This window comes from Fusobacterium sp. (assembly GCF_032477075.1).
Classification (GTDB): domain Bacteria; phylum Fusobacteriota; class Fusobacteriia; order Fusobacteriales; family Fusobacteriaceae; genus Fusobacterium_A.
Map to the genome: position 1 here is coordinate 1 of NZ_JAWDXO010000006.1, position 57,671 is coordinate 57,671.

At 28.1% G+C, this 57,671-nt stretch carries 55 protein-coding genes, 1 tRNA gene and 1 pseudogene (1 of these 57 running past the window's edge); 25 read left to right on the forward strand and 32 right to left on the reverse strand.

Annotated features, from left to right (window positions below):
- Window positions 1-173: 173 nt before the first annotated feature.
- Entirely contained in the window at window positions 174-1,625 is a 1,452-nt protein-coding gene (gene nagE, locus E6771_RS04105; protein WP_316089849.1) for an N-acetylglucosamine-specific PTS transporter subunit IIBC, read from the reverse strand.
- 426 nt (window positions 1,626-2,051) lie between these two features.
- Here nagE and E6771_RS04110 point away from each other — a divergent pair, with 426 nt between their 5' ends.
- Window positions 2,052-2,444, forward strand: a complete 393-nt coding sequence (locus E6771_RS04110) for an adhesion protein FadA (protein ID WP_316089850.1) — start codon at window positions 2,052-2,054, stop codon at window positions 2,442-2,444.
- Between the two features lie 42 nt (window positions 2,445-2,486).
- Here E6771_RS04110 and E6771_RS04115 read toward each other — a convergent pair whose 3' ends face one another.
- Window positions 2,487-3,065, reverse strand: a complete 579-nt coding sequence (locus tag E6771_RS04115; protein ID WP_316089851.1) for an SAP domain-containing protein — start codon at window positions 3,063-3,065, stop codon at window positions 2,487-2,489.
- Window positions 3,066-3,273: 208 nt separating this feature from the next.
- Between E6771_RS04115 and E6771_RS04120 the strand changes: the two genes are divergently transcribed.
- The 4 genes from E6771_RS04120 to E6771_RS04135 all read left to right on the forward strand — a co-directional run bounded on the left by E6771_RS04120 (window position 3,274) and on the right by E6771_RS04135 (window position 7,116).
- On the forward strand, window positions 3,274-4,146 hold the full coding sequence (locus E6771_RS04120; protein WP_316089852.1) for a toxin-antitoxin system YwqK family antitoxin: 873 nt from the start codon (window positions 3,274-3,276) through the stop codon (window positions 4,144-4,146).
- Between the two features lie 202 nt (window positions 4,147-4,348).
- Window positions 4,349-5,782, forward strand: coding sequence for a Na+/H+ antiporter NhaC family protein (locus E6771_RS04125; RefSeq protein WP_316089854.1), 1,434 nt, complete (start codon window positions 4,349-4,351; stop codon window positions 5,780-5,782).
- A 218-nt stretch (window positions 5,783-6,000) separates the two neighbouring features.
- Window positions 6,001-6,597: a sigma-70 family RNA polymerase sigma factor gene (locus E6771_RS04130; protein ID WP_316089856.1), complete on the forward strand. Its 597-nt coding sequence runs from the start codon at window positions 6,001-6,003 to the stop codon at window positions 6,595-6,597.
- Between the two features lie 138 nt (window positions 6,598-6,735).
- Window positions 6,736-7,116: a hypothetical protein gene (locus E6771_RS04135; protein ID WP_316089857.1), complete on the forward strand. Its 381-nt coding sequence runs from the start codon at window positions 6,736-6,738 to the stop codon at window positions 7,114-7,116.
- A 51-nt stretch (window positions 7,117-7,167) separates the two neighbouring features.
- On the opposite strand, the gene E6771_RS04140 is transcribed toward E6771_RS04135, so the two are convergent.
- The 4 genes from E6771_RS04140 to aqpZ form a co-directional block, all read right to left on the reverse strand.
- On the reverse strand, window positions 7,168-7,377 hold the full coding sequence (locus tag E6771_RS04140) for a hypothetical protein (RefSeq protein ID WP_316089859.1): 210 nt from the start codon (window positions 7,375-7,377) through the stop codon (window positions 7,168-7,170).
- Between the two features lie 77 nt (window positions 7,378-7,454).
- Window positions 7,455-7,586: a hypothetical protein gene (locus tag E6771_RS04145; protein WP_316089860.1), complete on the reverse strand. Its 132-nt coding sequence runs from the start codon at window positions 7,584-7,586 to the stop codon at window positions 7,455-7,457.
- Window positions 7,587-7,844: 258 nt separating this feature from the next.
- Window positions 7,845-8,636: a prohibitin family protein gene (locus tag E6771_RS04150; protein ID WP_316089862.1), complete on the reverse strand. Its 792-nt coding sequence runs from the start codon at window positions 8,634-8,636 to the stop codon at window positions 7,845-7,847.
- Window positions 8,637-8,928: 292 nt separating this feature from the next.
- A complete protein-coding gene (aqpZ, locus tag E6771_RS04155; protein ID WP_316089863.1) occupies window positions 8,929-9,627 on the reverse strand; it encodes an aquaporin Z in 699 nt (232 codons plus the stop codon).
- Window positions 9,628-10,298: 671 nt separating this feature from the next.
- On the opposite strand from aqpZ, the gene E6771_RS04160 reads away from it, so the two are divergent.
- A complete protein-coding gene (locus E6771_RS04160; RefSeq protein ID WP_316089864.1) occupies window positions 10,299-10,883 on the forward strand; it encodes a DUF4240 domain-containing protein in 585 nt (194 codons plus the stop codon).
- Between the two features lie 672 nt (window positions 10,884-11,555).
- Here the strand turns inward: E6771_RS04160 and E6771_RS04165 are convergent.
- From E6771_RS04165 to E6771_RS04180, 4 genes are all read right to left on the reverse strand, one after another.
- Window positions 11,556-11,642, reverse strand: a tRNA-Leu gene (locus tag E6771_RS04165).
- Window positions 11,643-11,700: 58 nt separating this feature from the next.
- Window positions 11,701-11,871, reverse strand: a complete 171-nt coding sequence (locus E6771_RS04170) for a hypothetical protein (RefSeq protein ID WP_316089865.1) — start codon at window positions 11,869-11,871, stop codon at window positions 11,701-11,703.
- An 81-nt stretch (window positions 11,872-11,952) separates the two neighbouring features.
- Complete coding sequence (locus tag E6771_RS04175; protein WP_005976955.1) at window positions 11,953-12,153, reverse strand: cold-shock protein; 201 nt, start codon at window positions 12,151-12,153, stop codon at window positions 11,953-11,955.
- Window positions 12,154-12,361: 208 nt separating this feature from the next.
- Window positions 12,362-13,159 carry an N-acetylmuramoyl-L-alanine amidase gene (locus E6771_RS04180; RefSeq protein WP_316089867.1) on the reverse strand — a complete coding sequence of 266 codons (798 nt, stop codon included), beginning with the start codon at window positions 13,157-13,159 and terminating at the stop codon, window positions 12,362-12,364.
- A 214-nt stretch (window positions 13,160-13,373) separates the two neighbouring features.
- On the opposite strand from E6771_RS04180, the gene E6771_RS04185 reads away from it, so the two are divergent.
- Window positions 13,374-13,649 carry an HU family DNA-binding protein gene (locus E6771_RS04185; RefSeq protein ID WP_096403058.1) on the forward strand — a complete coding sequence of 92 codons (276 nt, stop codon included), beginning with the start codon at window positions 13,374-13,376 and terminating at the stop codon, window positions 13,647-13,649.
- Between the two features lie 46 nt (window positions 13,650-13,695).
- Here the strand turns inward: E6771_RS04185 and hydE are convergent, their stop codons facing one another.
- Together hydE and E6771_RS04195 are read right to left on the reverse strand one after the other, a co-directional pair.
- Entirely contained in the window at window positions 13,696-14,781 is a 1,086-nt protein-coding gene (gene hydE, locus E6771_RS04190; protein ID WP_316089869.1) for a [FeFe] hydrogenase H-cluster radical SAM maturase HydE, read from the reverse strand.
- A gap of 8 nt (window positions 14,782-14,789) precedes the next feature.
- A complete protein-coding gene (locus E6771_RS04195) occupies window positions 14,790-15,278 on the reverse strand; it encodes a D-Ala-D-Ala carboxypeptidase family metallohydrolase (RefSeq protein ID WP_316089870.1) in 489 nt (162 codons plus the stop codon).
- Between the two features lie 52 nt (window positions 15,279-15,330).
- On the opposite strand from E6771_RS04195, the gene E6771_RS04200 reads away from it, so the two are divergent.
- Window positions 15,331-16,182, forward strand: a complete 852-nt coding sequence (locus E6771_RS04200) for a DMT family transporter (protein ID WP_316089871.1) — start codon at window positions 15,331-15,333, stop codon at window positions 16,180-16,182.
- Here E6771_RS04200 and E6771_RS04205 read toward each other — a convergent pair.
- Both E6771_RS04205 and E6771_RS04210 read right to left on the reverse strand, forming a co-directional pair.
- Window positions 16,179-16,700, reverse strand: a complete 522-nt coding sequence (locus tag E6771_RS04205; RefSeq protein ID WP_316089873.1) for an NUDIX hydrolase — start codon at window positions 16,698-16,700, stop codon at window positions 16,179-16,181. The two genes, E6771_RS04200 and E6771_RS04205, sit on opposite strands and share 4 nt — an antisense overlap.
- On the reverse strand, window positions 16,701-17,468 hold the full coding sequence (locus E6771_RS04210; protein ID WP_316089874.1) for an RNA methyltransferase: 768 nt from the start codon (window positions 17,466-17,468) through the stop codon (window positions 16,701-16,703).
- Window positions 17,469-17,646: 178 nt separating this feature from the next.
- Between E6771_RS04210 and E6771_RS04215 the strand changes: the two genes are divergently transcribed.
- From E6771_RS04215 to E6771_RS04230, 4 genes are all read left to right on the forward strand, one after another.
- Entirely contained in the window at window positions 17,647-18,849 is a 1,203-nt protein-coding gene (locus E6771_RS04215; RefSeq protein WP_316089876.1) for an AarF/UbiB family protein, read from the forward strand.
- Window positions 18,850-18,922: 73 nt separating this feature from the next.
- Window positions 18,923-19,951 (forward strand): extracellular solute-binding protein, encoded by a 1,029-nt coding sequence (locus tag E6771_RS04220; protein WP_316089877.1) that lies wholly within the window; start codon window positions 18,923-18,925, stop codon window positions 19,949-19,951.
- Between the two features lie 21 nt (window positions 19,952-19,972).
- Window positions 19,973-21,064 carry a DNA polymerase III subunit beta gene (locus E6771_RS04225; RefSeq protein ID WP_316089879.1) on the forward strand — a complete coding sequence of 364 codons (1,092 nt, stop codon included), beginning with the start codon at window positions 19,973-19,975 and terminating at the stop codon, window positions 21,062-21,064.
- A gap of 204 nt (window positions 21,065-21,268) precedes the next feature.
- A complete protein-coding gene (locus tag E6771_RS04230) occupies window positions 21,269-21,721 on the forward strand; it encodes a hypothetical protein (RefSeq protein WP_316089880.1) in 453 nt (150 codons plus the stop codon).
- Between the two features lie 42 nt (window positions 21,722-21,763).
- Here E6771_RS04230 and E6771_RS04235 read toward each other — a convergent pair whose 3' ends face one another.
- The 9 genes from E6771_RS04235 to E6771_RS04275 all read right to left on the reverse strand — a co-directional run bounded on the left by E6771_RS04235 (window position 21,764) and on the right by E6771_RS04275 (window position 33,497).
- A complete protein-coding gene (locus E6771_RS04235) occupies window positions 21,764-22,345 on the reverse strand; it encodes a flavodoxin family protein (protein ID WP_316089881.1) in 582 nt (193 codons plus the stop codon).
- A gap of 30 nt (window positions 22,346-22,375) precedes the next feature.
- Window positions 22,376-22,888, reverse strand: a complete 513-nt coding sequence (locus tag E6771_RS04240; RefSeq protein ID WP_316089882.1) for a GrpB family protein — start codon at window positions 22,886-22,888, stop codon at window positions 22,376-22,378.
- Window positions 22,889-22,904: 16 nt separating this feature from the next.
- Window positions 22,905-25,976, reverse strand: a complete 3,072-nt coding sequence (locus E6771_RS04245; RefSeq protein WP_316089883.1) for a UvrD-helicase domain-containing protein — start codon at window positions 25,974-25,976, stop codon at window positions 22,905-22,907.
- 2 nt (window positions 25,977-25,978) lie between these two features.
- Window positions 25,979-28,642, reverse strand: coding sequence for a PD-(D/E)XK nuclease family protein (locus E6771_RS04250; protein ID WP_316089884.1), 2,664 nt, complete (start codon window positions 28,640-28,642; stop codon window positions 25,979-25,981).
- A gap of 15 nt (window positions 28,643-28,657) precedes the next feature.
- Window positions 28,658-30,004 (reverse strand): MATE family efflux transporter, encoded by a 1,347-nt coding sequence (locus E6771_RS04255; RefSeq protein ID WP_316089885.1) that lies wholly within the window; start codon window positions 30,002-30,004, stop codon window positions 28,658-28,660.
- A gap of 261 nt (window positions 30,005-30,265) precedes the next feature.
- Entirely contained in the window at window positions 30,266-31,582 is a 1,317-nt protein-coding gene (locus E6771_RS04260) for an MATE family efflux transporter (RefSeq protein WP_316089886.1), read from the reverse strand.
- 214 nt (window positions 31,583-31,796) lie between these two features.
- A complete protein-coding gene (locus E6771_RS04265; RefSeq protein WP_316089887.1) occupies window positions 31,797-32,192 on the reverse strand; it encodes an META domain-containing protein in 396 nt (131 codons plus the stop codon).
- 172 nt (window positions 32,193-32,364) lie between these two features.
- Window positions 32,365-32,649 carry a hypothetical protein gene (locus tag E6771_RS04270; RefSeq protein WP_316089888.1) on the reverse strand — a complete coding sequence of 95 codons (285 nt, stop codon included), beginning with the start codon at window positions 32,647-32,649 and terminating at the stop codon, window positions 32,365-32,367.
- Between the two features lie 41 nt (window positions 32,650-32,690).
- Window positions 32,691-33,497, reverse strand: coding sequence for a histidinol-phosphatase HisJ family protein (locus tag E6771_RS04275; protein ID WP_316089889.1), 807 nt, complete (start codon window positions 33,495-33,497; stop codon window positions 32,691-32,693).
- A gap of 354 nt (window positions 33,498-33,851) precedes the next feature.
- Between E6771_RS04275 and E6771_RS04280 the strand changes: the two genes are divergently transcribed.
- The 8 genes from E6771_RS04280 to E6771_RS04315 all read left to right on the forward strand — a co-directional run bounded on the left by E6771_RS04280 (window position 33,852) and on the right by E6771_RS04315 (window position 41,140).
- Window positions 33,852-34,811 (forward strand): LacI family DNA-binding transcriptional regulator, encoded by a 960-nt coding sequence (locus tag E6771_RS04280; protein WP_316089890.1) that lies wholly within the window; start codon window positions 33,852-33,854, stop codon window positions 34,809-34,811.
- Complete coding sequence (gene rbsK, locus E6771_RS04285) at window positions 34,811-35,746, forward strand: ribokinase (RefSeq protein ID WP_316089891.1); 936 nt, start codon at window positions 34,811-34,813, stop codon at window positions 35,744-35,746. The genes E6771_RS04280 and rbsK overlap by 1 nt, the downstream gene beginning before the upstream one ends.
- Window positions 35,721-36,128: a D-ribose pyranase gene (rbsD, locus tag E6771_RS04290; RefSeq protein ID WP_316089892.1), complete on the forward strand. Its 408-nt coding sequence runs from the start codon at window positions 35,721-35,723 to the stop codon at window positions 36,126-36,128. The genes rbsK and rbsD overlap by 26 nt, the downstream gene beginning before the upstream one ends.
- A 9-nt stretch (window positions 36,129-36,137) precedes the next feature.
- Window positions 36,138-37,634, forward strand: coding sequence for a ribose ABC transporter ATP-binding protein RbsA (gene rbsA / locus E6771_RS04295; RefSeq protein WP_316089893.1), 1,497 nt, complete (start codon window positions 36,138-36,140; stop codon window positions 37,632-37,634).
- Entirely contained in the window at window positions 37,627-38,553 is a 927-nt protein-coding gene (gene rbsC, locus E6771_RS04300) for a ribose ABC transporter permease (protein WP_316089894.1), read from the forward strand. Before rbsA ends, rbsC begins: the two co-directional genes overlap by 8 nt.
- 16 nt (window positions 38,554-38,569) lie before the next feature.
- On the forward strand, window positions 38,570-39,448 hold the full coding sequence (gene rbsB, locus E6771_RS04305) for a ribose ABC transporter substrate-binding protein RbsB (RefSeq protein WP_316089895.1): 879 nt from the start codon (window positions 38,570-38,572) through the stop codon (window positions 39,446-39,448).
- Window positions 39,449-39,811: 363 nt separating this feature from the next.
- Window positions 39,812-40,054, forward strand: a complete 243-nt coding sequence (locus E6771_RS04310; RefSeq protein ID WP_316089896.1) for a DMT family protein — start codon at window positions 39,812-39,814, stop codon at window positions 40,052-40,054.
- Between the two features lie 24 nt (window positions 40,055-40,078).
- Entirely contained in the window at window positions 40,079-41,140 is a 1,062-nt protein-coding gene (locus tag E6771_RS04315) for an NADH:flavin oxidoreductase (RefSeq protein ID WP_316089897.1), read from the forward strand.
- Between the two features lie 186 nt (window positions 41,141-41,326).
- On the opposite strand, the gene E6771_RS04320 is transcribed toward E6771_RS04315, so the two are convergent.
- A complete protein-coding gene (locus E6771_RS04320; RefSeq protein ID WP_316089898.1) occupies window positions 41,327-43,054 on the reverse strand; it encodes a phosphoenolpyruvate carboxykinase in 1,728 nt (575 codons plus the stop codon).
- 214 nt (window positions 43,055-43,268) lie between these two features.
- Between E6771_RS04320 and mscL the strand changes: the two genes are divergently transcribed.
- A complete protein-coding gene (gene mscL / locus E6771_RS04325; RefSeq protein WP_316089899.1) occupies window positions 43,269-43,670 on the forward strand; it encodes a large-conductance mechanosensitive channel protein MscL in 402 nt (133 codons plus the stop codon).
- Between the two features lie 15 nt (window positions 43,671-43,685).
- Window positions 43,686-43,871 (forward strand): hypothetical protein, encoded by a 186-nt coding sequence (locus E6771_RS04330; RefSeq protein ID WP_316089900.1) that lies wholly within the window; start codon window positions 43,686-43,688, stop codon window positions 43,869-43,871.
- Window positions 43,872-44,110: 239 nt separating this feature from the next.
- On the opposite strand, the gene E6771_RS04335 is transcribed toward E6771_RS04330, so the two are convergent.
- From E6771_RS04335 to E6771_RS04365, 7 genes and pseudogenes are all read right to left on the reverse strand, one after another.
- Window positions 44,111-45,682: a helix-turn-helix domain-containing protein gene (locus E6771_RS04335; RefSeq protein WP_316089901.1), complete on the reverse strand. Its 1,572-nt coding sequence runs from the start codon at window positions 45,680-45,682 to the stop codon at window positions 44,111-44,113.
- Window positions 45,683-45,944: 262 nt separating this feature from the next.
- Window positions 45,945-47,330 (reverse strand): adenylosuccinate lyase family protein, encoded by a 1,386-nt coding sequence (locus E6771_RS04340; RefSeq protein ID WP_316089902.1) that lies wholly within the window; start codon window positions 47,328-47,330, stop codon window positions 45,945-45,947.
- A gap of 27 nt (window positions 47,331-47,357) precedes the next feature.
- Window positions 47,358-48,923, reverse strand: coding sequence for a PTS transporter subunit EIIC (locus tag E6771_RS04345; protein WP_316089903.1), 1,566 nt, complete (start codon window positions 48,921-48,923; stop codon window positions 47,358-47,360).
- Between the two features lie 392 nt (window positions 48,924-49,315).
- The gene (locus E6771_RS04350) at window positions 49,316-49,633 is read right to left on the reverse strand and encodes a hypothetical protein (RefSeq protein ID WP_316089904.1); all 318 of its coding nucleotides are present in this window, start codon (window positions 49,631-49,633) and stop codon (window positions 49,316-49,318) included.
- A 21-nt stretch (window positions 49,634-49,654) separates the two neighbouring features.
- Window positions 49,655-50,533: a 3-hydroxy-5-phosphonooxypentane-2,4-dione thiolase gene (lsrF, locus tag E6771_RS04355; RefSeq protein WP_316089905.1), complete on the reverse strand. Its 879-nt coding sequence runs from the start codon at window positions 50,531-50,533 to the stop codon at window positions 49,655-49,657.
- A 14-nt stretch (window positions 50,534-50,547) separates the two neighbouring features.
- Window positions 50,548-51,549, reverse strand: a pseudogene (locus tag E6771_RS04360) (dihydroxyacetone kinase subunit DhaK).
- A gap of 27 nt (window positions 51,550-51,576) precedes the next feature.
- Window positions 51,577-52,203 (reverse strand): DAK2 domain-containing protein, encoded by a 627-nt coding sequence (locus tag E6771_RS04365; RefSeq protein ID WP_316089906.1) that lies wholly within the window; start codon window positions 52,201-52,203, stop codon window positions 51,577-51,579.
- A gap of 489 nt (window positions 52,204-52,692) precedes the next feature.
- Here E6771_RS04365 and E6771_RS04370 point away from each other — a divergent pair, with 489 nt between their 5' ends.
- From E6771_RS04370 to E6771_RS04380, 3 genes are all read left to right on the forward strand, one after another.
- Window positions 52,693-53,550 (forward strand): GGDEF domain-containing protein, encoded by an 858-nt coding sequence (locus E6771_RS04370; protein WP_316089907.1) that lies wholly within the window; start codon window positions 52,693-52,695, stop codon window positions 53,548-53,550.
- Between the two features lie 318 nt (window positions 53,551-53,868).
- A complete protein-coding gene (locus E6771_RS04375; RefSeq protein ID WP_316089908.1) occupies window positions 53,869-55,545 on the forward strand; it encodes an FAD-binding protein in 1,677 nt (558 codons plus the stop codon).
- 373 nt (window positions 55,546-55,918) lie between these two features.
- Entirely contained in the window at window positions 55,919-57,604 is a 1,686-nt protein-coding gene (locus tag E6771_RS04380) for an FAD-binding protein (RefSeq protein ID WP_316089909.1), read from the forward strand.
- Window positions 57,605-57,649: 45 nt separating this feature from the next.
- On the opposite strand, the gene E6771_RS04385 is transcribed toward E6771_RS04380, so the two are convergent.
- Window positions 57,650-57,671: the final stretch of an FAD-binding protein gene (locus E6771_RS04385; RefSeq protein ID WP_316089910.1), read on the reverse strand. The gene runs 1,046 nt beyond the window's last position; the window shows 22 of its 1,068 coding nt (coding positions 1,047-1,068); the start codon falls outside the window, past its right edge; the stop codon is at window positions 57,650-57,652.

Here is a 57,671-nt window from a genome sequence, read left to right on the forward strand (position 1 = left end):
TTATTCGATTAATATATCTAATATGAATCCAAAATAATTAATATTTTTTATTTTTTCAACAAATTTATCAAATTATAATTTCCTAAGAAATAAAAAAAGAGGCTGTTATAAATCAGTAAAATAAATTACTAATTTACAACAGCCTTATCTTTTATTTATTTCTAATTTTTTTATTATACTAATTTTTTTAATTCTGTTGCAACGAATTCAACTTCTGGTCCAACTATTACTTGAACAGCTGTTTTACTTGGTTTTAATACCCCAGGAACAAGTTTTTTAATTTCTGCTTCTTTTATTGCAGAGCTGTCTACTACATCAAGTCTTAATCTAGTAGTGCAGTTATCAATATTAACAATATTAGCTTTTCCACCTAGAAGAGGTAATAGAGCATTAGCTAGTTCAGTATTAGAAGTTATTTTTATTGTTTCTACTGTTTCAACAATATCATCTTCTTCTCTACCAGGAGTTTTAAGATTGAATTTTTCAATAGCAAATTTAAATACTACATAATAGATTACAAAGAATACAAGTCCTTGTATTATAAGCATATACCAACCTTGAGCAAGTGGATTTCTTGTTGAAAGAACTAAGTCAATGAACCCAGCTGAGAATCCAAATCCAGCCATCCAGTGCATAGAAGCTGCAATGAATACTGATATTCCAGTTAATAATGCATGTAATAAATATAATCCAGGAGCAACAAACATAAATGCAAATTCAATTGGTTCTGTAACTCCAGTAAAGAAACTTGCAAATCCAGCAGCTAACATAATAGAAGATATTTTTGTTCTATTTTGAGGTTTTGCAGTTCTAACAAATGCAAGGCAGGCTCCTAGTAATCCAAACATCATGATTGGGAAGAATCCAGCTTGATACATTCCAGTTTTCCCTATTACAGCAGTTCCCTCAGCTATTGATTTTGCTCCACCTAAGAAGTTTGGAATATCATTTATTCCAGCAACATCAAACCAGAATACTGAATTTAATGCATGATGTAATCCAACAGGTATTAGTAATCTGTTGAAGAATCCATAGATTCCAGCTCCAACTGGTCCTAATTTACTGATTCCTTCTCCAAATGATACAAGTCCAGAATAAACTGCTGGCCAAATATACATAAGTATGAAAGAAACCAACATCATAACAAATGATGAAATAATTGGAACAAGTCTTTTTCCACTAAAGAAAGATAGGAATTTAGGCAGTTCTACCTCACTAAATTTATTATAAAGTGCTGAAGATATAACCCCACAAAGAATACCAGTAAATTGATTGTTTATTTTAGAAAATCCAGCAGGTACTTCATTTGCAGGAATTCCTTTAATCATTCCTACTGCACCTGGAGATAATAAAGTAGTCACAACTAAGAAAGAAACCAATCCAGCAAGAGCAGCTGATCCATTTTTATCCTTAGACATACCAAAAGCTACACCGATAGCAAATAGAATAGGCATATTATCAATTATTGCCCCTCCTGATTTAATAAAGAAAGCTGCTAGTACACTTTCTCCCCCCCATCCTACAGGGTCAATCCAATATCCTAAACCTAACAATATTGCCGCTGCAGGTAAAACAGCAACTGGCACCATGAGTGCTTTACCTATTTTTTGTAGATAACTAAACATAACTTTCCCTCCTTATAATTATTTTTTAAATTTTTTTTTAGTTATTTTTCTTTTATTAAGAATTTATAATTCATTTGATTTCATTATATCATAATAAAAAAATTATTTCTACTAGATTTTTAAAAAACAAATGTTCCCTTTCAGTTATAATTATATTAAATAAAATACATTTAGTTTCCTATATTTAATATCATTCTTTTGTTATTTGATTCTGTTTAGTTATTATATTGTACTGTAATTTTTTCTTTCTTCCTTTAAATAATTATGAATTTTTTTTTCAAAATAATAAAGGAAATCGATTTTATAGAATAATATATTATATAGAGGCATTATAATTTCAGACAAGCTATTAAAAGTTTAGAATACTTAAATAAATTTAAAATAATAAATGAAAAATTTTATATTTACATTATATGAGGAGGTAATATGAAAAAAACTATAACATTAATTGGAGCTATGCTTGTAACTATTTCTACTTTTTCAGCTTCTGTAACAGATTTTGAAGACCAAATGAAGTCTTTGGAAAAAGAATATCAACTTCTTTTAAAGAAAGAAGATCAGAGATATGTTCAAGAAAAACAAATAGCTGCAACAGCAGACAATACCCTTATGGGACAAAAAAATATCTATAAAAGTGTAACTGAAAGTCTTAATGAACTACAACAGATGGAAAAATATGTTTTTTATAAAGATGACTACAATCAACTTTTAAGTAAGTATCAAACTATATTGAAAGATTTAGAAAAATCTATGAATGACCAGCAAACTATAATAGATAATTTTAAACAGATTCAGTTGGAAAAAGAAATAAATAAATAATAAAATAAGAGGTTTTCCCTGCTTTTAAGCAGAGAGAACCTCTTATAAAAAAATGTTTATACATACTACTACTAAAATAATAATAATTCCTGTTACTAAATAATTTTTTGCAAATTTATCTTTATGTTCTAACACTTTTACTTTATCTTTTTCCATTATTTTTTCTTTTTCTATATTTCTATTTATATTTTCTTCAATTCTTGTATCTTTTATAATTTCTTCTTTAGATTCTTCTTTTTTCTTTTCCCCATTTTCAGACAATATTTCTTCCAATTCTTCAATATTATCTTTCAAAAATTTTCTTCCTAATGGAGTCAACTTATATTTGTCATTTCCAAAATATTTCTTTAATTCTTTTTCAGATATATTATCAATAACTCTTTGTATTAATGCTTCTTTATTTCCTGTCTGCACTAATCCAGCACTCTTTAATATTTCTTTTAGTTGTTTTACTGTTCCCTGCTGAATATCATATATTTTTATATAGTCCTCTTTTAAGCCTATTTTTAAATACTTTTTTTCATCAATCTCATATTTACTCAACAATAATTTTGAAGCCTCTGTATCATACTCCATTTCATTTATCAACTTTAATAAAAGTACCATATTAAAATTCTCCACAAAACCCCTCCCCTCATGCTTTATGAATATTCTTCCCTTCTATAATATACTATTTATACTTTAAAATCAAATCATAAAAATTTTTTCTCTTTTTATAAATCAAAAATACTTCTATAATTCTATAAAATATTTCTTTCATTTTTTTAATTCTCAATTTAACTTACTTTCTTATGATATAATAAAAAGAAAAAGCAAAGGAGACTTATTTATGAAAAAAATTCTTATAATTTTTTCTCTTTTTATTTTAATGATTAGTTGTAATATTGGAAAAAGAGATATTGATATTTCTAAGAAAGAGGAAAGAAATGGAATAATCTATATCATTAATGAGAATAAACCTTTTACTGGAAAAATTACTGCCAAGTATGAAGATGGAAAATTAAAATCTGAAGAAAATTTTAAAAATGGTAAGTATGAAGGTACCATAAAAGAATATTTTCCTAATGGGCAACTAGCTTTTGAAGGAATATTTAAAGATGGCAGTTTAAATGGTGATGTCAAAATATATTTTGATAATGGCCAGTTAGAAAATGAATCTTCTTATACAAACAATAAAATTGAAGGTATTTGTAAAATATATTATGAAGATGGAAAATTAAGAAATATAATAAACTTTAAAGCTGATAAAAAAAATGGACCTGTTGAATATTATTATCCTAATGGGCAATTACAATATCTAGAAAACTATGTTGATGATGTACTGCAGGGTGAAGGAAAAGTATATTTTGAAAATGGTATTTTAAAAGAGGAAAATAATTATCTTGATGGAAAATATCATGGTCTTGTAAAAGTATACTATGAAAGTGGAAAACTGGAGAGTGAATACTATTATAAAAATGGACAAGCTCATGGTGAATCAAAAATTTATTATGAAAATGGACAAGTAAAAAATATTGTTAATTTTGTTGAAGATAAAATTAATGGAGTTTCTAAAATTTACTATGATAATGGCCAGTTAGAAGGAGAATACAGTTTTGTTGATAATCAGTTTGATGGTTTATTCAGAAAATATTCCAAAGATGGTGAAATCACTAATGAAGCTATATTTAAAAAAGGAAAGGTAGAAAAAATTATTAAATAAATATTTAATCCTAGCAGTTGAATTAGTCTATTCAACTGTTTTTTTATGAACTATTCTATAATTTTATTTTAATTATACATCTTATATATTTTTTGCAATTTATATACAATATATTACTTCTTTCAATATAAATGATTTGTTTGTATATTTTAAAAAAATCATGTACTATTGAATTAATAACAGATTTTTTAGGAGGAAGAATATGGATCATAGTTTTATAAATGTTCTGCCTGTTATAGTTGCAGCAGTTCTTACAATAATTACTCGCGAAACTTTGGTTTCTCTTTTTGCTGGAATCATATTAGGAAATATAATACTGACTAATGGAAATATATTTGTGGCTTTCATTAAAAGTATGACTGATATAATGACACAGGTAAAGGGTAATGCTGAAGTAATTGCATTTTCTCTCCTTGCTGGAGCTCTTGTTATTCTTTTGCAAGCCTCTGGGGGGGTTACTGGAATAGTTTATTCCCTCACAGAAAAAACTTCTGTTGTTAAAAATAAAAAGCATGCTCTTTTTTTATCATATATAATAGGAATAGCTTTATTTTTTGAATCTTCCATTAATATCCTTGTTTCTGGAACTATTGCAAAAGCTTTTTCTGAAAAATATAGAATTTCCAGTGAAGAACTTTCTTATGAAAGTGCCTCTGTATGCACAGCAATATGTGGAATATTTCCCTTTAATGGATGGGGAGCCACACTTATTGGTATAATTGGAGTACAAGTTGCTGCTGGAACTATTAGCGGAAATCCTTCTGAAATATTAATAAAAAGTATTCCTTTTAATTTTTATCCATTAGTTACCTTATTAACACTTCTTTTTTATATATTTATTGGCAAACACTGGGGACCTATGAGAAAAGCTTCTAATAGAGCTAAAATCATGGGTACACTTGTAAGAGATGAAGGAACACCTCTTATTGATACAAGTGGAAGCCAAAATCTAATGAGAAAAAGTATGAAGCCTGATTTTATGAATATGCTCTTACCTCTTTTAGTTATTATTTTAATGATGCCTGTTGGACTTTTCATAACTGGAAATGGTAATATGCTTCAAGGATCAGGTTCTATTTCAGTATATTGGGCTGTTTCAGCAGCACTTGTATGTACTGCTTTTTATTATATAGTTATAAAAAAAATAATGAGTGGTAAAGAATACATGGCTTATTTTTATAAAGGAGCTGAAAACATGGTTCCTGTTATTATACTTCTTGCTATGAGTTTTACCATTGGTGAAGTAGCTTCACAGCTTAATATAGGAAAATATTTTGCTTATGTTATTAATGGAAGAATTGATAAAATATTTGAGCCTACTGTTATTTTTGTTATTTCTGCTGTTATATCTTTTTCTACTGGAACTTCATGGGGTACTTTTGCATTAATGATGCCAGTTGGACTTCAAATGTCTTCCATTACAGGAAGCTATATGATACTCACTGTATCCTCTGTTATTTCTGGTGCTCTTATGGGAGGAAGCTGTTCTCCTGTTTCTGATATATCTGTACTTTCTTCTATGGTAGCTGGTGCTGATCATATAGATCATATCAAAACACAGGTTCCTTATGCTATTTTAAATGGAATAATATCTATTATTCTTTTTATTATTTTTGGTTATCTTTTTAATCATTAAATAATGAAAATTTGTTTTTTAAAGAATAGTATCAGAATTTCACTTTTTATTTTACAACATCATTTATTTTATATTGTATACATTTAAAATTTTTATTTTGTCTAAAAATTTGCTTTTTTTGTTATTTTATAATATAATATATTAAGAGAATTCTTTTTCATATTGTTTTATTATATAACTTGGGGAGATTTACCTTTAAATTTATGGAGGTGGTCTTTATGGTAAGCTTACATCTAATTAAAAAAGCCAAAGCAGGTAGTGAGGAAGCTATAGAAAAAATTTTTAAATTATTTCAAGGAATAATGCTTCTAAAAACTAAAAAATATTTCTTTTATGGTGGAGATAAGGAGGATGTACTTCAAGAAGCTATGATAGGACTTTTAAAAGCTATAAATGGTTATGAAGTAGGAAGACAAGCTTCCTTTAAAACTTTTGCTATTTTATGTATAAAAAGGCAGCTAATCACTGCTATAAAAAGTTCTAATAGCGGCAAATATAAAATTTTAAATATGGCTGTAAATAATAATGAAGTTTCTTATGAATATAATGCTGTTCCTGCATATTCTAATAAATCATTTAATTTTTATAATCCAGAGGAAATATACTTAAGCAAAGATAAATTTAATGCTTTAAAAAAATATCTAAAAACGCATTTAAGTAAAATGGAGAATGAAATCTTTGATTATATGCTTATTGAATTGTCATATGTAGAAATTGCAGCTAAAATAGGAAGAGATCCTAAGTCAATAGACAATGCTATCCAAAGGATAAAAAAGAAGCTTAAAACATTTACTGACGAATATGAAGCTATATAATACATTTAAAACCAGGCAGAGTTATCTTTCTCCTGGTTTTTTATAAATAAAATAAAAACAGAAAAAATTTATACTTTTTTGATTTATTTACAAAATCAGTGTATAATAAAATAATCAAAAATATAAAATGGGGGGCCTATGAGCGAATCAATAAAAGAAGTTTCTGGGGTAGTAAAAAGAATGTGGATAGGAAATTTTAAATTTTTTACTGAAATTGAAAATATGTTTGGTGGATTTATTGCATATAAACATAGTAAATGTTTATCCACTGTTGAAAAAGCATATTTATTAACAAATGATAAAATTGTTCTGGAAGGAAGAGAAGAGATTACTGCTAAAACACTTACTACAATGTCATTTGAAGAAATGGAAAATTATCTAAAATCTCATGCTTCTTATATAACAAATAGTGAAATGGGTGCTTTCTATATCCAAGCTTCTCAAAAAGAAATAGCTGACTCAGAAGAAAAAAGACTTTTAGGTCTTCTTTATTCCATTAAAGAAGATTTAACAAAATAAAGAAACATGGAAGGCAACCTTCCTGTTTCTTTATTTTGTTGCAATATTTTACTACTTATTCAAATATGGATTCTGTTCTCTCAGCCATTTCAGTTCACCATCATATTTATTTTTATCTATAATATCTTTATACTTTTCTAAAATATATATTTTATCACAATGATCACAATAATATGCAACTGTTTTATAAAATTTTAACCTGCTGACACAGTTATCAGCTAAGGTTCTTTTAACTGAATTGTTACATTTTTCACATTTCATAAGCTTCCCCCCAAAGATATTCCATTAATTTAGTTATTAGCATTCCTCCACTTTCAATAAAAAGAATTTATCCCCTACTATTTATAAATCCTGTAAATTATTGCTAGAATAATAAGAAAAAGAGAAATTAACTGTATATGTACTTTTTTACTTTTATAACCAATATAACTGCATAGTATTACTATTATACCTAAAACCAATTTTGGCATATTTCTCCTTTCCCCCTATCTTTTTAAATAGAAAAATATACTTTATTATTTTAAAGATAATATATTTTATCACTTTTCTTATAATCTTCAGCAGACATTTTATTATATCATAATATTTATTTTTTTCTATTGTTTTCATTATTATTTTCTTCTTTTTCCTTTAATTTTATGTAATGAGAAATTAATATAAAAAACTACACCCTCTATCTTAATTATCTAAGATTTTGGGTGCAATACATTTCCATTTAGTCTTTTATATTAATCATCTAATTTTATTATTGGAGAGCTGTTTCCTCCACTCACTTGTGGAAGTTTTCCATTCCATTTTTCAATAGTTAATTTCTTTAATAACATTGGTGATAATGATTCTGCCTCTACCTGATTAGCTTTTGCCTGAAGTTCTTTTTCTTTTAATTTATATTCAGCCAATAATACTTGATTTTCTGCTTCTACTCTAAATTTTTCCTGTTCAAATCTTGTTCTTTCTACTTCTTGTTCAGCAACTTTTTTAGCTTCTATAGCTCTTTCATATTCTATTGAAAAATCATGATTTGTTATAGAAACATTTGATACAGATAATCCATAAGCTTGAAAATCATCCTTTAAATCTTCATATATCATTTTACTTAATTCCTGTCTTTTTGAAACAAATTCCTCTATAGTATACTTACTAATTGAAGCCTGAACCACTTCTTTTGTTCTTGGAATAATAAAACTTGCTTCATGCAACCCTCTGAATGATCTATAAAGATTTTCTGGATCAGAGACAGCACTTTGAACTGTAAGATCAAGAATAATTGACTGCATATCTTTAGTACTTACAGACATATTATCAAAACTGTATATTTTATCTCTTGTTGTTAACATTTCTTTTGTTTGAACAACAGGTATTTTAAAATTTAATCCTTCTTTATCTATTCTTGTAATTTTTCCCCAACTTGAGATAATAGCTACTTCTCCAGTTTTTACTGTATAAAATGATGTAAATACAAGAAAAAATACTACTATGACTCCAAACCCAAGACCACCAAATATAATCTGTTTTTTCATTAATTCTCTCCCCTTTTTATATAATAATTAAATACATTCTTAAGATATTATAACAGAAAAATAAAAAAGAATCCAATAAACCCTTTTTTATATTTTATGCAATATTATCCAAGACAGCAGTAAAAAATTTAATTTTAAAATGAATATATATTTTACTTTATAAAATAAAAAAACTAGTTAAAAAATTAGCTAGTTTTTTATTTTATATAACATATATTTACTTCTTTATAATTTATTTATCTTTTTAAATTTTTTTTAATAATTTTATACTTAAATATTAAAAGAAAACTTCTTATTTTGAAATTGCTTTATTTGCAAAAATACTATTATATATTATTCCAGCAAAAATTGCACCAATAATAGGAGCTACCCAAAATAACCATAACTGTGATAAAGCAGGTGTTTCTGCAAATATAGCCATTGCTGTACTTCTTGCTGGATTTACAGAAGTATTTGTTACAGGTATACTTATCAGATGAATAAGCGTTAATCCCAAACCTATTGCTATTGGAGCAAATCCATTAGGAGCTTTTTCATCTGTAGAACCAATTATAATAAGTAAAAACATCATTGTCATTACTATCTCTGTTATTAATGCTGCAATCATTGAATATCCACCTGGTGATAATACTCCATATCCATTACTTGCAAACCCTCCTATAACAAAATCTGCTCTTCCAGTTGTTATTAAATATAATATTCCTGCTCCTGCTATTCCTCCTAAAACTTGGCTGATAACATATGGAACTAATTCTTCTTTTTTAAAACGCCCTGCTACACATAGTCCTATAGAAACTGCTGGATTTAAATGACAACCTGAAATATGACCTATTGCATATGCCATTGTTAACACAGTAAGCCCAAAAGCTAATGCTACTCCTGTAAATCCTATTCCTACTACTGGAAAAGCTGCTGCTATAACTGCACTTCCACATCCCCCTAAGACAAGCCAAAATGTCCCTATAAATTCTGCTACTAACTTCTTGTACATTTTTCCTCCATAAAATTTTTATATTTTTATTATTCTAACAAAACAAACCTTAATACAAAAAATATTTTTTATCTATATTTTTCAAAAAATATTTTACTCTATTTACACATAACAATATATATCACATATAGTATATAAGTCAAGGTAAAAAATATTTTTTTAGATATATCAAATAATACAAATCTTTCTTTTGATATCTTTTCATGTTTAGATTTATAATGAATAACCACTCTCTTTTTAAATAAAATTACTTCATTGTCTTTTTATTAAATAAAATTTTATTTTAATATAATAAATCAAGTTTATATCTTTTTTTAGCTTAAATATTTTATACTTATACAATATTTAAGTTTTAAACAAGAAGAAATTACACTAAAAAAATCTTATCTTTCCATATTTAATATTAATTAAAATTTTTTACAATTTTTCATCCTATTTTATATAAATGATCTTTATTTTTCACATTTTTTTATTATTTTTGTTTATTGCTTACTATCTTATAATTTTATATCTATCTTTTATTTACTACATATTTTTAATATATTCTAACATCATTCATTAATTATTTGAGATTTTAATATATCATTTTTATAATTCCTTTAAATTGCTTTTAAATAATTTTTACTATATACTAATAGTAGAACCTATAAAATCTTATTGGAGGAAAGATTATGACTAAAATGGAATTTTGGGAACTAATGGAAATATTCAGAAACAAAAGTGATGGAGATAATGAAGTATTTCTTCAATCTGCACAGGAATATTTAAGTGGTTGTAATGCGGAAGAAATATATTATTTTGGTGGATATCTTGGGGCATATATGGAATCTGTAAATGAATGCATTTGGATAGATATGGCCTGTAAAGTAATTAATGGTTATGTGAGTGATGACACTGGCTTATATTTTGCACTATGGCTTATATCTCAGGGAGAAAAAGTTCTTCTTGAAGCTCTAACTAATCCTGATTCATTAGCAAACTTACCATATATTCCTTTTGGAAATGCTGAATTTGAAATGCTTATGAGTGTTACTTTTGAAATGATAGGAGAAGATATGGATATTGAAAAAGTTCATTCTATACAGATTAAATGCCTTGAAATAATAGCTCCAGATATTCAGTATAAAAATAATGATAAATATGGCAATTATGAATGTTTTGAAGATGGAATGGAAGATATTCCTAACATTCTCCCCAATCTTATTAAAAGAGCTGATTCAGAAAATTTTGACTGGAAAAATCTATATGAATTTTAAACTTTTGTAATTAAAAGTATTTCTAATTTATAATTGTAAAAAATGGAAGGATATATTAAAATGAACTCTAAAATTGGATATTGTCCAATAAAAAGAGTTCATTTTTTATAATTAAATAAATTATTTTTTAAAATTTAATACTGAAAGAAAACTTTTTAAATTTGAAAGGTTTTCTTAACTATATAACAAAATATCTTGTGAGAGATATTTTCATATATCACAAATATTTTTACCACCCCCACTTATTCCATTCCTCATCAAAAATTTTAATTATTATTTTATTTGCTGCTACACACATTATGAACACTACAATCCCTGTTATTACTATTGTTCTCATTTTCCCTCCTTAAGAAATAATAAACACAGACATAATTCCATATTTTTACAAAATTCTATTTTAATTACACTTTTCTAACTTTTTTCTATATTCCCTTTTTATTGACCTATTCATATTTTTTATTTTTATCTTTAATCTTCTTTATAGCTTTATTTTAAGAACTATATAATTTAAAATAAATATTTTTAATAATCCTTTTAAAAATTATACTTGTAGTTTTCCATAAAAGTATTATTTATTGAAATGAAAATAATACATAAATAAAAAAACTAGTAGATAACTCAACTAGTTTTTTATTTGTATAATATTTATTATTTTTTAAATGTAAGTAAACATGGTGCACAGGAAGAGACTTGAACTCTCACTGGAAAACTACCAATAAGGACCTCAACCTTACGCGTCTACCATTCCGCCACCTGTGCACACAAGGATTTTATTTTATCACAAATCTATTATTTTGTAAAGAACTTCTTAATATCTTTAATACCATAATCCTTCTGTTCTTTTTTTAATTTTCTTTTTTTTAAATATTCTATCATATTCTCTCAATAAAATGCCAAAAATAAAAAGTGGAAACAAAAATATCTTTACAGCTGTATTAATGATGAAAGTATGAGATTTTTTTTCTTTTTTATTAGATTTTTTTTTCATTTTATTCCTCCATTAATCATTTCCACTAAGAAAAAATAGGGCACCTGCTGGTACCCCACAAATTTTTTCAGCAAATTTAAACTATGCTACAGTTACATTAGAAGCAACTGGACCTTTGTTTCCTTCAGTAACTTCAAAAGTTACAGCTTGTCCTTCTTCTAATGATCTAAATCCTTTTGAATTGATGTTTGAGTAGTGCACGAAATAATCGTTTCCATCCTCACCAGAAATAAATCCAAACCCTTTGTCTTTGTTAAACCATTTTACAGTTCCTTTTAGCATTTAAAGCACCTCCAAAAATTTTAAGAAAATTAAAACCATTAAGAACAAACAAACCCTAAAATTTTTGAAAAGTGTTAAAAACTTAGTGTTTAATTTATAAATTAAGGTTTTACTACGGCTCTATTCTACCACTAATTAGCATTTTATACAAGCAAATTTTTTTAAAAAAGTTCCCTATTTATCTACTTTCATACAATTATTAACTCACTTATTTATATTTTTTATTTAAAGCTTTTAAAATAGCAAAACTCTCTAAATCCATCTCTTCACTTAACATTTTTGGATTAAAATGTGCTTTAAAATTATATACTACTCTTTTACTTTCTTCATCCCATTCATTAGTAGTATTAATTTTATAACCATATTTTCTAAGTTCTGACTTTATTTCAGAGATTGGTGTGACATTAAATAAAGCCTCATTCATAAAGAAAATTTTATCATTTTCTTCATACCAAGCTCCAATATTGTATTCTCTATAAAGCCTTTCCCATGGAAATTTTGGACCTGGATCAATTTTTCTTAATGGAGCTACATCTGAATGTCCTATAATAAATTTAGGTTTTATTTGATACTGTTCAATAAGTATTTTTAATAATGCTGCTACTTTTTTTATCTGTGCATCATCAAACTCTACATACTCATCATATGGTCTGAAAAATCCATCATACTTTGGAGCATCTGGAATGGCTTTTATTCCTATATTTACGATTTCTATTCCTATTGATGTATCATTAATATTATTTCTTCCACAAAATTCACTTACACCAGCATGCCACGCTCTCTCTTCATGAGGAAGTAAGGCATATGTTGGTTCTTCTGCTTTTGAAGTTATTAAATAATGAGAGCTGACATTTGGTCCAGTTAAAGCTCTTATTCCTACCTCATCATTAGTTGCTGTATAATGCAAAACTATATATTTTATTCTATTGTCTTTCCCTTTAGCCTGATATGACTTGTCATCTATTTTGTAGTTAACATGGCTACATGAGAAAAAAATCATTGACATTAGAAATAACACCAAACATTTTTTCTTCATCACTTTACCTCTCTTTTTGTAACATTATATTTTTGTTCATTACTGACTATATTTTACTATGTTTTTTTAAAATATCAAAAGAAAAATTTAAAAAATTTATAAAAAAAATTTGAAAATATCTGGATTATATGATATAAATTAGGAACTTGCATTTTTTTAGTTTTATTTTAGGAGGAAATTTATAATGACAAAAAAGGATTTTGCAAAAGCTTTATTTGAAAAAGGGATATTTGTTTCTAAAGCTGAATCAGAAAGAAAAGTTGATGCTATTTTAACAGAAATTGAAGAAGTACTAAAATCTGGTGAAGAATTAAACTTTATTGGATGGGGAAAATTTGAAGTAGTTCAAAAAGCTGAAAGAATGGGAAGAAACCCTAAAACTGGTGAAGAAATTAAAATAGAAGCTAAGAAGTCTGTAAAATTCAAAGCTGGAAAAACTTTAGTAGACAAAATGAACTAACCTTTATTTTTAAGAAGCTGGCTCAAAATTGAACCAGCTTCTTTTTTTATCTTTTTTTTCTTTTAAAATGAAGTGAATCTCCCCATTCTCCATAAACTATTTCATCACCTATAGATTTAACTTTCATATCCATATCATCTCTGCATTTTTCTATACTGTCTTCTATTCCAGGTTTGTTATCATAAAGAAGATACTTTTTTTTATGTTCTTCCAATGTGGCAGTTGGCATAAGTATATTTGCTCCTGCTAAAAGTCCTTTTTCTCTTCCATGAGAATCCAATCCTTGAAGTGCAGTGGTAGCTGCTATATTTACATCTTTAAGAAAAATTCTTGTTAAAGCTATCATTTTCAGTCCTAATTCTACTCTTTTTTCATTAGGAAGTACAATATCCTTCCACTCTTGCCCTAATGGTGTATCTTTATGAATTATATAAGGTCCCATTCCTATCATATCTATTTTCATATCTCTATAAAAAAGTATATCATCTACTAAATCTTCTTCTGTTTGACCTGGAACTCCTATCATAACCCCTGTTCCAACTTGATATCCTATTTCTCTTAAAGCTTCTAAACACTTTTTTCTGATTTCAAAAGTATGTTTTCCATCCTGTGGGTGAAGTTTTTTAAATAGCTCCTTATTTGTACTTTCTATTCTTAATAAGTACCTATGAGCTCCTGCATCAAACCATCTTTTATATGTTTCATAAGATTGTTCACCTAAAGATAAAGTTATTCCTAATCTTCCATTAGAAAGCTTTTTTATTTCTTTTATTACATCTTCTACAAAGTCAATAAATTCTCTATCTTGTCTCTCTCCAGATTGAAGTGCTAAAGATCCATAATTATTTTCATAGATCCATTTTACCCCTTCCATTATCTCATCTTTAGACATAGAAAATCTTTCAGTTTTACAGTTTCCTTTTCTTATTCCACAATAATTACAATTTTTTATACAGATATTGCTTATTTCTATAAGTCCTCTATAATATACCTTTCTTCCTACATCTTTTGTTTTTATTTCATAAGCTTTTTTATAAAGCAATTCCAAGTCTTTAGCATCAGAAATTTTCATAAGGTTAACAAGATCATCTCTAGTTAATTTTTCTTTCTCTAATATATCTTTTATTCTCATTTTTTCTCCTATCTCATCATTACTTGCTGTCTTTCTTTTTTCATATTTTTTCGAAAACCTATATGCAAATGTCCCCTTTTAGGGTAATATATTAATTGATCATAACTTAATGAAGATTTTATTATTTTTTGAAACTCTTTGTAAGCTGAACCTTTTTTTAATATTATATCAACAGCAAGACCACTTTGATGAGCAGAGCTATCAGAACCGCCTACTCTCTTATTCACATGGCTGCTTCTATACCAACTGCTTACTTGAATTGGTCTTCCCAGCAATTTTCTAAATTTATCTAATCTCACAGCTGTATATCTTATATTTGCTGCCTGTTGTTTTGAAGGAGTATTGTCTATCCCATATTTTTTGGCAAGAGCACTATCAACTGCCTCTCCCATTGTAAAATATTTAGAGATTTTTTCATCTCTCTTAATCTCAGCTCGAGAAAACATACATCCTGAAAATAATATTGTCAATATTACAAAGAATGATAACTTTTTCAAAATCTTCCCCCTTAAAAATTTAAATTTATTTATAGAAAGGATGTTTAGACTTATGTCAAACAAAACCAAAGCCGTATTTTCCATGCTTATATCTGCTCTAGGATTTACACTTATGAGTGTCGCAGTAAAATATCTAAAAGATATTCCTTTATTTGAAAAGGTATTTTTTAGAAATTTAGTAAGTCTTGTTGTAGCCTTTTATTTGATTAAAAAATCCTCTTCTCCTGTCTTTGGACAGAAAAAAAATCAATTAGCTCTCCTTGCCAGATCAGTATTTGGCCTTGCTGGTGTTATCCTTAATTTCTATGCTATAACCCATCTGACACTTGCTGATTCTACTATGCTTGGAAAGCTGTCGCCAATATTTGTTACTATAATGGCCTGTCTTTTCTTAAAAGAAAAAATAGACAAAGAACAGATTATTGGCATATTTATTACTTTTGTTGGAGCTTTATTGGTTATTAAGCCTCAGTTTTCTTTAAGTATAATTCCAAGTATCTCTGGATTGCTATCAGCTGCTTTTTCTGGAACTGCATATACACTTCTCAGATATCTTAAAGACAAAGAAAATCCTGATACTATTGTATTTTATTTTTCTATTATATCAGTAATAGGAACTTTACCCTTTGTCCTTGCTGATTATATAATGCCTACATCAACTCAGTTTTTGCTTCTGTTGGCCACAGGATTATTTGCTTCTATAGGGCAATTTGGAGTAACTTATGCTTATAAATATTCAAAAGCTACTGAAGTGTCTATTTATACCTATTCAGCAATTGTTTTTGGTATTCTGCTTGGATTCATATTCTTCCATGAAATACCAGATATATTGAGCCTCTTAGGTGGTGGTTTAATCATAGCTATGGCTTATTATACATTTAGACATAACCAGAAAAAAGATTAAAGTTTTTTATTATTTATAAAGCTTACTGCCAGCATAGTTTTAGCATCTGAAAGTTTTAATATATTAATATCTTTTATAGCTATTCTTTCAACTTCTAAAAACTCATCTTCATCAAGGTGCTGATGAGTTTTTTTTAATTCTTCAGCATAATAAATATAAAATTTACCATCTGTTACCCCAGGACTATTATAAAATTCACATACTTTTTCTATTTTACCAGCTTTATAACCTGTTTCTTCTTCTAATTCTCTTAAAGCTGCCTCTTGAGGATCTTCCCCTTCTTCTACTAATCCTGCTGGTATTTCCATTGTTACTTTCTTTACTGCTGGTCTATATTGTTTTACCATAAGAATAGTATTATCATCAAATGAGGCTATTATTCCTACAGCTTCTCTTTTTCCAGTAAATGTCCAGTCTACAACTTTTTCATTAGGAAGTTGTAATTTTTCACTATAAACTGTTATATGATTATTTTTAAAAACTTCTCTTCTTTCTAAATGTTTATATTTCTCTACCATTTATTCCCCCAGTATCTCCTTAGTTTTATACAAAATTATCCCACTTGCAATAGCTACATTTAAAGATTCTGCTATTCCATAAATTGGTATAATTATTTTTTCATCACATATTTTTAGAAAGTTCTGGGATACCCCATCTCCTTCACTCCCAAAAACAATAGCATTTTTTTCTGCCAGTTTCATTTGTGTATAGGAAACTGAATCTTTATCTAATGCTGTAACTTCTATTTTATAATTTTCCTTTTTTAAAAAAGCTATAAGTTCTTCCTCTTCCATATATGTTATATTCATATTAAGAATAGAGCCCATACTGCTTCTTACAACTTTTTCATTGTAACAATCTACACTTCCTTTTGTAAGAAATATATCCTTAAATCCAGCTGCATCAGCTACTCTTACAATAGTTCCCAAATTCCCTGGATCTCCTATTTTATCAAGAACTATTATATTGTTTTGTAATTTTTGTATTGTTCCCTTGATATATGGATATACAATTATTACTCCTTGTGAATTTTCTTGTGAAGTGAGTTGAGTAAATACTTTCTCAGAAACAACTATCTTTCGACATTGAAATTTTTCAAGCTTTAACTCTATCTCTTTAGTTATTTCATAATTTTCTCTAAAAACTATTATTTGAGGTTCAAAAGTAAAATCAAGAAATTTTCTTCCTTCAGCTATGAAGAGTTGTTCCTCTTCTCTATATTTTTTTATCTTAAGTTTTTTTATTTTTTTTATTGTATTATTTTCTAGACTGTTAACATAGTCCACTGTTCCTCCTGTAATTCTTTTGGTTATTTTTTAAATTTTCATACAGCAATTATATCATAATTTATTAAAAATTAGGACTGAAATTTACACTCCTCTTTCTTCTTAATATTTACTTTAAAGAAAATATGAGCTATAATTAATTGTACAAATATTGTATTATGCTAAGGAGGAAGTTAGTATGCTTTTACTAAATTTCATAAGGTTAGTTTCATCTTTCCATTCTAAAAAATTCCCTAATCCAGATATCATTACAAAGCTTGGTATACTTGGCATCCGAATTGCTCAAGAATATTCTTCAAGATTTGATGTTATAGATATAGAAAAGTGTATTTATCTTTCTAAATTTCAAACATCTGATACAGAAAAAGAAGACAGGCATCTTTTAACACTCTTGCCTAAAAAAAGTCCTCTATTATCACAGATGGAGTATTATGATAATGATTCATATTCATATTCAGATATAAATTATCTTTTTAAAGGTTGTTTAAAAAATGGTATAGAAATTACTATAAAAGCTGTTAATGAAAATGCTAAAAAAAGTTTTACCAAAAAAGTAAATTCATTAGAAAAAGAATTGAAATTTTTTTCATGGTTTTACCCTAAATTCAATAAAAAATATAAAACTGTTGAAATAATAGAAAATTTAAAAAAAGTAACTGAACAAAAGCTTAATCTTAACAATGAAATAAAAAGTACAGAACTTTTGAAAGATTATCTTGTTCAATATAGTGATTATAAAGGTTTTGGAAGATTAAAATTTCCATCTATCTATGCTTATCTTACATCAGATACTATGTTAGTAAGCAAATATACATATGGAACATATTTCTACCAAATGCTTGAAAATAGAAGACTTAGCTATAAAGATATTTTAGAAGTAATTAAAATACAGCTTTTCTTCATTTTGAAAATAGGTACATTTCATAATAATCTTCATTTAGGAAATATTATTCTTGGGAGTGATGGTTCTATATATTTTCAAGACTGCAATGTTCTTTCTTCAATAAATGATGAAACAAAATTAAATCTCTTTAAACTTCTTTCTTCTGTTTCTAAGTATGATTATTCAGAAATACCTAATATTTTAAATAATATGTCTAATATCAAAATTGAAGCAGAAAAAATGAATTTAGTATCAGTGGAAGTCAACAATATATTTAAAAATTCAAAAGGAAGTTATCTTCAAAAAGACAGTATTGTAAAAAATATAATGTATTCTTTTAAATCTGGAATAAATAATGGAATGACTTTCAACAATGAAATATATCCAGTTATTAAATCCCTTATTTACTTAGAAAATATGGCACTTAAAGTCAAACCAAAAACTTATTTTGCTGAAGATATTTCAAAAATTCTAACTGAAATTTCTCTTTATCAATAATATGAAATTAATTGACTTAATCTTTATTCTATATTAAAATATTAAAAGACTACGAACTTAGGAGGATTGATAAATGAAAAAAATATTATTACTACTAACTCTGGTTTTCACTTTGGTTTCTTGTGGAAAGAGCAGCAAAGATGAGAATACATTATATCTTTATGGGTGGGCTGATTATATCCCAAAAGAAACTTATCAGGCATTTGAAAAAGAAACTGGTATAAAAGTCATTGAAGATATCTATTCTTCTAATGAAGAAATGTTTACAAAATTAAAAGCAGGTGGAACCGGATATGATATTGTACTTCCATCAGCTGACTATACTGAAATTATGATGAAAGAAAAAATGATAGATAAGCTTGATAAAAGTAAATTATCTACATTCAAAAATATAGATCCTTTGGTTCTTGAAAAACTTCAATATTTTGATAAAAACAATGATTATGAGGTTCCTTATGTAATGGGAGCTACTATTATTGCAGTTAATACTGATTATGTTAAAGATTATCCAAGAGATTACTCTATTTATAATAGAAGTGATCTTAAAGGAAGAATGACTCTTTTAGATGATATGAGAGAAGTTATGACCTCAGCTCTTGCTATGAATGGAAAAGATCAAACTACATCTAATGAAAAAGATATCGCTGATGCTGCTGAATTGGTGAAAGGATGGAAAAAAAATATAGCTAAATTTGATGCTGAATCTTTTGGAAAAGGATTTGCTAATGGAGATTTCTGGGTAGTTCAAGGATACCCTGATAATATTTTTAGAGAACTTGATGTAAATGAAAGAAAAAAAGTTGATTTCATCATTCCTGAAAAAGGTGGAACTGCATATGTAGATTCATTTGTTATTCTTAGCAATGCTCCTCATAAAGAAAATGCTTATAAGTTTATTGAGTTCATTCATAGACCTGAAATATATGCTCAATTAGCTGATATATTAGAAACACCTTCTATTAACATACCTGCTAGAGAATTAATGGAGGTAGAACCTCTATTTCAAATAGAAGATTTAAAAAATACTCAAGTGTTGAGAGATATTCATGATACTCTTGACCTACAAAATAAATACTGGCAAGAAATACTGATTGCTGATTAACAAATACCTTTGGAGGCATAAATGAAATTTTCTATAAAAAGAGAGGAATTGATTTCAATACTTTCTGAATATACAAATATATTAAAAGAAAACCCTATCAAACCTATTGTTTCAGGATTGCAAATAAAAGCTGAAAGTAATATCATCACTTTTGTAGGAACTAATCTTGAAGTAGATCATATAAGAAAAATTGAAGCTGAAGTTAAAGTAGATGGAAGTGTAGTTTTAAAACCATTTCTTCTTCTTGAGTATATAAAACTTTTAGATGAAGAATATATTGAATTTATTTTAAATAATGGATTTATTACAGTACATCAAGCAGAATTTTCAATACTTGAAGAAGGAACTTTTCCACTCATTACAGAGACTACACCTATAAAACTAATTTCTATAGGTGGTGGAGAGTTTGTTAAACTTCTTGAAAAATCTAAATTTGCTGCTTCTTTAACAAATGATAATATTCAAATAAACTGTGTAAGAGCTCTCTTCAAATTAAGTGAAATCAATCTTGTATCTACAGACTCTTATAGACTTTTATACTTAAAATCTGAAAAAAACTGTCATGTAGAAAAAGAAATTTCAATTCCTATGGATACAATAAATATTATTTGCAAACTTTTAAAAGATTCTGAAAAAGAAGCAACAATTGGATTTAGTGGAGAAAATATCATTCTTACTTGGGAAAATGCTTATTTTTCAAGTAAAACGATAGCATTACCTTTCCCTGACTTCAAGGGTATACTTGCTAATAATTCTTTCAGTAAAGTTATGGAATTTAATAGAGATGAATTAAAAAGTGCTTTAAAAAGAGTTATAACAGTGGCTAAGACAAGTATAGATGCTAAATTTGGTGCTATATTTGACTTTAAAGGAAAAGTTCTTTTAATCAATGCTTTCTCTGGAAAAGCTAAAATTAACCAAAAAGTTAATATGATAAAAGAAGGAGACGATTTTAAGTCTTCATTAAACTGTAAATTTCTTGCTGAATATATAGATAATATTTCAGATAATCCTGTTATAAAAGGAAGCAGTGCTTCTTCTATGTTTGAAATAACTGAAATTGGGAAAGATGATTACAAATACATTTTGATGCCACTAGCACTTAGAGATTAATAATTATTAAATAAATATTCAAAAAGAATGAAGTACATCTAGGCTTCATTCTTTTTTATTGAAAAATATTCTATATTTTTTACTTTTTGATTACTTTGAATATTTCTATATATTTCCATATAAAATAAATATATTTCTAAAATAAGTCAACAAGATTATTTTATTTATGATATAATTAACTATAAAATTTATCAGGGGGGTTTTATGAAAAAACTTATTTCAATTTTAATTGGAGCAGTGTTAATTTTTGCTGTCATAGGCTGTGGAAATAAAAAAGCTATGACAATTGGAGAATTTGAAAGTAAAATGGGAAAAAATGGTTATGAAGTGATAGATATTACTTCTCAATATCCTTCTAAAGCAATTAAAAATGTAATAATTGCCAGAAAAGACAACTACCAAATAGAATTTTTTGTTGTTGAAAATGTAGATGTTGCAGTTAGTTCTTATAACCTAAATAAAGAGACTTTTGAAAAATCAAAAGGTAACAAAACTGTTGAAACTAAAAAAACTATGGGAAATACTTCAAGATATACTTTAAAAGCTAATTCTAAGTATAAAGTTATTTCAAGAATAGAAAATACATTTATTTTTATTAATGCTCCTCAAGAAAAAAGTGAAGAGATTGATACAGTATTAAAAGAATTAAACTATTAGATTCTAAAATAAGAAGAGAATGATTTGCTCATTCTCTTTTTATTATTCATATATTCTTTTACCAAATTCATATGCTCTTAAAAGATGTCCTGTTTCTTTAATTTTAGGCTTCCCATTGGTACTTCCACATCCTCCTGCCAACACCATGCCCTTATCTTTAAATCCTATATAATTGACTAAAGTAAACTGATAATAAGAAACTGCTTGTTCAAATGTCCAAAATAAATTATCTGCTGAGGTCATAAGCAATGCACAGTCTTTTACAGGATATTTTTCATATCTTCCTAATGGAGGGTTAGTATCCTCTTCTGCAATACAATAAAAACGTTCAATAAATGCTTTTATTTTTGCAGAAATTGTCCAGAAAAAAAGTGGAGAAGCAAAAACCAGCAAATCACAGTTTTTTATATCGGGAATCAGTTCATTGAAATCATCTTTCTGTATACATGGTTTCCCATAACGACAGGCATTACACCCTATACATCCATTTATTGTTTTATTTCCTAAAAAAACTTTTTTCACATGATGTCCAGCTTCTCTAGCACCTTTTATAAAAGAATCTGCTAATTGTTCAGTGTTTCCATTTTTTCTTCCGCTTCCAACAATTACCAATATATTTTTCATAAAATCCTCCCTTGCTAAAATTTTAAATTTCTATTTTTTATACCATGCAAGAGCTTTTTTCTCTAAATTTTTTACAAATAAATCTTTACCATCACAGTAAACTTCTATATCTTTTGGATATTTTTGTGCCAATTCATATTTCAGTTCTCCATATGCTGCTGCATCTTCTGAATGTTCTCTCAAATAATCTCTTACTGCAAGATGTCTCTCAATATTTTCTCTGTCAGTGATTTGAAATATATGAATATGATGAGTTCTCTTTTCTCCACCTTTTCTAAAAAATCTTCTTTTAGATATTCCATACTCTCCCATTGGCTCATATCCCAGCTCAATAAATTTATCATTATACTGATCTATATTATTTATATCCTTTACCACTGGCATTATATCTATTACTGGTTTTGCTTTCAATCCTTTTACAGAAGTACTTCCTATATGATATATTTCTATAAGTTCATCTTGAAATATTTTTTTTATTTGTTCAGCTTCCCCAAGATATAGGCAAACCCATTCAGGATTGTGCTCTTTTACTTCTACCAACATATCTACCCCTTTTATTTTATAATTTAAATTCTATAAATTCTGTAATTATCTCAAATTTATCCAGCATTTCTCTATCTTCTAAAAGTTTTTCTATTAAATATTTATAATTCTCTATCTGTTCTTCGTCAGTATCTCCAGTTTTATAATCTACTATATAGACTGTTCCTTTTGAGTCATTTACTGGCATTTTTACCATTAGTCTGTCTATCCTATATGTTTTTTCATCTGTGAATATTTCATATTCAGGAAAAATGAAATCCCATTTATCAGAAAAGATTTTTTTACTTTTATTTAAAATATATTCTATAACCTCATCTGACAGCAATTCTTTTATAATTTTCTCTCCTATGGATGAAGCAAATTTTGAAAAAGTAAGTTCTTTTGCTAAAGCTATTTCTTCCTCAGTTCCATGTATTATATTTTCTAAAAAGAAATGTACAGTTGTTCCTCTCATTCTTTTCATTTCATTTCCAAGGGCATGAGAATATATTTTTTCTCTTTCTTTTTCCATACTTTCTTCTGCATCAGGATATTCAGCTTCTGGAGTTGATAAATCAACTGTAAATTCTCTTTTTTTCCCTTCAGCTGTTTTCTTATCATTCTTACTAAATACAATATCACTGTCTTCTATAGCATTTTCACTAAGAAATAATGCTTCTGAAAAAAGATTTTCTTTATCATTTTCAACTGCTATATACAAATTATTTTTAGGTCTTGTAAGAGCTACATAGAGATTATTTATCTCTTCATGTTTTTCTTTGATTTCTATATCATTGAGATAATCATATTCTTTTCCTAAAGATTTTATAATTTTTTTAAACTTGTCATGAGTTATTAGAAAACTTTCAGGTTTATTATAGTCTTTATCCATTTTTAGAAAGAATTTTACATTTCCTCGTGAACTCCCTCTTGATGAAGGGTTATAGTAATAAAATAAAGTATCAAATTCTAAACCCTTTGATTTATGAATAGTCATAATATTTACACTGTTATCATCTTCTAATACCATTTTTTTAAATTTATCACTATTTTTTTTATCTTCAAATTCAACAATAAATTCCTCAAAATATTTATAATTTTTTATTATTTTATAAAAAGAATAAATATTTGAAATATCACTTTTACTATTAAATTTTCCGCCTATTCCTACTTTTTTCAATATGCTGTAAGTCAGAAAACTTGTTTCTCCATTATTTTCTATGTATTCTTTTCTTATAACTTTCACTATTTCCAATACTCTAAGTTCAGTTTCTTTTAATGCTATTTCTATCTCTTCCATATTAAGATACTTTTCTATATCTTCTCTATTTTTTATCATGTATTTTAGAGTTTTTACTCCTATATTTATCAAATCTGACCTAAAAAAATCTAAGAGTGAAAGATAATCATCTTTTACAAGATAGTTTATCAAAGAAAAAAGACCATTTATCCCTCTATACTCTACTATATTAGAATTTGAATCTATAACATAGGGAATATTTGCTTCTGATAATTTCTCAGCTATCATATCCAATTCTTTATTAGTTCTCCCCAATATTCCTATTCCTTTATAATCCTTGTTAAAGTTCTCTTTTATCTTTTTTATTATCTGATCTATCACAGTAACTTCTTCAGTTGCTTTTTTTCTCAATACTTCTATATGACCAGCTATATCATCTGATTTAGATTTTACTTCATAAAAACTCCATAATTCTTCTTCAAATTCTCCATTCTCTGACATTTTAGATATATTTGAAAATATCATATTTGTAAAACTTACTATATTTTTTTCACTTCTAAAACAAGTAAAAAGTTTTTCTTCTTTTCCATCAATTATTTTTTCAAGATTTTCAAATAGCTTTTTTTCTCCCCCACGCCATCCGTAAATGCTTTGTTTTTCATCTCCAACACAGATTACATTATTTGTTTGATCAATTATATCTTTCAATATTCTCCATTGAAGTATACTTGTATCTTGAAATTCATCTATAAATATAGTATCTATTTTTCCATCTAAAATTTCAAAGAATTCACCTGTTACTCCATTTTCATTTATAAAGTTCAACTCTTTATCCCTTATATATTTAAAAGTATAACTGCTGATATCTGAATGCGTAAACCTTTTTTCTTTAAATTTTATATCATCATAAACTTCATAAATTCTATTTAAAATATAAAGGAGCTTTTCTTCATAAGGAATAACACTCTTATTATACATAGTCTTAGCAAGGTTATCTTTCAATTCTCCATATATATTTTTCATATTCTCTAGTTCATAATCTATATCCCCTTTTTTAGATTTTACTTTTACTCCATTCCATATTTCTTTTTCCAGAATATCTCCATTTTTTTCAAGAATAAAAGCTTCTTTTTCATTTTCATCTTTACATAAGAGATATTTTTTCAATGAAGTTTTAAACAGCTCTTCTAAAGATTTATCTTTTATTTTAGATATGTTTTCCAGTATTTCTACTATTCTGTCCATATGTCTATAATTGCTTTCTGATGTTAGTGCTTCTCTTTTTTCTCTCAGTTTTTCTCCTAAGACAATAACTTTCCATCTTTCATTTAAAAGATTTTTTATAAGTGTAAGATAATTTTCCATATTCTTTTCTGAATTATCTTCCAAGAATCCTTTAAAAGCTCCGAAATCTTCCTTATTATCAAATATCTTCTGAAATGTTTTAATTAACATCTTTCTATTTTCATCATCATCAATTATTTCATATGAATATATTTTCAAATATGGTGCTATAGCCTTTTTAAATATTAAATTGGTAAAAGCATCTATTGTATATACTTTCAATTTATCTCTATTTTGGATTAAGTCCTGATATACAGCAGATATTTTTTGATGATCAAATTCCATATCTGGATATATTTTCTTTAAATTTTCCTTTATACTTTCTCCATCTTCCGCATTTTCAGACAGTTCTTTTAAAAATTTAAGTATTCTTTCTTTTATTTCAGCTGTTGCTTTTTTAGTAAAAGTCATTACAAGTATATCTTTAAAATCTGTTCCTCTGCATAATGCCCCTACATATTCCAAAGAGAGACGATAAGTTTTTCCTGTTCCAGCACTTGCTTTTAAAACCAGTCTGTTTTTCACTATTATCTTCCCCTTCCACATATTTTTATATATTCACAGCTATTACATACACTTACCTTTTCAGCAAAAGAGTATTTATCGCTCTTTAAAAAGTCTATTATATCTTCTTTTAATCCTTCTTTTGTAAGTTTTATTTCTTCATGTACTTCTATATTTCCCTTCCATACATTAAAAATATATTTTTGAGCCTTTTTTTCATCTTCATATAAAATTATACTATAATAATCTAGCTGTTCTTTATTAGCTCCACCAGTTTTATAATCTACAATTTCATTTCCAATTTCACTTTCTATTACTAAATCAGCTACTCCTCTGAGAAATATCTGAATATCTCCATCTATAAATGGTTTTGTTTCATATACTCCCTTTTCTCCTTGAAATCTTTTTATTTTAATATTTTGATATTTTGTTTCTATATAACTAAAGAACTTCTCTATATTAGCTGTAATTATTGGAATCATTATTTCACTGCAGTAATTATCCATATGTACTGGTATTTTAGCTCTGCTGTATGAGAAATGTTTATTTAATATTTCCTCTATATAAGTTCTGTCAATTTTAAAGTTTCCCTTTGAAATTACTTCCTTCCACATTCCTTTTACTATTTCTTCTAATACCTTATGAACAAGAATTCCAAAAAATCTGCTGCTTATATCACTTTCTTCTGGAGAACACAGATATTCCAAGTTATTCATCTTTTGAAAATAGAATTTTAATCTGCATTGTTTTAAATTACTGTAGTCATATGCACCCATACTTAATTTTCCATCTTTGAAATCTTCATTATCTTTTGGAAAACTTTCTATTTCAAACTCTGGATATCCTTTTTCCTTTTCAAATACAGCATTCTTGAGAGCTTCTATACTTCCATTAAGATCAACAGGTGCCTTTCTTATTTCTAAATCATATTTTATAGAAAGTTCATCTAAAAATGGAGATATATCTATTCCCTTATCTTCATTTTTTTTAGTAAAAATAACAGCATTAATGTTACTGAACACAGCTTGGAAAAATCTATATTTTTTTATTTCTCTTTTTTCCTCTCTGCTTACCATTCCCATATCTTTTCTCTGTTTTTCAGTAAATATGAGATTATCACCTATATTTCCAGGCAAAATATCCCCAGTAATATCCATAAAGAAATTAGTTTCTCCAAACATTTTTTTCTCTTTATACAATGACCTGCTTTCTCTAGCAAATCTGGCAGCCTCTATATTTTTAACAATTGCTCTTTCAGAATCTACCTTTTCATTTGAAGATATAACTATATCTTTCATATATTGAATAACAAGTCTGAACAGAGAACTTCCAAGATTTCCTTCAAAATATGTATTAAAACTATTATGGATACTCATATTTTCATTACTTTTCATTATTCCGAATATTTCAAAAAATTTCTCAAAAACATTTCCATATTCTTGCTCTATAAATTTTTCTAAATTTATCTGCTTTTTAAAATATTCATATATATCATCTACACCTTTTAACTCTATTATGCTGTTCAGATCAAAAAATATATTCTCCATTTTATTTTTAAATTCATTATTATTTGAAAATATCCATTCAGCTTCTGATGTATCTAATATTTTAGAGGAAATATATTTATAATCTTCTCTCATAAAATTATTAAGTGTAATTATATCTTCTGCTCCTAATGAATAATATTCCTTAAATACTCTATCATCAAATGCTTTTTTAATAGCTGATATTAAATAAACTCTTCCAAGTTTTTCTTCCATGTTCATAAGAATATTCAGCTGTATATTTAAAAATTTATATAATTTTGTATCATTCATTGTTACTGCCTGAGATTTTCCAAAATATCTTGGGAAAACATTATGATAAGTATTATTCTCTGGAACAGGTGAATACATATCTCCACTTTTTCCCTTTCCCTGAAATAAGTAAATCAGGCTCATACTCTCTTCTAATTCATCTTTAGACTTATATACATATATTTTATTTGGAGAAATTTCTGGTAAAGTTATCTTTTCTATTTTAAGTTTATTTTCATCAAAATCTCCATTTTCTAACTGAAGTATTATTTCTATCTCTTTTTCTTCCAATAATTTATTTATAACTTTTTTATATATTTCTGGATACTCTATTACATCTACAAAAATTATTTTCTTATATTTTTTAAACCATTTCATTTGAAAATATCTCATATCTTCAAGCCAGTCATTTGGAATATAGTTATGTTTCTCACATAAAATATCAAATGATTCTTTTATTCTGCCAAAATAATAAAAATATTTTTCCTGCCAGTTATGTATATTATCTATTTTTTCTATATCATTTATATTCATTTCTCTATAATATGCAAAAAAATTATTTGCGAAATCTATTATATCATAATAGGATTTTATATTAAGTTCATCTTTTATATCCTGTGGTATAGACTTATAAAAAGCTAAGATTCTCTTAGCCTCTTTTAATACTATTTTATCAGAAATAAATATTCTTTCTCTAAGTTCATCCATAGTCTTAAATTCTGGTTGTTTTGAAAAAATATCTTTTTTCATTTTTTTCACAAATACAGACTTCATTCTGTTATCAGAAAAAAGGTACAGATTACTCTCTACCTTATCTTCTTTTTTCCAATATTCTTCTGCAAAACTATTCCCATATCCAATATATCTAAAATTTATTTTTTTTTCTATCAAAACTGCCTCCATTCATTAAACACTTAAATATCTCCATCTTCCTTTTTTAAATGTTCTATAGCATGCTATACTCCTGAATCCTAGATCTATTGACATTACCACCCAGGCTCCCAACAATCCTGTATCCAATTTATATAAAAATAAGTATGTAAGTGGTATTCTTATTAAATACATTCCTAAACTTGTAATAAGGAGAACTGCTTTAGTATCTCCTGCTCCTCTCAAACATCCGCTCAATACCATTGATACTGCAAGAAATGGCTGACATATTGACACCAACCTTAAAGCTCCTGTTGCCATTTCTCTAATAGCTGGTTCTTTTGTAAACATAGCTATTATTGTTCCTGGAAGTATAAAAAATGTCAATCCAAAAGCAGACATTGCACAAAGAGCCAATAGGGTTGTTGCTTTTGCGTCTCTTTCGGCATTTTTAGGTGAATGTTTTCCTAACTGCTGTCCTACCAATGCTGTTCCAGCCACTGAAAATCCAAATCCCATATTAAATGAAAATGATTCAGCTGTAAGAGCTATCTTATGTGAAGTATATGCCATAGTTCCCAAAGATATTACCATCATTTCAAATACAAGCATACCTATTCTGAATATTCCTTGCTCTATTGCTGCTGGTATTCCTACTTTTAATATTCTTTTTATCATGCTACCATCATATTTTAATGCACTGAATGGTATAGATACCCAAAACTTATCTGTAAATAATGTGAGCACTAAATAAATAACTGTTACTATTCCTCTTGCTATTGTAGTAGCTATTCCAGCTCCAAGTACCCCCATTCCAAGTGTAAAAATAAAAATATAATTTAATATAACATTAGAAATAACACTTATAAGATTTGCTATCATAGGGATTGTAGACTTGCTTGTTGATCTATAAGCTGCTGCAAATACTACATTAAAACATAAAAATGGCAATCCCATAATTACTGCTCTATAATATTCTGTAGTTCTTACTAAATCCATATCATCTGCTCTTCCTACAAGATTAAGTATATTATCTCCAAAAGTCAATAAGAGTCCTGCTATAATAACAGAAAATGGTACAGAAAGAATTATACTCTGTGCCATTGAATTTTTTCCTTCTTTTTTATTGTCTGATCCAAAAGCTCTGCTGACTATTGCTGTTGTTCCAATACTTATCGCGAAAAACACCGGGATAACTGCCTGTACAGGAGCATTTCCTATTCCTACTGAACTTATTGCTACTGGCCCCAATTTTCCAACCATTATCATATCAAAAAATCCTAACAATGTTTGAACAAATAAATCAGCTATTGCAGGAAGGGCTATTGCCATAATTGCTGCAAATACTTTTTTATTTCTTCTCCACTCTCTTTTTATATCCATTATTACTCCCCCCATGTATATTCTCTACCTTAATTATAGTACATTTCCTATTTTTTTTCACCTTTTTAATTTATTTTTTTAATTATAGATTTTAAGATTGTTTTAAATATAATAAAAATAAAATTGTATACTAAATATTCTTTATTCAAATGTTTTTATAGATTTTATTTTATAAAAAAAGACTGTTAAGACAGTCTAGATTTTTAAGTTTTTTGTTATGAAAAATTCAATATTTTTTATTTTTAGTATAATCTTTCTTTTTTATAATATGTCTATTTTCTTTCTCAATACTAAAGTTGTTAAAAAAGTCATCAAATCTGAAAATGGCAAAGCCAACCATATTCCATTTTCTTCTAAAAATTTAGGAAGAATAAAAAGTCCCATCAATACAAATATTGTACTTCTCAATACTGATAATATATTAGCAGCTTTTGCTCTATCTTTAGATTGAAGAAAGGATATATTTATAAAGTTAGCTCCTACGAAAATTACTGCACTTGCATATAGCCTTAATCCGTGTCCTGCTGCTTTTATAAGTTCAGGGTCATCATTAAATAATCTTATGAGACTGTCTCCAAAAAAGTTTACCCAAATAAGTATCACAATGGCTATCCCAAATGATATTTTATGTCCTATTTTATATGTATCTTCAACTCTATCTAATTTGTTTTCTCCATAATTATAACTTACTATTGGCTGTATCCCTTGCCCCATTCCATTGTACAGCATTCTAAATATATAAAATACATATCCAACTATACAGAAAGCTGAGACACCCATTTCTCCACTATATTTCATAAATGATATATTAAATAGAATTGTTATGAGTGCCACTGTAAATTCCATTATAAATGATGGAAACCCTATAGCTGCTATCTTTTTCATTATATCCATTTTTATTCGATTTTCAAATGAAAACTTAAATCTTGAACCAGGCTTCATAAAATATCTCACAAGAAAAAGCATTGAAAACAACTGCCCTATTCCAGTAGCAGTTGCTGCTCCAAATATTCCAAAACCAAACTTCATTATAAAAAGCCAATCTAAAAATATATTTGTAACAGCTCCTATTATCATTGAAATAAAAGCATAAGCTGGTGCTTTATCATTTCTCACTACAGCATTAAGACTGTTAGATATCATCAAAAATCCCAGTGCTGCAGTACATGGATACATATAGGCTTTCACCATTGGAAGAAGATTGTCATTTGCTCCCATGAGTCTTATTATTCTCTCGTTGAAAAATATAACCATAAGAAGAATAAGAAGATATGCTGTCACATTCAACACTATTATATATGAAAAACATCTGTTACAAAATTCTTTATCTTTTGAATTTAACGAAATAAGGGTAGCTCCCCCTATTCCAAACATCAGACTCAAGGCAGCTCCAAAATTTACTATTGGATATCCCAAATTCAAAGCAGCAAGTCCTTCTGCTCCTACTCCACGACCTACAAATATTCCATCTACAATAGAGTACATAGCTGTTACTATCATACCTGTTACTGCTGGAATAGAAAAATTCAAAAACAGTTTCCATACTGAATCTTTTCCCAAGCTAATACTTTTAGACATTTTCTTCTCCTCATATATTTTTTACAAAAAATTCAAATCCCTCTAATTTACATAGAGGGAAATTCAGATTTAATTTAATCCAATCATGTGACAATAAGGTTACAATTGCATTAATAATATCAAGTTGTTCTGTCTAAATAATTTTTAGCTTATTTCTATATAAAAACACTAAACTATTTTACAGTTTCTTATGTACTTTTAATAAATAATTTGATTATTTTTTTTCAAATATCAATTTTTCATTATCTTTAGTAAGTAATATGATACTATCTTTTTTAACTTCTATCCTGTCAGCTTCATTTAAAAGTTTGATATATCCACTTTCAGCCTGCATTCTATTTTCTGGTCCAGCCATCATAGTAGAAGCAACATTAAGTACTTCTATACTATCTCCGTCTATTTTAGCTCCTCCAAAATATCTGTTAACACCAGAGAATCCGTATATTCTATCTCCTTCAAAAGCAATAGTTATATTTGCATCTTTGTATATGTTAGTCAACAGAAATTCTTGTTTCTCTATACTTTTTATATCATTTTTTCCAGCTCCTATACTAGAACAACCAACTAGAAGTGCTCCTGCTGCTAAAAAAGTTACTATTTTTTTATACATTATTTCTACCTCCATTAAAGACTTTTAATACACTCTATCATTTTTTATACATTAAATCAAACAGTTTTTAAAACAACTTGAAAATATAATTTTTTCATTTCAAATATCTTCATTATGTAAGTTTTGTTAACATATTTTTAATTATTAATTTCCAATAAATACTGAAAATATGCTATTTTTTTCTATCAAGTATCTTATTTCTTACTTCTTGATCATCTTTTCCATTTCCAAGTCTAAACTCTTCAAATAATTCATCATCATCATCTACATAAACAGTAGCTTCTACCATATCACCATTTTTTATCTTCAATTTCTCAAAATCCTTAATATCTCTTATAACATATTCATCTTCCAGCCTTGATGTAAATACTACAAGATCTCCTTTTAACTTTTTTGCTATTTTAGCAAACTCTTTTATTACCTCATTCATTACTTCTTTGCTTACTTCATAAGTCATTTTCTTACCTCTTCTTTCTCTAATTCTTTCTATAAGTTATATTATTTTATTTTCTTAAAAATTGGCTGCATTCCTTCAAAAGAAGTAATATACTTTTTACCTATACTCTCCAAAAAGTCATATACTAGCTTAAAATCCATAATTAGATATTCTTTTATATGGGCATCAGACCCTATTGTAAGTATTTCTCCACCAAGCTCATAATATCTTTTTACTATATCTGTACAAGGATAAAATCTATCTTCTTTATATCTAAATCCAGAAGTATTAATTTCTATTCCTTTTCCTTTTTCTATCAATTTTTTAAGAATTGCATCAATTCTGTCAAAATTTTCTTTATAGTTTAATCCTCTATATTTAGGTCCCCCATACCTTGTAACAAAGTCAAGATGCCCATAAACATTAAACTTATTATAAAGTTCTACATTTTTTAATACATTATCAAAATAAAGTGCCTGTACTTCCTCTTTAGTTTTTCCTTCCTGTATTTCACCAAAAGCAAGGTCTATTCTATTAATAGCATGACTGGAATTTATTACAAAATCAAAAGGATGGCTGCTTACAACTCCTTCTAAATACTCCCTTGTATGAGTTTGAACTCCCACCTCTACTCCAAGTTTTACATCTATACTTTTTCTATATTTTTCTTTTAATTCCAATACTCTCTTCACATATTTATCTACTTTCAGAACCCATATGTCAGTCATTCCTTCTATATCATATTCCAGATGGTCAGTAATGGATATTTCCTGCAAACCTAAAGAAATAGCTTTTTGAATAATTTCTTCCATATCTTGAGTTGAATCTCCTGAAAATTCACTATGTACATGATAGTCGTTTATAATCATAATCTTTACCTCAGTCATTCATTATTTTATATGAGTATTCTACCATACTTTTAAAATTTATGACAGTATTCTTACAATCATTTTTTTGTATTCAATTATAAAACAATAAAAACTTTTAAGTGCTTTTAAAAGTCATTTTTTTTATAAAAAATCCTTATACAGTAATAGAAATTTCCTTTACGTTCTATTTGTTTAAAATAAAATAACATTTTTTTATGAAAAATATGAATTTTTATTTCAAAGTGTATGCTATTACAATTTTTAAACATTCATTATTGACAAAGTACAAACTGTAGGGTAATATTTTAATGTAAACGGTTACATATAATAAAAACAAGTGGTGATAATATGAATATGAAAGACATCGCAGCTCATCTTGGAATTTCAGTAGCCACTGTTTCCAGAGCTATTAATGGGAGTGAAAATATCAATCCTGAAACTAAAGAAAGAATTTTAGCATTTGTAGAGAAGAAGGGATATACTCCAAATGTTATTGCGAGAAATCTCTCTAAAATGGAAAATAATACTATTGCTCTTTTAGTACCTAATATCAGCAATCCATTTTTTGCATCACTTATTAATAATATATGTGCAAATTTTGCTAAAAGTGATTATCAGATAGCTCTTTACAATACATCTGAAAATATTGAATTGGAAAAAAAAGCTATAAAAAATATAATAGGACAGAGAATAGCTGGAGTTATTGCCATTCTAATTAATGGTAAATATGAAGAAAACCCTCTTCTCCCTCTTATTAATTACAATATTCCTGTTTTTCTTTTAGACAGAGATATCAGAGATTACACTCTTCCTGGAGTATTTCTCGATAATTATACTGGAGCATATAAAGTAGTTACAGAATTATTAAATAAAGGACATAGAGATACAGCCATCATCACTGGAGATTTATCATCTCTCAATGGTGAAGAGAGACTAAAAGGATATATAAAGGCTCACGAAGATATGAATATTCCATATTCTAAAGCAAATATTTATGAAGGAAATTTCCTTTTTGAAAGTGGATATGAAGCTGGTAATAAAATCTTAAACACTTCAGCTACAGCAGTATTTTCTTCTAACAACCTTATGCTTTTAGGATTTTTAAAAGCTATGAAAGCTGTTGATAAAAAAATACAATTATCATGCTTTGAAGAAATAGAATATCTTGAAGTACTTGGAATAGATATTATTTCCTGTAAAATACCTCTTGATATAATAGGAGAAAAGATGTATTCTCTTTTCTTCACAGATAAAAATAAAAGAAAAAAAACATATATAGAACCTATTTTGATAAAAAATAGAAAGGAGTTTTAATGAAAAAAGTTGTAGTTGCAGGGAGTATAAACATGGACTTGGTAACTGTTTGTGAAAGAGCTCCAAAGGGAGGAGAAACTCTTTTTGGAAAAGAATTCTTTCAGGTGCCTGGAGGAAAGGGAGCTAATCAGGCTGTTGCTATTGGTAAACTTGGGACAAAAGTTACAATGCTTGGAAAGATAGGAAATGATTCATTTGGAAAAGATCTTATATCATCAATGAACAACAGTGGAGTTGATACTAATTATATAGAAACTTCTGCTTCATCTACTGGTATAGCTAAAATAATAGTTGAAGAAAATGGACAAAATAGAATACTTGTTGTATCTGGTGCAAACATGGATGTAGACAGGGCATATATAGACAGACATATAGATATTATAAATCATGCTGATATTCTTGTTACACAACTTGAGATACCTATGGACACAGTAGAATATGTATTAAAGAAAGCAAAGGAAGCTGGAAAAACAACTATATTAAATCCTGCTCCAGCTACTATACTGAATGAGGCAATCATAAAAAACAGTGATATAATCATTCCTAATGAAAGTGAACTAGGTATTATAACCAATATGCCTACAAATACTTTAGAAGAGATAGAAGCTGCTGCACATAAACTTTTAAATATGGGTGTAAAAGAACTTATAGTCACTCTTGGAAGTCAAGGTTCTCTTCATCTAAATAAAAAAGATTCTATGCTGCATAGTGCATACAAAGTAAAAGCTGTAGATACTACTGCTGCTGGTGACAGTTTTATAGGAGGACTTGTAAGAAATATTCAAGCTGATAATTTAGATGAAGCTATTGAATTTGCTACAAAAGTTTCTGCCATAACTGTAACAAGAAAAGGAGCTCAAATATCTATACCAACTATTGAAGAAGTAGAAAATTTTAAAGGAGAAAAAAATGAAAAAAAGCAGACTGTTAAATAGTCAACTATCTTATGAAGTTGCAAAAATCGGACATACAGCTCATATTACTCTTTGTGATGCTGGACTTCCTATTCCCCAAAATGTCAAAAGAATAGATTTAGCTGTAGAAGCTGGTCTTCCGGGATTTATCAGTGTATTAGATCCTGTACTTAGTGAAATGCAGGTAGAGGAAATCATTCTTGCTGAAGAGATAAAGGAAAAAAATATGCCTATGTACGAAGCTATTATGAAATCTTTTAAAGAAGCAGGTATGAATCCTAAAGTTGTTTTTGTTCCTCATGAGGAGTTTAAAAAAATCACTCATAACAGCGAGGCTATTGTAAGAACTGGAGAATGTTCTCCATATGCAAATATAATATTGAAATCAGGAGTAGTATTTTAGGGAGAGGGTATGGAAAAAGAAATAGTTTTAAAAATGTCTGAAATTGTCAAAACTTTCCCAGGTGTAAAAGCCCTTAATGGAGCCCATTTAAATATATATCATGGGAGAGTAATGGCTCTTTTAGGAGAAAATGGAGCTGGTAAATCTACTCTTATCAAAATTATGACTGGTATATATCAAATGGATAGTGGGAAGATTTATCTGGGAAATGAAAAAGTAAATTTTAAAAATATAACAGATTCGCAGGAAAGAGGAATTGCTGTTATTCATCAGGAATTAAATTTAATTCCCGAATTAAGTATAACAGAAAATATTTTTCTAGGCAGAGAAATCACAAATAGTTTTAGAAAAATAGATTCTAACCTTATGGATAGGGAAGCAAGATTTCTGCTTGATAAATTAAATGTCGCTGAAAGTGAAAAAACATTAATTAAAAATCTTACTATTGGAAAAATGCAAATGGTGGAAATAGCAAAAGCTTTATCTCAAAATGCTAAAATAATAGTGATGGATGAGCCTACAGATGCTCTTACTGACAGTGAAACTGAAAGTCTTTTTGAAGTAATCAGAGAACTTACAAAAGAAAAGAAAAGCATAGTATATATCTCTCACAGATTAAAAGAGATTCCAGAAATATGTGATGATATTACAATAATGAGAGATGGAAAATTTATATGTGAAAAAGAAGTAAAAGATATTGATGAAGAATTTATTATTAGAAATATGGTAGGAAGATCTCTTGATGAACAATTTCCCAGAGTAAGTGTAAAAAAAGGAAGGGAAGTTCTGAAAGTAAAGAATCTTAAAAACGACTATATAGATGATATCTCATTTACTCTCCATGAAAGCGAAATATTAGGAATATCTGGCCTTATGGGAGCTGGAAGAAGTGAACTTGTAAAAACTATCTATGGTCATTTGAAAAAACATTCAGGGCAGGTATTGCTTGATGGTTCTGAAAAAAATATAAAGTCAGCTCAAGATGGTATTTCTAATGGAATAGCCTATGTATCAGAAGACAGAAAGGGTGATGGTCTTGTTCTCGGATTAAGTGTCAAAGAAAATATGACTATATCATCTTTAAAATTCTTTTCAACTTTCTTTAAAATTAATAAAAAAAATGAAAAAAACAGTGTAGAAGAATATGTAGATAAATTTAGTATCAAAACTCCAACTATTGATCAGAAAATTAAAAATCTGAGTGGTGGAAATCAGCAAAAAGTAGCTATTGCTAAAGCTTTACTAACTAATCCTAAGATACTTATATTAGATGAACCTACAAGAGGAGTAGATGTAGGAGCTAAAAAAGAGATATATGATTTCATTAATGAATTAAAGAAAAAAGGATTAAGCATCATCATTGTTTCCTCTGAAATGCCTGAAATTCTTGGACTTAGTGATAGAATATTAGTTATTCATAATCATAGAATAACTGGTGAATTCGCAGGAGAAGAGGCAACACAGGAAAAAATAATGAGATGTGCAGTAGGAGGAAATAATGTTTAAAAAACTTTGGAGTAATAAACCATTGATTGGCCTTGTTATATTTTCTATAATAGTGGCTATTCTAAATCCTAGATTTTTGTCTATGGCAAATATCTTGAATGTACTAAGACAAACTTCTATAAATTCAATAATTGCTATAGGGATGACTTTTGTTATTCTTACTGGTGGAATTGATCTTTCTGTAGGTTCTATTCTTGCCTTTTGCGGTGCAGTTATGGCTTATCTTTTAAATACTGGATTAAATCCTTTAATTGCCCTTATAATAACTCTTGTTTTAGGAATGATTTTTGGTTTTTTCAATGGATTTCTGGTTTCAGTAATGAAATTACAGGCTTTTATCGTTACACTGGTAACAATGACTTTTTTGAGAGGTGCTACTCTGGTATTTACCAATGGAAAACCTATTACTGTTCGTGATGGAGGTATGCTTTTTGAAAATATTGGTGATGGATATATCTTCAATATTCCAGTTCCCATATATTTAATGATTCTTTTATTTATCGGAGGTCATTATATCCTCTCTCATACAAAATTTGGTAGATACACATATGCAATAGGTGGAAATGAAGAAGCTACAAAACTTTCTGGTATAAATGTAGATAAAATAAAAATATGGGTATATGGTACTTGTGGAGTTCTTGCTGCTCTTGCAGGAGTAATAACTACTTCAAGACTTTTCTCTGCTCAGCCTACAGCAGGTACAGGATATGAACTTGATGCAATAGCTGCTGTTGTTTTAGGAGGAACATCTCTTTCTGGAGGGGTTGGAAAAGTTACTGGAACAGCTCTTGGAGCCATTATAATTGGTGTTTTAGGAAATGCTTTAAATCTGCTTGATGTTTCTTCTTATTATCAAATGATGATTAAAGCTCTTGTTATCTTAATTGCAGTATTAATAGACAAAAAGTCTAACAAATAAATAAGGAGTGGTGTAAATGAAAAAATTTCTAAAAGTTTTTGGAGTAGCAGCTTTACTTGTTGCTGTTTCATCAGCAGCTTCTGCAGCTGGAGAAAAAATAGGTCTTGTTGTTTCTACACAAAACAATCCTTTTTTCGTAACATTAAAAGAGGGAGCTGTACAAAAAGCTAATGAATTAGGATATGAACTTATAGTTCTTGACTCACAAAATGATCCTTCTAAAGAATTAGGAAATGTAGAAGATCTTTTAGTGAAAGGGGTAAATGTTCTTCTTATCAACCCTACTGATTCAGATGCTGTTGTAAGTTCTGTAAGGGCTGCCAATAGAAGTAAAGTTCCAGTTGTAACTCTTGATAGAGCTGCCAATGGTGGAAAAGTAGTTTCTCATGTTGCTTCTGATAATGTTCTAGGTGGGGAAGTTGCTGGTGACTATATTATTGAAAAATTAGGTGGAAAGGGTAAAGTGGTTGAATTAGAAGGTATTCCTGGAACTACTGCTGCTAGAGATAGAGGAGAAGGATTTAACAAAGCTATTGCTGGTAAACTTGATGTTGTAGCTAAACAGGCTGCTGATTTTGACAGAACTAAAGGTCTTACAGTTATGGAAAATATTCTTCAGGCTCAACCTGAAATCAATGCTGTATTTGCTCACAATGATGAAATGGCATTAGGTGCTTTAAAAGCTATTGAATCTTCTGGAAGAAAAAATATAATAGTTGTTGGATTTGATGCTACAGATGATGCTGTTGCTGCTGTAAAAGATGGAAAATTATCTGCTACTGTTGCCCAAAAACCTGCTGAAATAGGAGCTATTGGAATAGAAGTTGCTGATAAAATAATCAAAAAAGAAACTGTTCAGGAAAATGTTCCTGTTGCTTTAGAATTAATAAAATAAATGATAGACTAATATTTTAATCAATACTTAACAATTTTTAAAAGTCTCTTAACATTACGATTATTTCGGAATAATAAGAGGCTTTTTTTATAAAAATTTTCTTGTTTTTTTTCTTAAAAGTTATATAATTGTATATATGTATTTTTGAGAGAAATATATATTAAATATATAGCAATCATTTAATTCTTATTTTAAAAAATCTTATTGATTATTCTTCTTCTTTGTTATAAAATCTTTGTGTTAAAATTATAATTTCCAAAGGAGAAAGATATTTATGAAAATTTTACCAATCTGTCTATTGTTTGTTTCTAACATTTTTATGTCATTGCATGGTATGGACATTTAAAAAATACCAAAAGTGCTTTGATATTTGCAATAGCTTCAAGCTGGGGAATAGCATTTTTTGAATACTGTTTTTCTATTCCTGCTAACAGAATAGGGTCTCAATACTTTACTGTAGCTCAATTAAAAATCATACAGGAAGTAATTACCCTCATAGTATTTTCAGGATTTTCAATATTATATTTAAAACAAGAATTTAAATTAAATTATATCTATGCATTTTTCTGCATGATAGGAGCTGTATATTTTATGTTTAAGAAATAAAATGTAACATAAGGGGTGGCTTCAATGAAAACTATTTTCGATAAAACTAATCTTGCAAATCTTGATTTAAAAAATAGACTTTTTAGAAGTGCTGTTTGGGAGAATCTTGCTGATAATGATCATATGACAAAAGAGCTCTTTGATCTTTATGAAAATCTTGCTAAAGGAGGGGTAGGCAATATAATTACCAGTTTCTCATCAGTACTGAAAGATGATCTTCCTGCTCCTAATATGCTTTGTATCTATGATGATTCTTTTATAGATGATTACACTCAGCTTACTGAAAAAGTCCATTCATATGGAGCGAATGTTTTCCTTCAAATTGTTGCTGGAGGATCACAGGGAAGAAACAACATAAACTCTGGTAAAATTATTTATGGACCTAGTACACATAAAAATCCTATTACTGGTATAGAAGCTGTAGAAATGACACAGGAAGATATATGTAATTTAGTAGAAAAATTTAAAAATGCAGCTGTGAGAGCAAAAAATAGCGGTTTTGATGGTATACAGATACATGCTGCTCATGGATACCTTTTAAGCCAATTCTTAAATCCTTTCTACAATAAAAGAGAAGATGAATATGGCGGAGATGTAGATGGACGAGCTAGAATACTGATTGATGTATATCTTTCTATAAGAGAAGCTGTTGGAGATGATTTCATTGTTGGGATAAAAATAAATTGTGATGATTTTGAAGATGAAGGGCTGAACTTTGGTGAAAGTTCTTGGGTTTGCGAAAGGCTTGCTATGATGGGGCTTGACTTTATTGAAGTAAGTGGTGCTAATCCTTCAAGAACTATTTCTTTCCCTTCAGAGGAAAGCTATTTCAAAATATTTGCTAATACAATAGCTGAAAATACTCAAATTCCTACTATATTAGTAGGAGGAAACAGAAGCATAGAAGGAATGGAGGAGATTCTTAACAATTCTTCAATAGAATATTTTTCATTAGCCAGACCTTTTATTGCTGAACCTGATTTAGTAAAAAGATGGGAAGAGGGAGATACTCGAAAATCAAAGTGTATTTCCTGCAACAAATGTCGTGTTCCTAGTAAAAAAATAGAGTGTATTTTTAACAGATAACTATTCTTATTTAACTTACAAATATATATTAAATAGACTTATACTAAATATATTCAAGTATTTTTTAAATATAATATTTTCATTAACTTTACTTACTATAATTATATTGTGTTTTTTAATATATAGAAAAAGACATCTGAAGTACTTCAGATGTCTTTTTTATACTTTAAAATAAATCTTAGGAAGCTAATTTTTTATAAGATCAAATAATTTTTCTGCAGCTTTTTTAGGACCATCTTTTTCATTTCCTTTTATTCCTAATTGAGTTCTTATCTGACCTACTTTCACGCCTTTTTTAAACATATCTTCAAAGAATTTATCTATGAGTATATCTGTTTTTGCTATATTCTGTACAGGTCCAAATGGATTAGCGAAATATGAATCTACCAAACCTTTTTCACTTGTTGTTCCTTTAGCCATTCTTTTTCCAGCTTTGAATACAGGTATAGCTTCTTCTGCTGAATTAAAAAATTCTAATTCTTCTCCCTCTTCATAATTGTTGGCATAGAGAAACATATCTATAGGATAGCCTTTCATAATATCATTATATGAAGCTATTGGTATAATTATTCTTGAATTTATTTTATCCGGATTCATAAAAATACTTCTGTCTATTTCTTTATAAGCATACCCAGTATCTAAATCATCCAGTCTTATAAAAGCTCCTATTTCTGTTCCATATGCTTTAGGACTGGCAGTTTCATTCAATACAAATGTTCCCATATCATCAAATATAACTTTCATATCTTTTACATATTTTTCACTGAGAGTTCTAAAGGCTTCCAGACTCTCTGATTTTCCAGCTCCACTATCTCCCATAATGGCAATATTGAATGTTTTCCCATTTTTCATAACAATATTTACCATAGCTCCATGTATTGGAAGTTTTCCCTTTTCTATCATTCTTATATTATGAAGTGTCAATATCATTTTTTTCATGTATCCAAAATAGTCTATATCCTCATTATAATTTGCATATCCTATCATCATATTATTTTCTTTGTCATTATAAAATACAGTCTTCATTTCATTTTCAAAATCTTTTACGCCATATATATATAATATATCTGGTCTTCTATTCATATATTCTTCTTCTCTGGCTAATTCAAAAAGATTACACAGAGCTATTCCCTGTGACATAAAATATCTGTTGAAATATATGAAAGCCAGAGAATCTCCAACTTTAGCTGGATAACAAAACCAATTATCAGTATTTATGCATATATCTTTAAATGGATTTTCTTTTACTTCCTGAAATATTCCTGTTCTTGTATTTCTCTTTGGGTAAGTTATAAATGGAGGCTGCAATATAATAGTTTCTATAAAAGGTATTTTTTCTAAAAATGAATATTCAGAAGGACAGCTTCTTTTAGTATCATTTAATATTATTCCTGCATTTATTCCTGCACTCAATTGTCTGTATACTCTGTGTTTATATCCCATCACCGCTTCTTCTATTTGTCTATATGTACTTAATATCAAATTTTTAAAATTATTTATAGCTTCAATAAAGTTGACATTTTGTAGACCTTCTCCTCTTTTTGTATTTCTTACTACTGCATATCTTTCAAATTTTCTCCAAAAGGTATACAGTCTTTCTATAAATTCAACTAATACATCTCTGTTTTCTAAAAGCCTGGCATATTTTTCATCCAATGTATTTATTTCATCAGCTTCTAAAACCATAAGAAGTTTAAAAAATTTTGTCATTACTTCTGCTAAATCATCTTCTGTATTACATCTTTCTTTTATGTATATATATACTGGAACTTCTTTTCTTTCTAATTTTTCTAAAAATGCTTTTATAATTCTTTTAAATCCGTCACTATCCAACAAAGACTCTGCATTATTACAATATTTTATTGTAAAATTTACAGTTATACTGTTTCTATTGATAGTTGCTTCCTGTCTCATTTTTCCCCTCCTAAAATATCTTCTTTCAATTTATTCATAGGTATAAATTATCATCTTTTTCAAAGTATGTCAATATATTTTTGCAAAATATTTTTTATTTTTTAAAAAAATGATAATTTATTTTTATAATTAAAAAATAAAAGGAAATTAACTTTATTTATAGTAACATATGATATATGATATTTTTATAATTGTTAAAAATGGAGGTTTTTTTATGGGATTTTTTAAAGAATTTAAAGAGTTTGCAGTACGTGGAAATGTGCTTGATATGGCAGTTGGAGTAATCATAGGAGGAGCTTTTGGTAAAATAGTTTCAAGTATGGTTAATGATATCCTCATGCCTTTAATTGGTATAATAACTGGAAGGATAGATATTTCCTCTCTTGCTTTGACAATTCCTTCTCCTGTTAGTAATACAGAACCTGTTATGCTTAAATATGGAATGTTTTTGCAGAATACTCTTGACTTTCTAATAATTGTTTTTTGTATATTTATTTTTATCAAATTTATAAATAATTTTAAAAAGAAAAAAGAAGAAGCTCCAGCAGCAGCTCCTGCTCCTTCAGCAGAAGAAGTTTTACTTACTGAAATAAGAGATCTGCTAAAAAATAAATAAACCCTTCAGAATAAAATGCAGATATTTTTGAGAGAATTGATTATGAAAAAAGTAAAAATTGCAGTTTTAAAAACTACACTTGATAAAGAGCTTGCTTCAGAGTATGAAACTGAAGAACTGACAGTTTCTCCAATGTTAAAAGCTGATCAGATTTTTTATGCAGATTATTCAAAACCAGATAAATTTTATAATAAAGCATAAAAAGTTATTTATCAATATGCTTTTCCTGCAGCTTGTAATACTGGAAATAATGTTTTCTATTACAAAGACTAAATAAGAAAACCTAGAGTTGCTATTCTGCAGTTGAGAGACTGTGGTCTGTTATCTTCAAGCTTAAAGTAACTGATGAAAAAGTACATATAGATTATGACTCAGTTAGATAAAATATTCTAAAATAAAGTGGTAGTTGAAAATTAGACTAATTTTCAGCTACCACTTTATTATGAATTCAAAAAATAATGTTCATATTTATTTAATAAAATATCTTTAATTTCTTTATCATTTTTCCCTTTTATTTCTTCTATAAAACTATTAACTTTTATTTTCCTGCTTCCAGTGGAAACTCCCAATGAAAACAGTTTCTCTACATCTTCATTTCCAAGATAAAAATTAAGCTTTACATTTTCATAACCATTAAATTCAAGAAGTGATTTTATTCTATTTGAAAAAGTTATTATCAAATCATATTCTGCATCTTTCAGCAGATAAAGTTCATTTATATTTATTTTTAAAACTATATCCACATCAGTATATATTTTAAGTATCTCCACAAAAAAATCTATTTTTTCTATTGCTGAGTTGCTCACTATCACTATTTTCTTTCTATTTCTTCCAAGAACTTTATTCTTCATAACAGTTTTTCTAAATATAAGGGTCATTGCAGATATCTGCTGATGAGTGAAATATATCCAATACTTTTCTTCAATAGTATCTATAGACTCTTTTACTATATCATACAGACTTGTATATACATTTTTTGTATTTTCAATATTATTATCATAAAAACTATACTTAAAACTATTTCTTATCAATGATTTATGAATATAGCAATATATTTCACTAAACAGCTGATCATAATTATAAAACTGTGTTATCACTTTACTTTGCACTTTTTCTATAAATTCTTCAGTCAGATTTTTAAGTTCCTCACTGATAATATATTCTGAACTAGCAGTATAATCAAGTGAAGATACTAGATAACTCAAAAAATTATCTTCAAATTTATCTCCCAATATATTATACTCCTTAATTTTTATCATATTTTTTATAGTCTTATCCTCTATGTTATGTTCTCTATTTATTCTGTATAAACTCAAAGCAATATAAATATAGATAAATTTCTTTGAAGAATAAGATATTCTTAATTTATTCCTCTCTAAAAAGTCATTTAATATAAATTTTGCTCTGCTTATTTCCTTAGCTCCCTTGACTATAAAATAATTGAATATCATTCTTTCTAAAGGATTATTTGCTTTTCTATTTATAAGGCTGTCATCAAAATCAAGATCAAATACATCTGACAATATAGAAGCTATAAGAATACGATAATTTCTCTCATTTCCCACAACTTTTATTCCTTTCTTTGCCACTATTTCAGATTTCAGTTCATTAGATTCCAGCATATTATTTAATTCTTTGCTGTCTTTTTTCTTAGTAGTAAGGCTGATTCCCAAATTATCATATAAACTTGTCATATTTAATATTTCATTAAAAAAAGAATAGACTATCATAAGGTTAACTCTCTCCCATTGTGAGATTATATAGTCATTTAAAGAAAGCTTATTCACAAATTTTATGTAATCTTTATAATCTATTTCTGCTGTTACAGTATTATTTATTATTTTTATTTTTTTTTCATCAGAAAGGTAACTATTGAGATTGATTATATTTCTTTTTAAACTTACTTCACTTTTCTTAAATACTTCTTCTGATTTTTTTAAATCAAAAGATTTTTTCTCTTGTATCTTTTTTAAAAGCTTAAGTTCAGATTTATTTATACTCAACTCCCTCACCTCTTGATAAGATTATATTTAAATAGTATCATAGATGTCAATCTATGTATAGAGTTTAGAAAATGAAATTAGCTATATCTAAATATCACTAAAAAAGGATAATTAGATACAGCTGAAATATTTACAATATTTATTATATTACTGCTTTTTTGATATTTTAAATTTTACTCAAAACTATAATAATTTTCTTCATATTTTAATTCTAAAAAAATATCTATAATTTTGGGATTTACTAATAATTTTATCACATTTTAAAGCTTATTTATACTTTATATTTTTTAATTTTTACTGCTTTTTTTCTTGCTTTCTCTGCCATTTCTATTGCTAATTGGGAAGATAGTCCTATATAATTTTCAGGTTTAAGAAGATTTTTTATATCATTTTCATCAAAAATTGATGAAAGTAATTCATCTTCTTTTAATAATTGTAAATAATCTTTATGCTCAGTTTCTGATTTTATAGCTAATTTATAAATTATTGAATGAGCTTTGTCTTTTCCTAACTTTTCTGCTATCTTCATCATAATATATTCACTATTGTCTAATCCTTTATTATTAAGGGTATTCTGATACATTCTGTCTTTAAATACCTGTACCGTCCTAGTGAGTTCCTCTGTTCTTAATAATATCTCTGTTGTCAATTCCATAGTTTCTTCCAAAGCTGCATCAAAAAGCATATATGATGAACTATCAGCTTCAAAAGGTCTGCTCCCTGAATATAATCCCATTGGCACTATTGAGTAAAGTTTTTGTGAGTTTGCTATTATTCCTTTGGCAAGCTTTGGATTTATTTTCTGTGGCATTGTACTGCTTCCAATTGTTCCAGCTTCATAAGCTTCTGATACTTCACCATATTCTTCTATTGAAGTACTGTATACTTCTTCTGCTATTTTGTGGCAGTTATTTGCTAAAAGAGCCATTATCATTATATATTCTTCTTTATGACTTGTAATATTTCTAGAAGGTACTTCCATAGAATACATTTCAAGTATTTCTGCTACTCTGTTCTGAATTTTTCTTCCAATCTCTCCTGCTGTATTAAAAGCTCCAACTGCTCCGCCCATCATTATTTTAAAAATTCTTTTCTCTACTTCTTCCATTCTTTCTATACTTGTTAGTATATCACTTATCCATACTGATACCTTATAGCCATATGTAATTGGTATGGCATGTTTTCCATGTGTTCTTCCAGCCATTACTGAATTCTTATTATCTTCAGCAAGTTTAGCCAGATTTTCTAATATTTTAGAACAAATTAAAAGATATTTTTCATGCAGCTGTTTTAAAATAATAAGCTGCCCACTCTGTTGTATATTTTGGGTAGTTACTCCATAGTGAATATATTTTGAGCTTTCATTTTCTCCTGATATTTTATCACAAGCTTTTATAAAAACTTTTATAAACGGAACAAAACCATGCCCTATTTTTTTATATATTTCATCCATTAATTTAAAATCCATATATTCTATTTTAGCTGCTTTTCCTATATTTTCAGCTGCTTTTTTAGGTATTATTCCAAATTCACTTTGAGCTTTTGCCAAAGCAGCTTCTATATCTAACCATACTTGATACTTCGCTTCCTTAGACATTAGTTCTTTTATACCAAAATAATTCATTGTTTTACTTTTTGAATCATAAAGTGCTCTCATATTTTCCTCCTAAAATCATATCTTTACCTATTTTTTAAGATATTCATCAACAGCATTTTTTACAAACTCTACATATGGACCAAATACAACATGGATATGATTTTCCTGTGGAAAGAATATTCCTGATGCTCCTGCTTCTTTTAATTTTATTTGATTAATTAATTCTTTATTCTTTATATCTACTCTCAATCTAGTAATACAGTTTTCTGCGCTTATTATATTATTTTTTCCTCCAAGCCCTTCTACTACTATTTCAGCTACTTTTCCATATTGTTTCTCTTTTAAATATTGATTATTCCTATTATCTTCCATTTCACCTTGTTCTCTGCCTGGAGTTTCAAGATTAAATTTTATAATTGCAAATCTAAATACTGCATAAAATACTACAAAGTTTATGAGTCCTAAAATAACAAGTTGTATCCAGTGTGTATTTTCATAGAGAAGTCCAAATATTCCAAAGTCAAATATAGTTCCTCTAATATATCCAATTGATACATTTAAAAAATTCAATGGAAGTGCCATTACTCCACAAAGTATTGCATAAACAACAAAAAGTTGTGGTGCTATAAATAAAAATGAAAATTCTAATGGTTCTGTCACATTTCCTAAAAAAGCTGTAAGTACTACTGTAAGAATAACTCCTCCTGCTATTTTTTTATTTTGAGCATAAGATGTATGATACATTGCAAGTCCTATTGCTGGTACTCGAAATAAAGTTGTAAGCATTTGTCCAGCTCCTAAATAACTTGTTAGTTTAGGCATAAGTTCATTCCAATAAGGGCTTTGAGGTCCTAATACAAATAATACTTGATTTACAGCATTTAATATTCCAATATATGCCTGTCCTTCTATCATGTAAGTTCCTCCTGCTTCTGTAAATCTTACTATAGAGGCAAGTACATGATGAAGTCCAAATGGAATAAGTGATCTATGCATAAACCAATAGATTGCCAAACCAAATTTATCATTCATAAATATAAAAGAAGATTTTAAAAGAATCTTTGTAATTACTCCCCATACAACTGGCACTACAATTCCTACTGGTATCATAACCATAAATGTTATAATAGGCACTGATTTTTTCCCACTGAAAAAAGCAAAAGCCAATGGAAGTTCAAGCTTATAGAATCTGTCTGTTATCTTTGCAGCTACAAGCCCGCTTATAATACCCCCAGCAGCATCTATTTTTAATGTATGTATTCCCAAAACTATCCCCTGCCCTACCTGTGACATTCCTTTAGTTACAAGCAGTCCTGTTGCCTTTAAATATACATTCATTACAATATTTAAAGTAAGATATGCTAAAACAGCTGCAAATACAGTTATACCCTTTTCTTTTTTAGACATACCATATGCAACTCCCATTGCAAATAATAAAGGAATATTATCAAAAACAACACTTGTTATACTTTTTAAACTATTGATAAGCATATTTAAAAATTCATTTCCCAAAAATGGAAATCTTGAAATCATATAACTTTGAGTCAATGCCCCTGTTATCCCCATTACCATCCCTATTGGAGCCATTACTGCTATTGGAAGAAGCAGTGATCTACCAAAGACTTGCACATTATCTTTAAAACTATTTTTCATAAAGTCCCCCTTTATATTTATATATCTTTCTTATAATTTCAGTTTAGTTTATTTTGATAATTTCTTCAAGGTCACTTTCAACAGGATTTTTTTTACACAAAGTTGCCTTTTAAATTTTTTATATTTCTCATACAGAAATTTTAGAAAACTTATAAATTAAAGTGATTATTATAAATTTAAAATAACTCAATTACAAAAAAACTGACTTAAAATTTTTTATGTCAGTTTCTTCTTTTGTTATAAAAATAGAGATAATATACTTATATTAAAAGCAGTTTAAATAATTAAAAAATAAATACCAAGTAAAAAATTAGAAAAAGAAAAGAAGCTATAGAAATCAGTAAGATAAATTACTAATCTGTAACAGCTCCTTCTTTTATAAAATTACTTTTTTATTTATTTTTTTCCTCTATCAACTCAAAGATTACTCCCTCTTTAATAGCAAAAGCTATATTTATATCCCCAGCATCAAAAGTATCAAAAATTACTCTATCCATTTTTTTCTTTTCTTCCTCAATAGATGCTACTTTTATAGCTATATGAGGCTGATGCTGCATTTCTATTGGAAGTGGAGTTCCACTTTCATATCTTAAATATTCAAATTTATATTCATGGTTATCAGCAACTGTTACAAACACTTTCAAAGGTGCTAAGTATATTTCATTCTCTTTTATCTCTGTTGTAGGAACTCCTATATGTACAAATTCCATATTTTTCCTCCTCAAAATTTTTTATTTTTTAATACTCAAATAATAATCATATGCTCCTTTACCAGTATAATTTTCATGAACTACTTTTGCTACTGCTTTAGCCATAGCTTTGGGATCTTCAGCTTGGAATATATTTCTTCCCATATCTACTCCTGCTGCTCCTTGTCTAATTGCATTGTATGTCATTTCCAATGCTTCATCTTCAGGAAGTTTTTTTCCTCCAGCTACTACAATAGGCACAGGACAGGCTGCTACTACTTTATCAAAATCTTCACAATAATATGTTTTGATTATATGAGCTCCCAACTCTGCAAGAATTCTTGTTGCAAGAAGAAAATATTTAGTTGTTCTTTCCATTTGTTTTCCAACTGCCACTACTCCCATTACTGGTATACCATACTTATTTCCCATGTCTATAACCTTTGTAAGATTAGCTATAGATTCCTTCTGTCCCGGCGCCCCTATAAAGGTTTGTACAGCCATACATGTTGCATTCATACGAATAGCATCTTCTATATCTACTCCTATTACTTCATGACTCATATCCTCATCAAGAACAGAGCCTCCTGCTGTAACTCTTAGAGCCAATCCCTTATCAAAATAAGGAGGAATACAAGTTCTCATAGCTCCTCTAGTTGCCATAAAAACATCTACCTCTTCTGCCAAAGGTGGAATAGCTAAATCTAATCTTTCCAATCCAGCAGTTGATCCCATTATATATCCATGATCAAAAGCTAGCATAACTGTTCTGCCACTTTTAGAATTAAATATTTTAGCCAGACGTGACTTCATACCCCAATCCATATTTTCCATACCCTTTACATAAAATGATTTATTGTTTTCAAATGGGGTATTTGTCATATAATCTTTTGCTACTTTATTTCCAAATTGTTCTGCCATTTATTTTACCTCACTTATTTTTTAAAATATGGTGTTTTACAAGGTTGATTCCAATAATGGATAAGTTCATCATCCATTCTTGCTATCATCATTTGGAAGCCTGCCTGTTCTTGAACTGTTAACAATTCACCAACTGCATTAGCTGCAACCTCTATCCCCTTTTCTTTCAAATAATTTTAACATTTTCTAAATACTATTAATTGCTCCATAAGAGTAGTTGCTCCAGTTCCATTAATTACTAATAATAATTTTTCACCAGCTTTAATATCCAAATCTTTTAATAGAGCATCAAGCATGATTTGAGATGTTTCATCAGCAGTTTTAAGAGGCATTCTTCCTCCTCCACCTTCTCCATGCTGTCCCATTCCTATTTCCATATCATCTTCATCAAGTTCAGCTATAATTCCTCCTGTACTTGGGTGAGTAGCCCCTTTTGCTGCTACTGCTATTGTTGCCATATTATCCGCAAATTTTTGAGCTATTGCTGCCACTTCCTCTAAAGATTTTCCCTCTGCTGCTGCAGCTCCTGCAATTTTATATAGTGGTACGCACCCAACTAATCCTCTTCTGTCATCAGCATTTTCTCTAGGTGCGTTAGCTACATCATCTTGAGTAACTACTTTAATTACTTTTAATCCTTCTTTCTTTACCATTTTCATAGTGAGATTAGCTGTAAGCATATCTCCAGCATGATTCAATACTACAAAAAGTACTCCTTTACCTTTGTCAGCCATTTTGATAGCTTCAAAACATGGTTGTGGTCCAGGTGCAGCAAAAATATCTCCAGGTACAGAAATATCTACCATTCCTTCTCCAACAAACCCACTGATAGCAGGTTCATGTCCAGTTCCACCAAGAGTTACTATAGTCACTCTATCTGCATCTTTTAATTTTTTATTTACCACTAATCTTGTTCCCTCAGTCAATTCAATAATATCTTGATTAGAAAGTGCCAATCCCTCTAAAAGTTCCTGTGTTAAATTACTTGGATCATTGATGAATTTTTTCATTTTCATAATAAAAGTCCCTCCTGTTAATTTATTTTATTCAAAACTTTTTGCAAATCCCTGAAATAAAAGATTCATTGAAACTGCTCCTGCGTCTTTAAACCCAAGAGTTTTTTCCTTATAACTTTTAGCTCTTCCATATTTTGAGATGTAATTTTTAGTATCTTCACATCCCTGTTCTGCTGCTGCTGCTGCTTCTTTAAACATTCCTTTGATATCTGAATCAGAAACTGCAATAGCTTCCACTGCTGGTATAAATGTATCCATCATAGTCTTATCTCCAACTTTTGCTCCAGATACATCATTCATCTCTTCTAGTGAAGCTGCAAACATATCTTTTATAATCTGTTCATCCAGTTCCTCTTCCCCTTCTGGAATACCAACAGCTAAACCAGATATCCAGCTTCCCCAAAGAGGACCTGCTGATCCACCATTTACTCCCATGGCACTCATTCCAAGACCATCTATAAATTCTTTTATACTTGTTCCTGAATCCCAGTTTTCTATATCTTTTTCTATAGCATTTGCTATCTTTACAATAGTTATTCCATGATCTCCATCACCAAACTTAGAATCAATTTCAGATAATTCATCAGCATTGGCTTTTAAAAACTCACATGATGTCAGAAACATTTTTTTAATATCTTTTCTATTAATCTTCAATTTTGACACCTCCATACTTCTTTATTCAAATATTATCATATGTAATTACAAATGTCAATGAATATAAAAAGATTAATTTGATTTTTTTATGAACGATATAGTTATTTATTGAAATATAATATTTTCATTATATATTTTATTTTGCTTCCTTAATATAACATGTAAAATTTTCTGCAAAAAATTTTCTCTCATTTTTCTCACAAAGTAGGTATAAATTTAAAAAATTAATTTCTAAAAAAATATGGTATAGAGAAACTTAGCCTTTATATTTATAAAATCGTATTTATCTATTAACTAATTTTTTATTTTATTTTTTCAAGACTTTATCAAAAAATTCTGATACAATACAACTAATTACCATTTAAAGATATTAAATGAAATTTTTAAAATTTTATATTATTTTCATAATAAAAGCAATTATTTTTCATAAATAATATTTATTTCAGTAAATTTTTAAACAAAGAATTTTTTATGAAAGAAAGGATGAATATGTTAGAAAAACTTTTTATTACTACATTTCCAGGATTTATAAGTCTTCGAGATGCAAACCATAAAATTATTTATATAAACAAGAATTTTCGTGATTGGATTGGAAAATATACAGATGTTGAACCAATTGGAAAAACTAATATTGAACTTGCTGCTCTAGTCTCTGATAATGTTGCTTCTGCATTTTTACAATGCCATGATAGTTCTATAGATCTACAAAACAGTGATCCATCTACTGCAATGATAAAAAAAGTGATTAAATTTGAAGACAAAGAAAAAAATTTTGAAAATACTCAATTTCTGGATACTATTAAACATAGAGTAATTATTAAAAATGAACCTCATATTTTTACTATATCTTATGATATAACCAGCCTTTATAAAGAAAATCAAAGCAATCTTTATTCTGCTCTGACAGATTATATGACTGGTGCATTTAACAGAAGATATCTTACTGAGAATAAAGATTTATTCTTTGGACATTATATTGCTATTATAGATTTAGATAATTTTAAAATGGTAAATGATTATGAAGGACATCTTGTTGGAGATATAATTCTCAAAAGATTTGTTCAATTTATTAAGAAAAATATACATGGTGTTACAACTGTCATAAGAATAGGTGGAGATGAATTTCTTGCTGTATTTTCAAATGCTTTCGAAGAAGAGAAAATTCTTGAAATATTAGAAAATTCAAGAAACTTATTTGAGAAAACATACTCTGAATATGAATATCTTTCATTCAGCTATGGTGTAGAATTGCTTGGTCATAGTATAGAAAGAACCCTTGTTGCACTTGATAAAAAGATGTATAAAGATAAGTTGGAAAGAAAATCCAGAAAATTAAATAATGAATAACTTATAAAATGATTGATTAAAAGCTAGATTATATTTCCAGTAATTTAAGTAGCTGTTAATTCTAACAGCTATTATTCCTATATTTTTTATGTTTTATAAACAAAATTAGAAATAACTATTTTACTGGAAAAATTTTTTTTATGCTTTGTATCATTCATTTTTTATTTATAGGCAGCAATTAATTTTAAAATATTTGTATAAACAAAAATTTAAAATTTACTTTTTTCATTTTATAGACTATAATACTTTAGCATGTCACAACATTTAAGACGATTAGTTGTTGATATTCTATAAATCTTTAAAAGGAGAGATAAACAAATGAAAAAATTATTTACATCTGTATTATTTTTACTTATCAGTGCTTTTATATTTGCAACTGGGACTGTAACTACATCTGGGGTTGGAGATGGGTTCTCTGGTAAAATCAAAGTTGATGTTTTAACAAATGGGGAAAAAATAGAAGATATTAAACTTGTTTCAGATTCTGAAACTTCTCATATAATATCAAGAGCTTTCCCTATATTGAAAGAAAGAATTTTAAAAACTCAATCACCTGTTGTTGATAGTGTGTCTGGTGCCTCTTATACTTCTTTTGGAGTTAAAAAAGCTGTTGCTGAAGCTCTTAAAGCCAATGGAAAAGATTTTGGAAGAATCAGATTCAATACTAAAGCACCTGAACAGCCAGCTACTAATCTTGAAGCTGTAAATACTGATCTTGTAATCATTGGAGGAGGACCTGCTGGATTAGCTGCTGCCATATCTGCTAAGGAAGCTGGACTAAAAAATATCATTCTTATTGAAAAATTAGATATTCTTAGTGGTAATGGAAAATTTGATATGAATTTCTATGATCTTATTAACTCAGAAGCTCAAAAAGCCAGAGGAATAAATGATACTGTTGAAGCTCTTATTGCTGACAACAGCAACCCTCTTGATACTCCTGAAAGAATAAAAGCACAAGCTGAAGGATCATTTGTTCTGGATAAATGGCTGAGAAGTTTTGGTGTAAAATTAAACTATAACTATGGAAAAAGAGGACATATGGCAGAATCTAACGCCTATGCTGGAGCTCATGTTCAAGATGGTATGGAAAAGAAAGTTAAGGAATTAGGTATAGATGTTCGTACTGGAACAAAGGGACTTGACCTTATTATGAAAGATGGAAAAGCTGCTGGGATTAAAGTACAGAATGGAAACAGCTTCTATGATATTAATGCTAAAGCTATTATTATTGCTACTGGTGGATTCTCTGCCAACAAAGAACTTCTTAAGAAATATGTTCCTGGGTCAGAAGTTTTTCAAACTTCAAATCAAATTGGGGCTACTGGAGATTTCATTCCTGTATTTGAAAAAAATAATATAAAAACTGCTAATCTTGAAGTTTTAAATATATTCCCATTCATTATCAGACAAACAAGAGATTTAACTGGTGGGGGAGATGGATTTATTCTTGTAAATAAAGATGGAAAAAGATTCACAAGTGAAAGTATTACTTATGCTACTAGATTTTCTACTGCACAAAAAATACTTGATCAACCTGATTCTGCTGTTTTCTACATCTATGATCAAAAATTATATGATGCAAGTTTCCGTCTGCAAAAACATACAGCTCAAGGACTTCATATAAAAGCTGATACTCTTGATGAATTAGCTAAAAAATTAAATATTCCAGTTGGGAATCTTAAAAAAACTGTAGTTGATTTTAATAAAGCTGTTCGTGGTGAAATTAAAGATCCATTTAGAGAAAATCCTACTAAAAAAGAATTTATGAGTGAAGGACCTTATTATGGTGTACAAGTAGAATCTGCTATACATATGACTAGAGGTGGAGTTGTCGCTGATGAAAAAACTCAGATTCTTTATGAAAATGGTAATATAGTAAATGGTTTATATGCAGCTGGAGAAGTTGCTAATAGTAACTCTGGTGCTTATAGTGCTGCTATTATTTTTGGTAGAATAGCAGGACAGGAAGCTGCAAAATATATTAACAAGTAAATATTAATTTTAAAAGAGATTGAATTGCACATGAAATAAAATTTTAGAATTTTTCCAGCAGAAAGGTTTATTATTAATTTCGTTCATAAAACATAGAAAAATAATTGACTGTTTTTTATGTTTTACTTACTTCATTAATTACATAAACCTTTCTAATTTCTAAATTTTATTCTAGTTTTTATCCTTCTCTTTTTTTATTTCCAATCCCTTCTTTAACTTTCATATATAATATATATTTATTCCATTCTAATTTAATTTTACTTTTAATAAATTTCAGGTTATAATACAAATATATAATGTCCTTAATATATAAGATAAGCTTATATATTAACATTAAATTTCAATATAATACAACATCTAAGGAGGATTTAAAATGAAAAAATTAACTTCATTAGCTGCTTCTGTTGTTCTGGGAACACTTCTTATAGCTTTCAGCTGTTTTGCTGCTGAGAAAACTACTACTGAAGCTGCTGCATCAGGATTTGGCGGAGATATTAAAATTGAAGTTGTAACTGAAGGGAAAAAAATTGAGGATATTAAACTTATCTCTCATAAGGAAACTTCTCATTTAATGGACAGAGCTTTTCCTGTTATTAAACAAAGAATACTTGAAGCTCAGTCACCTATTGTTGACAGTGTATCTGGTGCATCTTATACATCTTTTGCAGTAAAAAGAGCTGTTGCTGATGCAATGAAAAAAAATGGTGTAGATTTTGGAAGAATTACTTTTAAAACTCAGGCACCTGAACAGCCTGCTGCTGTATTGGAAGATGTAAATACTGATCTTGTAATCATTGGAGGAGGACCTGCTGGACTTGCTGCTGCTATATCTGCCAAAGAATCAGGTGTAAAAAATGTAATTATTATTGAAAAAATGGATATCCTCAGTGGTAATGGAAAATTTGATATGAACTTCTTTGATATGATTAATTCAAAAGCTCAAAAAGCTAATGGAACAAATGATACTGTGGAAGCTTTTATTAAAGATAAAGCTAATCCAAGAGATACTATTGAACGTACAAAAGCACAAGCTGAAGGTGCATTTGTTCTTGATGAATGGCTGAGAAGTTTCGGTGTAAATCTTAACTACAACTATGGACTAAGAAACCATATGGCAGAAGCTGATGCCTATGCTGGTGCTCATATCCAAGATGGTATGGAAAAGAAAGTTAAAGAACTAGCTGTAGATGTTCGTACAGGTACAAAAGGGCTTGACGTTATTATGAAAGATGGTAATGCTGTTGGTGTAAAAGTTCAGCAAAAAAATAATACTTACAATATCAATGCCAAAGCTGTTATTATTGCTACTGGTGGATTCTCTGCCAATAAAGAATATCTTGCCAGATTTGCTCCAGGTTCTGAAAGAGTTCAGACTTCAAATCAAATGGGAGCTACTGGAGATTTTATTCCTGTATTTGAAAAAAATAATTTAAAAATGGAAAACATGGAAGTTTTAAGTGTGTTCAAAACAATAATAAATCCTACTAGAGATCTTACTGGTGCTGGAGATGGGTTCATATTTGTAAATAAAAACGGAGATAGATTTGTTGATGAAAGTCAGTCTGGGCTTCCTACAGCTTATACAATCCTTGATCAACCTGAAAGTAAAGTTTATTATATTTATGATCAGGATCTTTATGATTCTAGTTATCGTTTACAAAAACATACAGCTCAGGGGCTTCATATAAAAGCTGCTACTCTTGATGAATTAGCTGGAAAATTAAATATTCCAGCTGAAAATCTTAAAAAAACTGTAGCTGATTTTAATAGAGCTGTTCGTGGTGAAATTAAAGATGCTTTTAGAGAAACTCCTACTAAAAAAGAATTTAAAACTGAAGGTCCTTACTATGGTGTGCAGGTAGAATCTGCTATACATATGACAAAAGGTGGAGTTGCTGCTAATGAAAAAGCTGAAGTGCTTCATAAGGATGGACATGCAGTGAAAGGACTTTATGCTGCTGGTGAGGTTACTAATACAACTGGAGCTTATAGTGCTGCTGTTGTATTTGGACGTATTGCAGGTCAAAATGCTGCTGATTTTATAAAAAACTCTAAATAATATATAAATTAAAGAGGCTGTTTCTTTTTAGGCAGCCTCTTTTTATTATCTTATATAATCTTTATTT

Excerpts from the sequence above, each read along its gene's own strand:
- E6771_RS04240 (WP_316089882.1), bottom strand. The coding sequence starts at position 22,888 with ATGTTGGTAGAAGTAAAAGAGCACAATCCTGAATGGGTTTGCCTATAT.
- aqpZ (WP_316089863.1), bottom strand. The coding sequence starts at position 9,627 with ATGTACAAGAAGTTAGTAGCAGAATTTATAGGGACATTTTGGCTTGTC.
- E6771_RS04370 (WP_316089907.1), top strand. The coding sequence starts at position 52,693 with ATGTTAGAAAAACTTTTTATTACTACATTTCCAGGATTTATAAGTCTT.
- E6771_RS04380 (WP_316089909.1), top strand. The coding sequence starts at position 55,919 with ATGAAAAAATTAACTTCATTAGCTGCTTCTGTTGTTCTGGGAACACTT.
- E6771_RS04130 (WP_316089856.1), top strand. The coding sequence starts at position 6,001 with ATGGTAAGCTTACATCTAATTAAAAAAGCCAAAGCAGGTAGTGAGGAA.
- E6771_RS04185 (WP_096403058.1), top strand. The coding sequence starts at position 13,374 with ATGACAAAAAAGGATTTTGCAAAAGCTTTATTTGAAAAAGGGATATTT.
- E6771_RS04260 (WP_316089886.1), bottom strand. The coding sequence starts at position 31,582 with ATGTCTAAAAGTATTAGCTTGGGAAAAGATTCAGTATGGAAACTGTTT.
- lsrF (WP_316089905.1), bottom strand. The coding sequence starts at position 50,533 with ATGGCAGAACAATTTGGAAATAAAGTAGCAAAAGATTATATGACAAAT.
- E6771_RS04220 (WP_316089877.1), top strand. The coding sequence starts at position 18,923 with ATGAAAAAAATATTATTACTACTAACTCTGGTTTTCACTTTGGTTTCT.
- E6771_RS04135 (WP_316089857.1), top strand. The coding sequence starts at position 6,736 with ATGAGCGAATCAATAAAAGAAGTTTCTGGGGTAGTAAAAAGAATGTGG.
- E6771_RS04270 (WP_316089888.1), bottom strand. The coding sequence starts at position 32,649 with ATGACTTATGAAGTAAGCAAAGAAGTAATGAATGAGGTAATAAAAGAG.
- E6771_RS04235 (WP_316089881.1), bottom strand. The coding sequence starts at position 22,345 with ATGAAAAATATATTGGTAATTGTTGGAAGCGGAAGAAAAAATGGAAAC.
- E6771_RS04145 (WP_316089860.1), bottom strand. The coding sequence starts at position 7,586 with ATGCCAAAATTGGTTTTAGGTATAATAGTAATACTATGCAGTTATATT.
- E6771_RS04275 (WP_316089889.1), bottom strand. The coding sequence starts at position 33,497 with ATGATTATAAACGACTATCATGTACATAGTGAATTTTCAGGAGATTCA.
- E6771_RS04180 (WP_316089867.1), bottom strand. The coding sequence starts at position 13,159 with ATGTCAATGATTTTTTTCTCATGTAGCCATGTTAACTACAAAATAGAT.
- rbsB (WP_316089895.1), top strand. The coding sequence starts at position 38,570 with ATGAAAAAATTTCTAAAAGTTTTTGGAGTAGCAGCTTTACTTGTTGCT.
- E6771_RS04170 (WP_316089865.1), bottom strand. The coding sequence starts at position 11,871 with ATGAAAAAAAAATCTAATAAAAAAGAAAAAAAATCTCATACTTTCATC.
- E6771_RS04340 (WP_316089902.1), bottom strand. The coding sequence starts at position 47,330 with ATGAGAGCACTTTATGATTCAAAAAGTAAAACAATGAATTATTTTGGT.
- E6771_RS04175 (WP_005976955.1), bottom strand. The coding sequence starts at position 12,153 with ATGCTAAAAGGAACTGTAAAATGGTTTAACAAAGACAAAGGGTTTGGA.
- mscL (WP_316089899.1), top strand. The coding sequence starts at position 43,269 with ATGGGATTTTTTAAAGAATTTAAAGAGTTTGCAGTACGTGGAAATGTG.
- E6771_RS04345 (WP_316089903.1), bottom strand. The coding sequence starts at position 48,923 with ATGAAAAATAGTTTTAAAGATAATGTGCAAGTCTTTGGTAGATCACTG.
- E6771_RS04330 (WP_316089900.1), top strand. The coding sequence starts at position 43,686 with ATGCAGATATTTTTGAGAGAATTGATTATGAAAAAAGTAAAAATTGCA.
- hydE (WP_316089869.1), bottom strand. The coding sequence starts at position 14,781 with ATGAGAATAAAAGATATATTAGAGAAAGAAAAATTAACTAGAGATGAT.
- E6771_RS04215 (WP_316089876.1), top strand. The coding sequence starts at position 17,647 with ATGCTTTTACTAAATTTCATAAGGTTAGTTTCATCTTTCCATTCTAAA.
- rbsK (WP_316089891.1), top strand. The coding sequence starts at position 34,811 with ATGAAAAAAGTTGTAGTTGCAGGGAGTATAAACATGGACTTGGTAACT.
- E6771_RS04150 (WP_316089862.1), bottom strand. The coding sequence starts at position 8,636 with ATGAAAAAACAGATTATATTTGGTGGTCTTGGGTTTGGAGTCATAGTA.
- E6771_RS04125 (WP_316089854.1), top strand. The coding sequence starts at position 4,349 with ATGGATCATAGTTTTATAAATGTTCTGCCTGTTATAGTTGCAGCAGTT.
- E6771_RS04265 (WP_316089887.1), bottom strand. The coding sequence starts at position 32,192 with ATGTATAAAAAAATAGTAACTTTTTTAGCAGCAGGAGCACTTCTAGTT.
- E6771_RS04320 (WP_316089898.1), bottom strand. The coding sequence starts at position 43,054 with ATGAGACAGGAAGCAACTATCAATAGAAACAGTATAACTGTAAATTTT.
- E6771_RS04160 (WP_316089864.1), top strand. The coding sequence starts at position 10,299 with ATGACTAAAATGGAATTTTGGGAACTAATGGAAATATTCAGAAACAAA.
- rbsA (WP_316089893.1), top strand. The coding sequence starts at position 36,138 with ATGGAAAAAGAAATAGTTTTAAAAATGTCTGAAATTGTCAAAACTTTC.
- E6771_RS04230 (WP_316089880.1), top strand. The coding sequence starts at position 21,269 with ATGAAAAAACTTATTTCAATTTTAATTGGAGCAGTGTTAATTTTTGCT.
- E6771_RS04200 (WP_316089871.1), top strand. The coding sequence starts at position 15,331 with ATGTCAAACAAAACCAAAGCCGTATTTTCCATGCTTATATCTGCTCTA.
- E6771_RS04110 (WP_316089850.1), top strand. The coding sequence starts at position 2,052 with ATGAAAAAAACTATAACATTAATTGGAGCTATGCTTGTAACTATTTCT.
- E6771_RS04350 (WP_316089904.1), bottom strand. The coding sequence starts at position 49,633 with ATGGAATTTGTACATATAGGAGTTCCTACAACAGAGATAAAAGAGAAT.
- E6771_RS04315 (WP_316089897.1), top strand. The coding sequence starts at position 40,079 with ATGAAAACTATTTTCGATAAAACTAATCTTGCAAATCTTGATTTAAAA.
- nagE (WP_316089849.1), bottom strand. The coding sequence starts at position 1,625 with ATGTTTAGTTATCTACAAAAAATAGGTAAAGCACTCATGGTGCCAGTT.
- rbsD (WP_316089892.1), top strand. The coding sequence starts at position 35,721 with ATGAAAAAAAGCAGACTGTTAAATAGTCAACTATCTTATGAAGTTGCA.
- E6771_RS04375 (WP_316089908.1), top strand. The coding sequence starts at position 53,869 with ATGAAAAAATTATTTACATCTGTATTATTTTTACTTATCAGTGCTTTT.
- E6771_RS04280 (WP_316089890.1), top strand. The coding sequence starts at position 33,852 with ATGAAAGACATCGCAGCTCATCTTGGAATTTCAGTAGCCACTGTTTCC.
- E6771_RS04140 (WP_316089859.1), bottom strand. The coding sequence starts at position 7,377 with ATGAAATGTGAAAAATGTAACAATTCAGTTAAAAGAACCTTAGCTGAT.
- E6771_RS04120 (WP_316089852.1), top strand. The coding sequence starts at position 3,274 with ATGAAAAAAATTCTTATAATTTTTTCTCTTTTTATTTTAATGATTAGT.
- E6771_RS04255 (WP_316089885.1), bottom strand. The coding sequence starts at position 30,004 with ATGGATATAAAAAGAGAGTGGAGAAGAAATAAAAAAGTATTTGCAGCA.
- E6771_RS04205 (WP_316089873.1), bottom strand. The coding sequence starts at position 16,700 with ATGGTAGAGAAATATAAACATTTAGAAAGAAGAGAAGTTTTTAAAAAT.
- rbsC (WP_316089894.1), top strand. The coding sequence starts at position 37,627 with ATGTTTAAAAAACTTTGGAGTAATAAACCATTGATTGGCCTTGTTATA.
- E6771_RS04225 (WP_316089879.1), top strand. The coding sequence starts at position 19,973 with ATGAAATTTTCTATAAAAAGAGAGGAATTGATTTCAATACTTTCTGAA.